This is a genomic window from Variovorax sp. J22G73, from assembly GCF_030317035.1.
Taxonomy (GTDB): Bacteria; Pseudomonadota; Gammaproteobacteria; order Burkholderiales; family Burkholderiaceae_C; genus Variovorax.
In genome coordinates this window covers 1-56438 of record NZ_JASZYK010000022.1, presented here as the reverse complement: position 1 = coordinate 56438, position 56438 = coordinate 1, and the positions used below count along the sequence as shown (strand labels likewise).

The following is a 56438-nucleotide window of genomic DNA, read 5'->3' as shown; positions in this document are numbered from 1 at the left end:
TGCGTTGCAGCAAATTGCCGCCGTTGGTGGCCATGTTGCGGATCTGTGGGGAGGCCCCCGCTAGGAGCGCCGCATTTAACAAGGGGTAGTTTTGGCGAACACTCTCGTCGTATGCCGTTGCTGCATTTCGTGCAAGCGCGCCTAACATCAGTCCGCCGGCAGCAGTAGTTTCTATGCCCCGTAGATCGAGACCGTTGATGTCGATGAGACGCATCGGCCGCTCTACGTTCTCCTTCATCAGGTCGATGAGATTGGTCCCTCCGGCGATCAAACGAGCCTGCCCCTGTCCAGCGCTGGCGGCGAGCGACTTTAGGGCAGCGTCGACCGACTCCGCTTCGATGTAGGTGAAGGGTGTCATGATTTTGGCCCGAACGCCACCTCGCAAACGGCAGCAAGAATCTGCGGATAGGCGCCGCAGCGACAGATATTGCCGCTCATCAGTTCGCGCACATCGTCAATTGTGCGGGCCTGGTCTTCAGCAATCAGGCCTACGGCCGAACATATCTGGCCGGGTGTGCAGTACCCGCATTGGAGCGCGTCATTAGCTACAAACGATTTTTGCAGCGGGTGCAGCTCTTCCCCATTTGCGAGTCCTTCGATGGTTGTGATGTTCCTGCCGTTGTGCATCACAGCGAGCGTAAGGCAGGAATTAATCCGCTGCCCATCCCGCAAAACGGTGCACGCGCCACATTGACCGTGGTCGCACCCCTTCTTGGTCCCTGTGAGGCCGAGACGATCGCGTAGCAGATCGAGCAACGTCACCCATGGTTCAACGTCCAGCTCGTGCAACTTGCCGTTGAGTCGGATTGACAGCGCCAGCGAAGCCGGTTTTGAAGCAATGGCGGGAGGAGCATTCGGCGGATCAGAAACTTTGGGGTCCATGGGAACATTCCTTCCGCGAGGAGGGGAGGGGCAAATGGGTGGCGATCGACGACCGGCCACGGACTACATCAACATGCATGGAACTTGTGACGATCACTGTCGGACAGAGGCTTGAGGCTGTCGCGCCTCCCTCGGTTCTCGTAACCTCGCCTTGCGAAGTCCAGCCTACCTGGGAGGGGCGCGCCATGCCTCAATGCGCAGTGACCGCCCGATGGGAAGATCTCCGATTGAGAGAAATTCCCCCCCTAACAGTCCGATGCGCTGGCTCGTTGTTGGTAGGGGCCGGAAACCGCGCATGCTTTTTGGTCAAGCCGGCTGTCGAAGAGCAGACCATTTGGGGACCCGCGGGCGGAGCCGGAGCAAAGTATCCAGTCTATGCGGGGCTAATCGTGATGTCCTGAGAACTCGCGCGCTCCTACACCTGCCTGCGAGGGCCCGCGGTCAGGCGTTAAGTTGGTATACCGCCGCCGCCGCTGGGTTTCTAGCATCGGCCGACCGTAGGAACATCGCACAAGTCTTGTCTGTAAAGCCAGCAAACGGCTTCGACGGCTTTCTAGGACGAGGGACTCATTTGATGGCGATTGGGATAAAAGAGCCACGCGGCAGTGCTGCCAGGCGGCGGCGCCTTAAAGGGCTCGCCACGCTTTCAACGCCGTAAGCGCTCGAAACACCGGCGCCGCCGAAGTACACGTGATCCCATGCAGGCCCATGTCTGCCAATGGGCCCAGTGTGACTTCGATATCTCTGCTCCATTCGAGCATCGCCATTGACCACTGGGGAAATGCTCTTGCTGCGATAAACCTGAATTCAAGAATGGACAGGTTGCAATGCCGTTGGTCTTGCAGAATGGCCGCCATCACACACTCTATAGCAGCCTCTTCACCCTCAAGATATTGCATATACGTGCCGCGAAGGTGGCACAGCGCGCCCGTGATTCCAATTTCACGATTATTGCGACGGGAGGCGGACAGAATGTTTGCGACATCCTCTCCCGAAGGATTCTTGGACACGCTCCTGTAAATCAGCCGACTCAGCACGGGCTACTGGATTCGAAATGTCGCGCCGAAGATCCTACAAAATTCCCACTCGCCTTCTCCTCTATCCAGCACTCAGCAACAACACTGAAACGGCTTGTATTGGAAATCATCTCTTGGACTTGGGAACGAGCGGCGGGCGTGTCCATCAGCCAACCGGTCGAAATCACATGTACGCGGCCTCCGCGCAGTAAATACTTTGTACAAAGGCGAATCTCAGCCATTGCTTGTCCCTTCACGCTGTTCAATCCAGTGGGAGCCGGGCCCATAGTATTCAATCGCGGCTTTGAGGACCCTTTCGAGTTCGCGCCTGTTACGCGACGTTGCCGCGATCCATCTATCTGCCTCCCCAATAGAAGCGAACGTCCGATGGATTACATTGGGTCGCCAAGCTAAGCGAATTTCAAGCATGGTAAGAGATTAGTCTCCAGCAGCATCTTGAAACATTCCGAATTACTCTTTGCTTTGTAGGACCAGGACTACGAGCCATCGACATTGGCCGCACTCATGCTCTCGAACTAACTTCAAAGCTTCGGCGCAGGATCCGAACCGAGTCTTGGAAAGAGCCAGATTCGCTGGCAACTTGGTTGCGTCCCATAGCGTGCAAAATGGCCGGATGACGTTACAAAGCCCTTTCCGCGGCCAGCACGATGAGCACGGAGCTACTCACATGCGGCTGAGTGACGGGGCCCTTTTCCGGCTGGGACCAGGTGGACGGGCTGAGACGTTTTTTTGCGGCACATGGGTGCCGGCGGGCTGGAGAAACAGCGATTTGATCAAGCCTACGTTTATGCAGTGCGTGGCGCAAAGCAAGTCCAATCGCGCCGTTGACGATGAAACCGAGGGTGAATAATGTCAACGGCCTCTTGCGCAGGACGGAGAAGGCGGTTTTCCGCCGGAGGTTGACAAAGCCGAGGTTTTGTCACTTTCGTCCGGCCGTGGGGGCCGTGGCGCCGGAAGGAATCGCAGCGCCAGCCATCTTTTTTGTGCGCACTAGTTCTCTGTTTGCAGCAATTTACGCAGCTTCCGGAGGGCCCCGGCGGGCCCGTCTTCGATGGGTACCGCACATGCGAGCATGAGGTTCATAGGGAATCCCCAGTCCTCGATGAGGTGGCCGGCGCTGTCGCGCAGGATGCCCTTTTCATCAAGAATCGCTCCATAAAGCGCTCGCACCCGATCAGAGTAGCTCCCCGCGCCCATACCGTACGCCACGACGGGAATGCCCAGAGCATGGGCTGCTCCCACTTCGAAGACAGTGCCCGCATCTGGCTCGGCGCCTCTGAAAGGCGCCAGATTCGCGATCATTCCGTCTGCCCGTCGCAGCATGCGCATGTTCTCCTCGAAGATCTGACGGGGTGTGGCGGAAGCTAGCGCCGCGTCGAACGGAGCCAGCGCCTCCATTCCGAACTCTTCACAGGCGTCAGCCAATGTCTGGAAGTGGTTAACGGCGTCCGGTCGGAACACATCGGGGCCGGCGAGGTAGACACGGGGAAACATCAAGGACGTCATGACGGGCAGTATGCCGCGCATCAGGTCGAGTCAACGTCAAGGATGGGAGCGGAACGCCAGTGAACCTAGCGACACGCCCGCTAAGCTGCTACTAGGTTTGCGAAGCTGAATGCACGCGGCGCAGCCGGCAGCGCTTAGGGTAGCCTTTGGCGCGGCAAATCCGCAGGAGCCTCGCCCGTGGCCATCCAATGGTCGCACTATCTTGCGGTCGATGAGGTCCAAGGCCTGCACCCAATGCGCAATAGTCGCGTGAGCATGTACGCGGTGAGCCTGCAACAACTCCCCTTACGCTGGCTCGGGCTGCTCCAGGCTTTGCGCACGAGCGTGGATACTTGCATTTCAGCAATGGACATGCCGGTGCGGCACAGCCGATCCATCAGATCCAGCCAGCCAAGGTGCATGGCGTGTTACGCGACGGCCACCAGCATCGCGGGCGACACCGGGCATCAGCCCTTTGCCCGGGCGTCAACTACTTTGAGCGGCCACCGTTAATTATCTTGAGCGGTGCGGTCGAGCAAGATCATTGAGTAGTTGTCGTTGCGCTGTGTTGCCGACGAGCCGGCAACGGAGCGCGGCGGCGGTAGATGTCCACGTTCATCTCCGTGATCGTGGCGTGATGCACAAGGCGATCGACCGCGGCGATCGTCATGGCCTTGTCGGGGAAGATCTCGTCCCATGTTGAAACGGTGCGTTGGCCGTAATGGCGACGCTCTTCCTCTCATATCGCTCGGCGATGAGCTCGAACAGCACGAAGGTATCGGCCTTGGGTGCGTCGGGGTGGGGTGCTCGCCCTTCGTCACGTCGCGGGAGAGATCGCCGCGCCGGCCTGCTGTCAGACGCAAGACGGCCAGGCACAGCTACACCATCTAGTCGAGCCACCTCCCGTCAGACGCTCGCAATTCCCGCGAACTAACTCAAATGTGAAAAACAGCGTCGGGTAAGTTCCGCGCCATATTCGCGGATTTACATCGAAAACTTAAGCCGACTCATCCGATCCGAACTCACACCCGGTATTAGGCCAAGGAGGCTGGGCGGCTGCTTGGGCTGCTTGGGCTGCTCGGGCTGCTTGATTGAGCTTATCTTGATCCCTCAACCAGTCTTCCGGTGAAGGCTGCCAAAGGCGCTCCTCCGCTGAAAGTCGCTGAATTCGCTCGATTTTGGCTTCAGGTGTAGGCATAACGAGTTTCTCGGTGCTCTGAGCGTTCAAACATGTAGGCCGAAACCTGAAAAACTGGTTTTCCTTCCCATCTATTGACGTTAAAGCAACGCACGCCCGAGCAATTCCGGTGCTTCCGCGGGACCTCCTGAGCATCAAGGACCTGACCTGGGGCCCTTGACCGCCGGCTACGACTTAGAAGTGCCGCGTCGGCGCAGATGCTTTGCTGTCTTCGGCCGTCATCGCCATGTGCCGTCTGCGCCCAAAAAGGATGCGGTTAAAACGGCAATGCGTTGAACCGCGACACATCGAGACCGGGTCGACTTCCAACGCCGAGGATTGGCGGGGAAATCTTCGGCGACTACGATACCTTGGGGTTGAGGTGCGTAGGCACGCGGTCGTGTGAATGCGTGAGCGCCAGGCCGAATTCGGCGTCTTGAAGTCGGAGAGTGCAGCGCCCAGTGTCAAAAAACGCCCGGCGCGAGGCCGGGTAAAGCACGCGATTTGGCTACGCCAAATTCCCCCCGCGCAAATCAGTTCGTAAAGAAGCTGGAACTCAGCGATAGACGCTTTCTCCACTGGTCTTCCAGTTGGTTTCGATATGAGCCGCGTCGTCGTCATTCTTTGCACGAACACCCATCAGGATGCCGCCCTTTTTGATGCCCTCTTCGTACTCCTTGACGCGCTCTTCGGGCATGTTCCATCCCACCAGCGCGCCGATCAGTCCGCCGCCTGCGGCGCCCGCACCAGCTCCGGCCAGGGCGGCCGCCAGCGGGCCCGCAATGACAATACCTAGACCCGGGAGCGCCAGGCTCGTGCCCACCGCAGCGATTGCAGCGACGATAGCGCCCACGGTGCCGCCAATGGCGCCACCGATACCTGCGCCCTCAGCTGCCTTGTTGCCGAGCTCGGTTTCTTTGCCAGCGGTGGTGCCGGCAAAGTGGCGCTCGCGCGTTTCGTCGGACATGACCAGGTTCAGATCGTCTTTTGAGTAGCCACGATCGTGCGCTGCGCCATATGCCGCCTCTGCACTTGCTCGATCAGGAAAAAGGCCGGTAACCAGACGACCCGAGCCGTCGGTAGCGGTGGTGGTGTTCGCAGGAATGATAGGTGTGTTCATGTTTGCTCCAGTGAATGGCAATTTAGGGAAGGGGATCAGTTGCGATCGGCTCGCGCGGGGCGATTAGCACGACGCACTGGGTCATCGTTCGATGTACCTGCGGAGGAACTGCTTTCAACGGGCGATGCGGTCGGGGCAGCTTGGCGAGCCTTGTCGACCACGGATGGAGACGTGCGCACCACCGTGCCCGTATCGGAGCGTGGCACCGCCTTTCGGGTCGCCTCGGCCGCCGTTTGCGGAGACGTGCCCACACCCGCCGGCGCCGATGCCGCGCCGGCGGGTGGGGTCGCTTGGGCAAAAGCGCCAGAGGCCAGCGCCAGAGAAGCGGAAAGAACAACGAGCCGTAATTTTTTTGAAGTCATAAGTCTCCTTGAAAAGCTTTCTGTAACTTGAGAGGCCACGCTGATCTTCTTGATGTTTGGGTATTTGGCCGGGGCGTGGAGAGCTTTGAAATCTGTAGGAGGTAAGCGCAGTTTGGGTTGCAGCTCCCTCGTCGTTGATAAAAAGGCGACAGAACAAACAGGTCGAGCGCACCGGGTGCCATCGCCTACAGCTGCTCGGCCTCAAGGACCGCGCTGCGAGGATCCGTAGCCGTCACTCTAGAGGCCCCCTCAACTGGAGACCACCATGTCCACGCCCGAAAACCTCGAAGACCTGTACATCGATGAACTGAAAGACTTATGGTCGGCGAACGACCAAATGCAGCGCTGCGTCAAGAAGCTTGTCGGAAAAGCCTCTGATTCAGCTTTGAAGGAGTTGCTGACAAAAAGTCAGGAGGGTATTGCGGAGCACACCGCGACACTCAAGGAACTCATCGCTTCGACTGGCGAAAAGGTGTCCAAAGAGCACTGCAAAGGCATGGAGGGCCTTGTGGCAGAAGCCACGAAGCACACAACCGAAGAAGCTCCGAAGAGGGGGCCCGTCCTTGATGCGGTGATCATTGCGCAGTATCAGCGCATGACTCATTACGGGATTGCCGGCTTTGGTACGGCGAGTGCATACGCCAAAGCTCTGGGTAACAAGGAGGACCAGAAAAAGCTGGACGCGGCCGTCAAAGAGATCTACCAGGGTGACGAGTTTTCTTCAAAACTTGCCGACACCACGGTCAACCTGCAGGCCAAGGACGAGTAGCGTGGCGAGTACCTGCTGGTTGTTCGACGCTCCGGCTTTGGCGTGGAAAAGCGTCGCGGCCATCGAGCGGGCCGCCTGCCTGAATCGGTCCTCGTAGAGTACCGCGAACTGATTCATCGCTTCCTTCCAGTTGTGCGCTGCGCGGCCTCAGTCGGCCGTGACGTTGCGCAGCGCCCGCCAGATCAGCTTGGTGGCCGCGTCGTCGCTCGGGAAGTGCCTACGCGACTTGATGATCTTGCGCAGCCGCGCGTTGATGCTCCCGATCGCATTGGTCGTGTAGATCACCTGGCGCACCGCCGGGGGGAACGAGAAGAACGGGATCACCCGATCCCAGGCCCGGCGCCACGCGGCCACAACGGTACTAGCGGCCCCAGGCGCCTTGCTCGAAAGCGTCCCGTTCGGCCTGAGCGGCCTCGGCGCTCAAAGCCGTGTAGATCGGCTTGATCGCCGCGGCCAGCAGCTTGCGGTCCTTACAGCTCGCGTAGCCCTGCGCCTCGGGCATGCCCTTCCAACCCTCGGTGACCGCGATTTGGATGTCGGTCACGCCGCGCGTCTTTAGATCGGGAATACCTTCATCCTTGGCCCCTTCGGTGCCCTCGATCCACAGCCCCCCAGGATGTCGCGCGTGCCGTCGGGAGCACGCCCAGCGCCAGGTAGATCGCCTCGTTTCGCACCGCCGCGTCCTCGCGGATCTTGAATCGCAGCGCGTCGAAGAAGACTACCGGGTACATAGGCTCCAGCGGGCGGGCCTGCCATGCGTCGACCTCGGCCATCACGGCGTCGGTGACGCTGCTGATAACGCCAGCGACACCTCCACGTCGTACTGCTCGGCAAGGAAACACTGCACCTCGCGCATAGTCATGCCGCGGGCATACACCTGGCGATGATCTTGTGATCGAATCAGGTGAAGCGCCACTCGTGCTTGGGGATAAGTAGCGGCTCGAAGCTCGCATCCCGACCCCCGCGGCACCCCTATGCGCAGCGGCCCTCTTCGGTCAGCACGGTCTTGCCGCTGCTGCCGTTGCGCTGGTTGCTATCGGCATCGGGCTTGGCCGTGCCGCTCGGGTAGCCCAAGTGTGACGGAGTGCGGCCCGGTCATCGGCCCGCTCACGAAGGTCAAGCAGTTCCTTGGGAATCTTCGCCAGCACAGCGGACTTGCCCGCGATCGCCGCATTCTTCATCTTCGTCTTGCCGATCGGCATAGATGCTTCTGGTCGTCATTGCTATGCCTCGCACACAAAATTCAGGACAGGCTCTCAAAGGAAATCGAAAAGCGACCTCTCCGGCTTCGTTTTCTCGGGCAACACATAGACTACACCCGGCCGACCACCCAATGCTGGCTTCACAAACGAGTCGTAAAAAGCTGTCGGCACGTTGATGCAGCCAAAGGTGATGCGATTGTCATCAGGCGTGGGCGTAGCAAGGCGTTCCAGGCGTCGCTCCGCCTTTACGTTGGGACGCACGCGGTGCATCGACACAGCCGCGTCGTAGTCAACCCAGACAATGTCCTCGCCCGACAAGTTTCTTCCGGGTTCGCTGGCAAAACGTCCTGCCGGCGTGGTGCGCTCGTCAGGGCGGATCTCGGACATCTTCCGCTCACCGATGCCCGGAACCGAAGCATCGCCCCGTGCCAAGCCCAGCAACACAGGCGACGACCCCAGCAGCGTGCCGTCGCCTTTGAAGACGAACACACGCGCCAGCTGTTTATCGACCACAGCGAACGGCCCGGACTTGTTGTCGTTCGCAGCCACCGCTGCCCGGGCCAGACGCTCCGCGTCCCCCTGCGCCGCGACGCCGACCAAGGGAGTGAACAGCAAAGTCGCCAGCGCAGCGACCCCTATCGCCCGGACGTGTATGGACCGGCCTCGGCTCACGGCTTACCGGTCAATTGCGATCGGCGCGTGCCGGGCGCATCGATCGGGTGGACGCCATGGCGTTCGTATCGTTGGTACGGCCCGTGTTCGCGCTGCCTGAACTGCCCCCCGAGCTTCCGGAGCCTGGGGTACCGGCGCTCATGCTCGAGCCGGCGTTGTTCTCAGGGATCGTGCCCGTGGTGCCCATGGGGCCGCCGGCCGGGTTCTGTGTGCCGGCGGCTGTGGCAGGGTTCGGCGACGAGGTGTTCGGCGGCGTACCCTGCGCAAAAGCCGCGCCGGATGCGGCGAGAGTCAGCACGGCGATGAAGGTGGAAGTCTTGTTCATGGTAAGTCTCCTGAATGTCAAGGGGCGGATGCGTGGCGCCTCCGCGAAGCCGGTCTACGTCGGCCGGTGATGCACCATTCAGCCGGGCCCAATGCATCCACGTGGGTGGTAGGCGAACTACCTCGTAGGAAAGTGCTGTGCATTTCGGTGCCGCTATATAAGTGCTTCGGCATGGTTGCCGAGCAACCTGGTCGGCCTCATGCACCCGCTCGGCCATGGAGCACCAGAATGATCCCTGCCCCCTCCGTCAGCTTCGCGGTCGGCCCTCCACGTCGGACATACGTGAACTGTTCAAAATGAGGCCAAGCACCGTAGTGATTGAGAGCAGCCTCCAGGGTTTGGCAACCCACAGCAAAGCTCCTGTGCCAGCGGCATAGGCAACAAGTTTCGCTGGGTGTTTTCGAGCATAGGCTTTCAGGACTGGTTCAGCCAGCTGTAACGCAGTGCTGATTGCGCTTCGGCGGTACCAGCTTCCGACAACGCTCTGACCGATCTTGTCGCCTAAATTGGACAGCGCGGACGTTCTTCGCGACTTTGGGAGCGCAATCACTTTAAGCGCAGCTGCGGGAGCTCCCTGCACCTCTTCATAGCCCATGGCTGCGAGGATTTGTGACCTCGACAAAGCGATCTTCGCCTTGGCGCTGAGCGGAGTTGTGGAGTCAGTCATCCCTTGCCTCCTTGACCATTCGAAGCACTCTGTAATCGGCCTCGAGTTCTTCTTTCACGTCTGCCACTTTCTCTTTCACAGTGGAGCGCATCGCCAATGCCGCGCATATCGCCGCGAGTAGCCACGCTATGCCTGGCACCACGGCAAGCACCCAATGGAAAGCGCCCTGCATAACGCCGAACATGATTGCCACACCAGTCAGGCCAAAGGCCAGCAGCAGAGCTACGAACGCGATTACGCCCGCCGCAGCCCGTACTGCAAAAGCGGACCCGGCAGCGGATAGTTCGATTTTGACGAGCTCTGCATAGTTGGTTAGGTGCGTGGCGAACAGGTCAGGCCGACGCAGCACCGTCATAAAAATGGGGTGAATCATGGCTTTGAGCGCCTAAAGCTAGCGGCCGTCGATACGCCGCGCCGATAGCAAAAGGGCCGTCAACATCGAGCTGACGACGGCGGTGATCAATACGGCCTTCACCGGCTCGTCGTTGATGGCCTCTGTCAAGCATTGGCGTCCACGCACCAACTGAGACTTCAAGGCGTCGATGTTCTTGTTTGCCACCTTCACCGCATCTTCCGCAAAGGCCCGTCCAGAGGCCACCGCGTCGGTTACTACGTGTTTTGCATCCGAGGTACCACTTATGATTTTGTCGTTGCTGTCACTGGTTACTTTGGAGGAAGAATTGTTGGCATCGTCCATGACGGTCTCCTTGGAATGGCCCGCGAAATTGCGCACCAAAAAGAGTGCTAGTTCGCGACCCGCTGTGTTGTCGGGAATGCGTCGCAGGGGGCGTAGGTGAATAGGCGTGCTTGCGAGAAAACAGACAATGCCTAACGGCGGCGCTTCGGACCGGGCTACGCGGATTGGCCCGGTTTAAGACGCCGGAACGCGTTGAAATGTCGGATGGCCATCTGCTTTTGCCCGACGTCCGCGTAGAGCAGGGCGGCGTTCCGATGCGCGTCCACGAGATCCGGTTGCAAGCGAATAGCCTCCTCGTAGCTTTCGAGCGCGCCTTTCAGGTCGCCGGTGCCTTCACGAGCGACAGCGCGGTTGAAATGCATCAACGGGTCGTCAGGGCAGAAGCGCACGCCATCCTCATACAGTTCCGCCGCAGAATGGCAGCGCCCAGCTTCGCAGAGCATGAAACCGAGATTCAGGTAGGCGTGCGCAAAGGCGGGGTCCTCGACCAGGATCTGTCGATACATGGCCTCGGCAATATGCGCTGCGCTCTCTTCCAGCTGCTCTGCCTGAGCAAACAAGTCAGCCAGGTCCACGCCGCTTGGCGTGGGTGGCGGCATTGGCGGCATGCGACTGATTGAGCCGCCTCCCGCCGCAAGCTGCAGGTCAAGGATCAGTTGGCCAGTTTCGGGCTCCCAATGGGCCTCTGCAGAGCGTACCGTGACCCGATCGCCTTCAGCCGTGATGCGCAGGCCTGCAAGAGGAAATTCAGCCGGCATCGATGCCTTGAGAAGTCGCAAGGAACGCAAGATCTGCCGCGTGGGCATGCGCGCTGCTCGCAACTCGTTGGCAGAGCGCAGAAGGACCTGGTCCTGGAAGGAAAAGCGCCACCCTTTGCCTTCCTCCTTCTCAGGCGCCACAAATCCCAACTCGATGAGCCGGAGCACCGCGTGCCTCGAGAGGCCAAAAAACTGGTTCGCGGCGCGCATCGACGCTGACGAGGGAGTCTTTGAACCGGTCACCGCTTCATTTTCGCGCGCGGGGCTGGCGCCGCCTTTGCAGGAGCAGCCTGCTTGGGCGCCCTTTGCGCCTTGACCGCGGGGCGTCGAATTGGGGTAACCACCTGGCTTGCGGCCGCCGGCGCAGCACGAGGCTTTTTCGCAGGGGCCGTCGACTGTTTATCCAAGCTGGCCATCAGCATCTGGGTTAGGTCGATGACTTGGGCCGAGCCACCATCTTCGGGGTGCTCCGCAGCGATGATCTCCTCGCCGGCAATCTTCGCGTCTATCGCCTCAAGGATGCGCTTCTTTTCCTCGTCCTCGAACATCGTCGGGTCGTAGGCGTCCTGGGAAATCTGGTCGATCAGCTGCAGCGCCAACTTCAGTTCAGCGGCGGACGGCTCGAGCTTCTCGATGTTGAGGTCTTTCAACGAGCGCACCTCCTCGGCGTACAGCAGCTGCTGTAGCACCAGGCCGTCGTCCTCGGCCCGCACCTGTACCACGTACTGTTTGGACTTCCATGCCCATTTCGCGAGCGCGCAGCGGCCGCTTTCCAGCATCGCCTCCTTCAGCAGGTTGTATGGCTTGCCGCCGCGCTTGTCCGGCGCCAGGAAGTAGGGCTTGTCGTAGTAGATCGGATCAACCGCATCGGCAGGAATGAACGCCACAATGTCGATCAGGTGACTTGCCCCTTCCTCCAGTGCCTTCAGCTCCTCGGGCTTGAAGATGACGAAACGGTCTTCTTCGAATTCGTAGCCCTTGACCTTCTCCGCCCGCGGCACAATTTGCTTTGGATTGTTCGCAGCGACATACTGCTGCTTGACCCTTGAACCTTCCTTGGAAAGCATGTTGAAGTGGACCGCGGATGAGCTCTCCGTTGCGGTGTAAAGGCGCACCGGGATCGAGACCAGGCCGAAGCCGAGAGAAAGTGAGGCGATCGAGCGAGGGGCGGCCATGCTTGCTCCTTGTCCAGGGAAAGACAACATGCCACTTTTCGAAGCGGCCGGAAAGAGGCGAGAATCGCTTTCTCTACGCGTAGCGGTGCGAAACCGCACAATGATGCTACACACGCGCCCGCCCGGCTTGGCGAGAAACTCGCTACGCATCCGCCGTGTCAAAGGCGGGGAACTTTCCGGTCGGTCCCCGAAGGGCTGGGACCTTTCACGGGCAGCTGGGTGCCGGCTGGCTGGACAAACTCGGATTTAGAACGGCTAAGTTCACGCCTTGCGATGCGGTAAGCGATCCCCAATTCGGCTCGGATGAAAAAAAGGAAACCTGACCAATGCCAATGGACTTTCTTCGCAGGATCGAGAGAGCGGAATTCCCGCTGACCGTGGAACGGTTCGCTGACGTAAACAACGTGGCCGTGCTCCGGGCGGCCGGGCTGGTCGAGGCAGAGCTGGTTGAGGCGGTCGAAGGGGACCCCGACACAACTTGCGCTATCGTCCTTCGCATTACGCCCGAAGGGCATGCCGCGCTTGCCGGCGACCTCCCCCTCGATAACTAGCTCAAGGCAAAAGGCCGTCAAGGAAATCCAGGAGGCTATCTACTTCTGTGGACTTGTCGAATACAGCGTCAGCACCCAGCTGCAGGGCGCGGCGCCGGACCTCGTCGGTGGCGTAGTTCGAGAAGATGACAACGCGCTGGTTAGGTTTCCTTGAGCTGCACCAGGCGATCACATTAAGGCCTGACCCTTGGCGCAGGAAAAGGTCGACCACTGCGACGTCCCATCCATCGTGGGATTCGAGCCACGCGATTGCCTCAGCTTCGGTTTCGGCTACGCCCTCTACTCGAGCCTGCGATAGCGCCTCAAGGGTCGGTATCAGGTTCTCGCGGATCAGGCGGTTATCTTCGACGAGAAGGGCATGTAGGACCATGCACTGAAATTAGCTCTCATTACATGAGGTCTTGTAGGAATGCGCATCACCGCGCCGTCATCCGACATTGGTGGCTTGAATGCACGTGTAGGGTGTTTGCGGCTGGTCGCGCAAAACTTCGATCAGCCCCTTTCCCGGATGGTGAATTGAAAGGGTTGGGCCCAGCCTGCGCGCTGGGCCTTTTCTTGAGGCTCCCACCGACGTTCATTCGGGGTCGATACCGCCCTCACCGACTGGATCTACATCTTCGTCTTCGTTCGACATTTCCGCGCGCCAACGAAGTGCGCCGGCGTCGAAGGCTGCTTGAGCGGTGGCATATGCTTCCTCAGACGCCGCGAATTCTCTGAGCTGGTCGACCTCATGACCGGTGGCTTCGAGCAGAATCCAGTGATAGCGGTCGGGGTGGTCCGGATCTTCAATGATCGTGAGCGCAAGATGAGACAGCTTCATGCGGGCCGGCCCCCGCTGATACGACCTTGCTTCACCAGGTCGACAACGCCTTCGGCGAAGGCGATCTGTTGATGCGAGAGCGATGCTCCCGGCACGAGGAGGCCCACTCGCTCCGCGAGTGCCTGCAGGACCGCTCGGCTTGACTCGGGTGCGGCGGGAAGGGGAATGCTTGAATCAGCTTCGGGCATGGGAAAAATCCTTGGGCGCCCCGTTGGGGCTATGTGAAAAATCGAACGAGGGCTCGCCACCGCGCTTTCCAGCGCGCAAGCGCGCAGGGGCGCTCCGCCTTCCGGCGTGAACGCTGGCGAACTCCAAGGCTGTCCATTGGCATAGCGTCCTCACGGCAATCCGCATGCCTGTCACCGCTTGTACCCCAGCAACTTCATTGCTTCTGCCAGCGGCTGGCGCGTTTTCCAATATTCGGCCCACGGGTCTGACGTCTGGAAAGACAGGTGCTCGCGCGCCGTGCGCACGTTCCACTGTGCGCCGCTCTTCAGCTTGGGAAGATCGTCCCAGCTCACCGGGATTGACACCCCCAGGCCTGGCCGTGCGCGTGCGGAGAATGCCGCGGCCGTGGTCGCGCCGTGCCCGTTGCGCAGGTAGTCGATGAAAAGCTTGCCCACCCGATTGCTGGGCCCACTCTTGGCGACGAAACGCGCAGGAATGGCCTTGGCCATGTGTTGGACCACCGCTTGGGAAAAGCCCTTGACCGTGTCGTAGTCGTAGCGCGGGGCCAGGGGGACGACGACATGCAGACCCTTGCCACCGCTGGTCTTCAGCCAGCATTTCAAACCTAGGGCGGTGAGCATGGTTCGAACCAGGGTCGCTGCCTCCTGGATGTGCTCCCAGGTGGTTCCTTCACCAGGGTCGAGGTCGAAAATCATCCGGTCGGGTTTGCCTATGGCCTTAGCCGTCGAATTCCACGTGTGGAACTCGATCACGTTCATCTGGGCAGCGCCGACGAGCGCCTTTGCGTTGCCCACCTCTAGCAGTGACGTATGCCCTGGCCAAAGGGTTTCCGGCAGCTCGGTGATGCCGGGAATGCCGATTTTTTCGCCATGCTTCTGAAAAAACAGCTCCCCAGTTACGCCGGTAGGTCCGCGCACGAGAGAGCAGGGGCGCCCTTTCAGGTGCGGCAGGATGAACTCGGCGACCGATTCGTAGTACCTCACCAGGTCGAGTTTGGTCACCCCAGTAGAGGCGTCGATCACCCGCTCGCCGTGGCTTACTTTGATGCTTTTTCCGGCATCGGTACCGCTGGCTCCGAAGCCGGCCCTGTCGCCCCTGGCCCCCTCAGCAGCAGGCGCGTCAACCACCTTCGGTTGCTCTCTCACGATGGCCTTGGCCGGCTTGTCGTCGCGCAGCCCGATGAAGGATGCATGCCTGACCTGACCATCAGGTGTCCACTCGGCAAACGATACCTCCGCCAGGATGACCGGCTTCACCCACCGCTCGCTCCCCACCTTGCGCTTGGACCATCGACCCGGCTTCGAGGTGCCTTTGTCGAATGGAGATACGTCGACAGCCAGCGGCAGGAGCTTCCGCTTGATTTCAGCCGCCTCGTCGCCGCTCCAACCGGTTCCGACGCTGCCCGCGGGGATCAAGTTGCCTTGGTCATCATGAATGCCAAGCAGCAAGCCTCCGATTTGGGCGCTGTTGTCCGTCCGGTCGGTATACCCGCACACGACGAATTCCTGACGGAGCTTGCATTTCAGCTTCAGCCAGGTCTCGCTGCGCCGCGACACATACGGGGCGTCGGCCCTTTTGGCGATGACACCCTCAAGCTGCATCTGGCACGCAGACTTCAAAATCGAAGCCGGATCGGCCGGAAAATCAGCGCTGAAACGCACGTGCTCAGATGCGCGCTCTTTAAAGAAATCTCGTAGAAGCGCGCGACGCTCCTTCAACGGCACTTCCCGCAGGTCGGCTCCTTCGAAAAATGGGGCATCGAAGACGAAATACACAATCCGATCGGCGCCTTTGCGCCGGTCGAATGCGTTTTGCAGGGCATTGAAGTCCGGCGCGCCATTGGCGCCGAGCACCAAGATTTCCCCGTCCAGGTAGGCCGAGTTCAGGCCGAGCTCACCGAGCTCGGCGACGAGGCCAGGCATCTTGGCCGCCCAGTCATGCCCACCGCGGGTGATGAGAGCCACCTTGCCCTCTTCGATGCGAGCCATGAGCCTGTATCCGTCGAACTTGATTTCGTACAGCCAGTCGCCCGTCGACGGGACGCCGGCGGCCAGTGTGGCGAGTTGGGGCCCGATCTTGGCGGGCAGATCAGCTTTGCGCGCGCTGGCCAGCGGATCTGCAGGCTTGGCAGTCTTTCGGTTCCCTACCGCTGCAGGCCGGGCTGCAGCCTTCTTCAATGGCTTGGAAATCACGCTGTCGGGCAGGGCGGTGACCACGTCGTAGTCCGCGTGCGGCCGCGCGAAGTCGTCCTTCTTTTTGAAAAGGATCCACGGTTCCTGTCGTTCGCCACCCTTGGCAATCTTCACAAGCTCCCACAAGCCTTCCAGCTTCTGGCCGTGCAGCTTGAATACCAGCTTGCCCGCCGCCAAGCCCTTGCGCGGATCACTCACAGGCTCCCAGGTGCCGTGGTCCCAGACGATCACCGTGCCGGCGCCGTACTGCTTCGGTGGAATGATGCCCTCGAAGGAGGAATAGGAAATTGGATGGTCCTCCACGTGGATGGCCATCCGCTTCTCCTTGGGGTCAAAGCTGGGGCCTTTGGGCACAGCCCAGGACAGCATGACGCCGTCCAGCTCGAGGCGAAAGTCGTAGTGCAGCCGTGAGGCGGCATGCTTCTGGATGACGAACGAAAGCGCTTCCGGGTTTGCCACGCCTCCCTCTGCGGGTTCAGCAGTGACGTCGAAATTGCGCTTCGCCTTGTAGACGGAAAGCGCGTCTGCCTTCGGCATGGCTGTTGCCGGCTACTTCTTCTTCGCCAGGTATTCGCGGACCTTTTCCGCCGAGTTGCCTACCGCCTTCACGGCCTCGCGCAGCTCGGCCGGCGTGCAGCCCAGACTCTTGGTCCAGTCCCGCACCTCGTAGTCTTCCTCGAGAGAAATGAGCTTTCGGTCCAGGCCGGTCTGCTTGGTGTTGTCGGACATATGCATCTCCCAAAAACACTCACATTGGGCCTTTGGCGAAGATATTGATGTAGGTTTACGGCGCTTCGGAGCTGCGATCATTCCGACTGCGCCCATGTAATCCGACTCGCTGCAGACTTTTGCCGATCTTCGATACTTACACCCTGCGACGTATTTCAACCTTGGGAGGGCGCCTCTTCTCCGTTTCTGTTGAAGGTGCGCGGTCCGCCCTGCAAGACACCATGGTCGCGGCGAATGTCTACTTGACTCGCCTCGAAGACCAGTTCCCAAACGCCCACCAGCACCTGTCATGCTTTCTCGCTTGGACGGAAGATCAGCCAAAGGGCTAGGTACGGTGGCCGATGAACAGCTTGGCCGCGCCAAGAGATAAGCCATAGCACATGACCAAGCTGACCAAGCTGCGCGCATGGCTCAGCCAACCTGACAATCAAGTTTTTCAATTGCACGTTGTGCGTTCTCGAACCGCGGCAAGCGTTGGCGTGAAAGATGAAAAGACAGGCACGACGCGAGACTGTGAGTCGTCCGTTTTGGGGATTCCGAACCCTTTTCCCGGCAAACTTTGTTTCTCGATCCAGTTACAGGGACTTGGCGACGCTTTTCGGGTCTACCGTCGAAACGTCGGTCCACATTCACAGTCTCGCGTGCAAACCGTGTACAGGCGCGTAAAGAGGCAAGATCAGTCGCCGCTGTTCAACGTGTCGCCCTGTCGAGCCTTGAACCCGGCCCCGACCGGACCAAACACGAAATCGGAGCTCTCCGCGCAAGGCGGGACGCATTCGGATGCAAACCGACGACGAAGAAAGCGCGGCCGCCCACACCGAAGGAAAATTCTTCACGTGCCGGGTCCGAGCTCACTCGCGCATCCCACACGTTTCCGCGGTCACGGTCGATCTCGTGCATCGCTTGTCTGCGGTGCTTGTGTTTTCAAACGTGGCAACGAAGCTCACAGGAATGCTGCCTGGGTCGGCGAACTCCGCTGCATATTGTTCTAGCGCTTCGACAAGGTGACGGCCGTGATACTTCTCCAAGCCTGCCGAAGTGGCCGATCGGCGCGTGCGCTATATGGGCCTTCGGTCCCGGGGTCCATGTAGAGAGATACGCGGCGCGCTTTCGTCGACCTTACGGCGGTCAGTAGTGCCGCAGCAAGAGGGCTACGCAGAGCGTAGCGGCAAGAACGCCGATGCCCGTCCAGTACGACCGCGCTCGGCTTCGGCGGGCCTCCTCCCGCAACTGGTCCTGGAGGTCATGCAGCGAAATATCTGTGCGGGTCATCATCGCTTTCGAAGCAAGCCGCTAGCTTTGCTAATTCGCATGCCGGCATCCCACGAGGATTTTTCGTCCAACCGAGCAGAAAGCGCTTCTGCGTCGGCCCAAAGCAGCCGGTGCTTTTCGAGTGCGTCAGCACTCAGCTCGGCGAGCTTTGCCTTGTTGAGCACGCCTCCATGTTCGATCGCTAGAAAAACGGCCGCTTCGGCGGCAACCCATTCCCGAAATTGCTGGTCGAACGCTGGGCCTACGATGTACTGCCCAGGCAGAGGCAAGCGATCGCTTGGCGCGAGGGACGATTTGTCTGCGGCGTTTGGAGCATCCATGGTCCGCACGAAAATAACACTTAACGCCTCAAAATGCGAGCGCCCGGTTTAAGGGAATCGCGTTTTTGCCCGCGATCAGGTAGCCCTTTCTCCTGACCTTAACCCACCCCGACCATCCCGCGCGTTCCAACCCAACGCTCGTGGCGCGTAGCGCGGAAGCGTGGCCTGCGGAACATGCGGCGCAGACGGCGCTGCTACCGCGTAAGCCAGCAACCGCAGATGGCCGGGCGGCACAATGCCGCCATGCCAAACATTGCATCCATCCTGAAAAGTGAAATTTCCCGCGTAGCGCGCAAAGAAGCCCGCACGGAAATCGAAACACTGAAGAAGGCCTCGGCGTCCTATCGTTCAGCCATCGCCGAACTCCGCCGGCAAGTCGCTTCTCTCGAAAAGGAGCTGCGCCGCCTGACCAAGGGCTCCGCGCGCATCGTGGCGGCCGGAGGGCCCGAAGACGGCGACGCGACAAAGCGCCGCTTCAGCGCGGCCAGGTTGGCTGCTCACCGATCAAAGATCGGCATCTCGGCGGCGAGCTATGGGCAGCTGGTGGGTGTTTCAGGCCAGACCATCTACCACTGGGAGCAAGGCAAGGCTCGGCCGCGCGCTGCGCAGCTGGAGCTTCTTGCCGCCGTGCGCGGTTTGACTGCACGTGAGGCTGTAGAGCGCCTGGACGCGTAAGTCACGCGGCGCTTGAAACCCGCCCCCGCGCTATGGGGCTGCCAGGGCAGTGCTTGCAGTTCGGCCAATCGGAGGCCGTGCGCACCATCAAAGACATGGGGCCGAGAAACACCATGGCAGCCAGCTTGTCCGGCAGCACATAGACGGCCAGCTCCAGCGATCGCCTGCCGATGCGGGCGGGCATTGCTTCGTCCCACCCCTCGAACATAGGATACGGCGTCATCACGTATCGGCCGTCGCTGTGGGGAACAGAGCCCAGCCTGTGCTGCCGCAGCCCGTAGCCCGTAGCCCGTAGCCCGTAGCCCGTAGCAGGGAAAGCATGCCATGGCTTTCGCCAAGCGACCCGCGCAAATTCGTTTTTCTCCGGCGCCGAGCGGGCTGCACAAGAGCGTCGTGTTGTGCTGCAAAAGCATGCGGCGCGCCCGAAGACTCCCATCGAGCTGGCGACCTTTGAGCGGCTTCTTCGCCTCCCGTCTTCAGCACGCCAGCGTTCCCGCCTTCAGGGATTCGGCATCGAGGTAGTAGCGCGAGAACAAGGCGCCGTTCTCATCGCTTCTTCGGGAGGGCCGTCGCAGACGGAGGGCGGGGGGCCGGCTATCCTGTTTTGCTCAACTCGCCCCCCAGTAGGTCACTGGGGAGGCTACAAGCGGCTATTCCTTGGATCTGAAGTTCACCACGCCATCGTCAGCAATCACGATCGGCCAATCGGTCACAGTAATGTCTTTGAGCGCCACACTGTTTGTTGACGCATCGTTTGCCGTGATAACGGCGGCGGTTGTCGAGTAGACGCGGCCATCCAACAAGTCCACGTACTTGGGCAGAGCGCCTCTCGTGGCCATGCCCGCGAAATGAAAGTTCTTGCAGTCGATATTGATCTTCGACGCCGGCAAGTCATATGGCAAGCCGTTGGAGGCGCTGACCCAGATGGCAAGTAGGCTGCGCGTCACGCCCTTGTCGAGTTGCTTGTATGCGTGGATGACCACGTTAACTGATCCGAGCTCGGGACGTCCCGTGTAGGTCGCTTTGGCGGTGCAGGCTACTGGCTGCAATGCGGGCGGCTGAACCGGCGCGGGGACGACGGACATTCGATTGTCGAAAATTGACGTGATGTTCTGGTACGAGCCGTAGGCGATCTTCTTTGCCTTGATGGTCGAATCCCCATTGTTGAATGGTTCATCAATGTTCGCATCCCAGAGGCCTGTGGCCAGCAGGCCCTTGTTGTTCTTCCCGTAGTCGTAGTGCATGTCGGAGATCGAAAAGATGCTGGTCTCGAAGCCTTTGTAGAAATCCCCGAGCGCCCGGCGCATGGCGTTTTTCGCTTGGTTCTTTTCGTCCCATTTTTCCGAACCCGGGCCGCAGTTCGCGAAGTAGAGGCAGGCGCCGGAGGGCATGCCGTTCTCGTCCTGGCGCACTTTGAAGCCCTTTGCGAACACCGCATCTCGGAAATTGCGGTATCCGGTGAACTCGTGCTCTGGCAAACCCCAGTATGGGTGGTACCCGACCGACACGTCGCTGCTTGGGACAAGTGGCCCCTTGTTGGCAGCGAAGTAGTCAAACAAGGTTTGGGCATATGGCAGGCCATCGGTGGCCCCATTCCCGAGTACGCCCGCGGTGAAGTTGCCGATCGTGAGCTTCGCCGCCGGTTGGGCCTTCTTGATGGTCTGGGCCACGTCGACAGTGAACTTCGCGAATTCCGAGGCTTCCACGTGACCATTGGGTTCGTTCCAGATCTGCCAATCGGACACACGATCCTTGTAGCGATCCACTGCAGCCGTCACGAACGCGAGGAATCGCGTGCGGCCTTCTCCGGTGGGAACTAGTTTGCTCGACAGACCGGTTTGCCCGCAGTCCACGCATCCGGGACGCTCGTTGCCATACCCGAGGAAGACGAAAGGCTGCGCCTTTTGCGCCGTCAGCCCGTTGACGATCTTGTCGAACTTGGCCCAGTCGTAGGTTGATGGCGTGGTGATCACTTTCTCGATGTCGTGCCAGCCCGTCTGCACTCGCACCTTCGTCACGCCCAGCGGGGCAATGTATTCGCCCCAGTTTTCGTAGTACGTGTAGTTTCGATCGGTGGTCTCGCCGCCTACGCCAAACGAGTTCGTCAGGCCCGCTGCACTCAGCTCGCCTGTGGTCCTGGGTTTCACGCGGCCGAGCAGCGTGAAGTTGGGATCGTTGAGTGGCTGAAGGAGCTTGTAGTCCGCCGAGTCGGTGGCGAGGATCGTCTTGGCCGCCTCACTCAATGGAGGATCGATCAGCGTGACGGGAGGAATGACCTCTCCTTCGCCGGCGGCTGGCGGGTCCGAGGCGGGAGGAGGTTGCACGCTTTGCCCGCCGGCTGCCGGAGGATTGGACTGGGGAAAGAACCCGCTGAAGCCGCTGTCGCTGCCACCTCCACCGCATCCTGATAGGAGTGCGGCGATAGAAAGTAATACCGGAATGCTTTTTTTCACTGTCATGTCTCTTGATTGATGAATCGGTTACTCGGGCGCTTGCCGCGTTCGGCGGTCAAGCGATCAACGGTGACGTGCGATTTCCTCGAAGGCGATCCTCCGTCAAACGGTTCTGGAAGGCCTAGGCCAGCGTGTACGCAGTCTTCACGGTCGTGAAGAACTCCTGCGCGTACTTGCCCTGCTCGCGCGGACCGTAGCTCGATCCCTTGCGGCCGCCGAAGGGCACGTGGTAGTCCACACCCGCCGTCGGCAGGTTGACCATCACCATGCCAGCCTGGCTGTGGCGCTTGAAGTGCGTGGCGTATTTCAGCGACGTGGTCGCGATGCCGGCCGACAGACCGAACTCCGTGTCGTTCGCCGTGGCCAACGCCTCTTCGTAGTTTTTCACGCGAATCACGCTCGCCACCGGGCCGAAGATTTCTTCCTTGTTGATGCGCATCGACGCGGCCGACTCGCTGAAGAGAGCGGGCGACATGTAGTAGCCATCGGTCTCCAGCTTCAGCAGTTCGCCGCCAGCCGCCAGCGTCGCGCCCTCGCCTTTGCCAATGGCGATGTATTCCATGTCCTGGTTGAGCTGCGACTTCGACGACACCGGCCCCACGTCGGTGCCCTGCGCCAGCGCGTCGCCCACCTTGATCCTGGCCATGCGCTCCTTCATGGCCGCGATGAACTTCGGGTAGATGCCTTCGGTCACGATCAGGCGGCTGGACGCCGTGCAGCGCTGGCCGGTGGAGTAGAACGCGCTCTGCACGCTCAGCTCCACGGCCTGCGCCAGGTCGGCGTCGTCCAGGACCACCTGCGGGTTCTTGCCGCCCATTTCGAGCTGCACCTTCTTGTGGTTGGTCACGCACTGGATCGCGATGTTGCGGCCCACGCCCACCGAACCCGTGAAGCTGATCGCATGGATGCCGGGGTGCTTGACCAGCGCCTCGCCGATCACGCTGCCGCGGCCCATCACCAGGTTGAACACGCCGGCCGGAATGCCCGAGCGGCTGATGATCTCGCTCAGCGCCCAGGCGCTGCCGGGCACCAGGTCGGCGGGCTTCAGCACCACGCAGTTGCCGAAGGCCAGCGCGGGCGCGATCTTCCACGCCGGAATGGCGTTCGGAAAGTTCCACGGCGTGATCAGGCCGACCACGCCCACCGGCTCGCGCGTGATCTCCACGCCGATGTTCGGGCGCACCGACGGCAGCACCTCGCCCGACAGGCGCAGGCATTCACCCGCGAAGAACTTGAAGATCTGGCCCGCGCGCGTGGCCTCGCCGATGCCTTCGGCCTTGGTCTTGCCCTCTTCGCGCGCCAGCAGCGTGCCCAGCTCTTCCTTGCGCGCGAAGATCTCGGTGCCGATCTTGTCGAGCGCGTCGGAACGCGCCTGGATGCTGCCCGTGGCCCAGGCCGGGAAGGCAGCGTTTGCTGCTGCCACGGCGACATCGACGTCGCTCGCATCGCCTTGGGCGTACTCGCCGACGACGTCTTGCAGGTTGCTCGGGTTGAGGTTTGCAGCGTAGCTGTTGCCCGGCGTCCATTTGCCGCCAATCAGATTGTCGTGATGTTGCATGTCGAAAGGATGGGTGCGGCAAGCAGCCGATGGCATCGGTGCTTGCCGGTGGAGCGAGCGGCCGACAGCACTGCCATCGGTCGCCACTGGGATAAGCGCGCCGCAGTGGCCGGCGCGCGACGAGGATCAGAAGTTGTGCTTCAGCGTGAGGTCGTACAGCGTCGTGCGCGTCAACCGGTCTTGCTTGGCGGAGCCGATGTTGCCGAGGATGGAGGTCCGCTTGCTCAGGAAGTGTTCGTAGCCGACACCAAAGCGGGTGTTCGAGTCCTGCAAGGGGCCGAGCTCGAGCTTGGCGAGTGAGAGCTTGATCACGCCGGGGCCGACGGGAATTCGGCCAGTCAGCGTGGTGTTGCGGTTCTTGTTCCCCGCCACCGTGGCCAACGAGCGAGTCAAGGCCACCCGAATGATGTCGAAGTCATAGGCTGCACCGACCATCGAGAGCTTTTGCTTTTCGTCGGTCTTGTCGATCGCCGCAGCGACGTACCACGGGCCGTTGGTGTATTCGAGGTTGGCGCCCCATGAGTCGTGGCGCAGCTTTTCTCCAGCGGAAACAGCAAGGTTGGCCTGGAAACCGTTCCACAGCGGCGTCTTGTAGCCCACTGTGTTGTTGCTTCGGATGCCGTTGTCCACCGTGTAGTTCGCAAATTGGTGCTTCGGACCCGGCGTGCCTACGCTGTCGAAGCCCCAGGGATCCAGCTTCAGCGCCACCCAGAAGGCAGGGATGTACTCGCGGCCGAGGTAAACCGAGCCAAAAGTTTTGGAGCCGATCTCGACGAAGGAGCGGGCTTGCCAAAAGGGCACCTCAGGCGTTGCGGTATCGGGTTGGAACCGATGCTCCATGGTGAAGCCGCTGTACCACCCACCTCCGAGATCTTCCGTTCCGCGAAACCCCAGCCGGCCGGCGGAACCTTGTTTGAGCTCAGTGCTGTCCCCGAAAGGATTGCCCGCGCGGCCACCGTTGATGGGGGTCGTTCCGCCCTGCTGAATGAAGAGGCCTAAATCGACCCGCCCGTAGATGGTCAACGACGACTGAGAGTGGGCGGGCAGGGCCATCGAGGCCGAAGCAGCGAATGCGCAACCGAGCGCGGTAAACCGAAAGTTCAACGTATGTCTCCTCTAGTTCTGGTTGGCGCGATCTTACATTGAACATTTAATTAAATCCATAATGAAGTATGATTTGGGCATGAACGCGATCAACACCCCCACCTACATGCGCTTGCGAGACCAGGTTCGAGCCGACATCGTTGCTGGCCTGTGGCCTCTCGGTTCGCACGTGACGCTCGCGCAACTCGCTAGCCATTACCAGGTGAGCAACAACCCGGTGCGAGAGGCATTGCTTCAGTTGCAAGGGGAGGGGGTGGTTGCCATGCGGATGAACCGCGGCGCGGTGATTCCCACGGTGGACGCGCGCTACATCGACAACCTGTATCGGGTTCGCGGGGCGATCCAGGCCATGCTGTCTCGAGAGGCTGCGATCAAGGCGACCCCTGAAAACGTCGCGGCCATGAAAAAGCTGGCCGAGACGCAAGTACGGTTGGCCGCCGATGGCGACATTGGCGCCTGCGTGGCCGCCAACCGCGAGCTACATCGCTTGATCGACAGCGTGGCAGACAACCCACTCGCGTTGGAAATGCTCGAAGGGCGCTCCAGCCTGGTCGATGCGTTTCGCCGCAGCCGAGGCTACGGTCCTGGCCGACTAGACCTGGTTCACGAGCAGCACAGAAGCCTGATCGACGCTATCGCTGCCGGCGACGCCGACGGCGCAGCGCGGGCATCGCTCGAACATACCGACTCGTCGCGCCTGGATTTGTTGGCGCTGGCTGCCACGCCCTGACGGCTTCACCCCGCTGGGCCACGGCAGCCTGAAACAAGCGCGGCAGATTTCACAAAAAAGGAGACCATGAAAAACTTCATCCCTCGCATTCGCTGGCGCACGGCGATCGCTTCCGTTGTCTGCACGCTCGCGTGTGGCGTTAACACTGCAGCGCACGCCGAGAAGTTCCCCGACAAGCCGATCACGCTCTATGTCGGCTTCGCTGCCGGCGGTTCCGCAGACTCAATCGCGCGCGCGCTCGCTGACGAGATGAGCAAGTCCCTCGGGCAACGGGTCATCATCGACAACCGCAGCGGCGCATCGGGAAACATCGCCACGCAGCTCGTGTTGGGCAAGGAGGCGGACGGCTATTCGCTGCTGTTCGCGGCCATTCATCTGGCCACCAACCCCGCGCTGGCCGGCGTTAAGTACGACCCCGCAAAGGATCTGACGATGGTTTCACAGATCACAAGCGTGCCGGTGGTGATGCTTGCGTCCAACGCAAGCGGCATCAAATCGCCAGACGAAGTCGATGCCGCTGCCAAGCGGGCGTCCGGCGGTTTGCGCGTGGGTTCAGGGGGCGTGGGCACTTCGTCGCACCTGGCGATGGAGCTGTACAAAAGAGCTCGTGGCACCTCGATGATCCATGTGCCGTACCGAGGCGGCGCTCCGGCCAACCAGGACTTGATGGGCGGGCAGATCGACATGATGTTCGACCTGATGTCCGGCTCTCTCAAGGGAACCGTGGATGCCGAGAAGATCCGTCCGCTCGCGGTGATGCAGAAGGACCGCATTCCTGGCCTGCCTAACGTGAAGAGCGCCGGCGAGCTCGGCTTGCCAACGAGCACGTTTATTCGCAGTTGGCAAGGCATTGCCGTGCGTGCCGGCACCCCGGCTCCTATCGTCGCGCGGCTGCACCAGGCAGTGGTGGCTGCCGCATCGTCGGAAACGTTCAAGCACCGGGCGGAGCAGCTGGGCTCCGAAGTGGTGACCAGCAAGACACCCAAGGATTTTGAAACCCTCTACGCCGCGGAGCTGACGCGCTGGTCAGCGTTGATCAAGGCAGCAGACATCAAGGCTGAATGATGAAGATCAAGGACGTTCGCTGCCACCTAATGCAGGCGCAAGCGCCTGGACATACGGGATGGACCGCGACTGGGAAAAGCGCACTGGCGACAAGCCGTAATTGGCTTTTCGTGACCATCGAAACGGACGAAGGCTTGATTGGTACCGGCGAAGGCTCAGGCTGGCCGCGCGTGGTCGAAACGGCAGTGCGCGATCTGCGCCACCTTCTGGTAGGCGAACCCGCCAGCGACATCGAGCGCCTCTGGCAAAAGATGCGGGTCGCCATGATGGGCCACGGCCAGACGGGTGTGGTCGGTATGGGCGCATTGGCTGCGATCGACACTGCTTTGTGGGACTTGAAAGGCCTGGCGCTCGGCACCTCTGTTGCCAACCTGCTCGGCGGGACCACGCGCGCGAAGATCCCGTACTACGTTCATGCGCCCTCCGTCGAGACCGCCCAAGCCGCGGTTGCCATGGGCGTAAGCGCCATCAAAGTCGGCGGTATCAAGGACGTCGTAGAGCGCGCATTCGCAATCCGTGCGGCCGTGGGCCCAGAGGTCGACATGATGGTTGACCTGCACGGCCCCCCGTGGCTCACCGCCGCCGACGCTGTTGCGATAGGTCGCGCTCTTGAGCCATTGAATCTGCTTTTCCTGGAAGAGCCAGTGGCGCCGGATGACCTGCGCGGCTGGCGCCTCATGCGCGAAAAGCTGGCACTACCGCTCGCGACTGGCGAAAGGCTGTCGAGTCTGACCTGCATGAAGCCGCTGTTGGAGGAGGGCTTGGTTGATGTGCTGCAGCCCGACACAGGCCGCTTCGGCGGTTTGACGCAGATGAAAAAGCTCGCCGGCATGGCGGAAGCCTGGGCCGTGATGGTCGCGCCCCATTCAGGATCCCTAGGGCCGGTGGCAGAAGTCGCGGCCGTTCATCTCCTGTCCGCCATTCCCAATGCATTGATCCTGGAGCGCATGCAGCCGGACTGGAGCGGCAGGGCCGAAGTGCTCCGAACCAACCTGGCTGCCGAAGCCGGCCTCTTGAACGTACCGACGACACCGGGCCTCGGGATCGAGCTCAACACAGAGTTCATCGCGCAACACCCCAGCACCCAGAACACGGCCATCGCCACCGGGGGTTGGAATGCCGGCACTGCTGAAGAGACGACCTACCTGCAGGCGCGTCGCCCACGCTCTTTTCTCACGAAATCTGAACAATGACCGAACTTCATTCCCTCACGCTCGCTCGCCTCGCGAAGACCTCGACGGCGACGTTGACCACCGCCCTGTTCAAGAAGGGCTTCTCCAACACTTTCCTGCAGAACGTCCGGCCGGTGGGGTCAAACACTGTCTCCATGGTCGGTATCGCCTACACCTTGCGCTACATTCCGGCGCGAGAGGACCTGGACCAGATCGAGGCATTCAATGACCGCAAGCACCCCCAGCGTGTGGCCGTGGAAGAGTGCCCGGCCGGACATGTCCTGGTGATGGACAGCCGTGGCGACGCGTCAGCTGCCTCAGCCGGCAACCTGTTGCTCACGCGTCTGCTGCGCCGCGGCGCGGCAGGCGTCGTGACCGACGGGGGCTTTCGTGATTCTCCAGAAATTGCACAGATGGCGATCCCGGCCTACCACCAGAGGCCTTCTGCGCCGACGAACCTGATTCGCCACCACGCCATCGATATCGGATTGCCGATCGCTTGCGGCGGCGTGGGGGTCTATCCTGGCGACGTCATGGTGGGTGATGCCGAAGGCGTCGTGTGCATCCCGCGGCATGTCGCCGACGAGATCGCAGCCATTGCCTATCGTCAGACGATCTATGAAGACTGGGTCCAGACTCGCATCGACGCCGGCGACTCGCTGTTCGGCACTTACCCGCTCACGGATCCCGAGCGGCAAGCCGCGTTCGAAGCATGGCGCGAAGTGAATCAGGCGCGCTATCCGCTGAGCAAGGAGGCCGCCGCGTGATGCGGGAGTGCATCGTCCTGACCGGGGCAGCGGGTAGGCTCGGCCAAGCGCTCCGGCCTTACCTATCGACGCAGTGCGCGGAGCTCCGCCTGGTGGATCGTGCGCCGATGACGGCCGCCAAGCCGAACGAGAAGGTCTTTCAGATCGATCTCAATGACGAAGCATCGCTCGAGCGAGCGGTGCAGGGCGCTTCGGCCGTTGTGCACTTTGCAGGCTACCCTCGTGAGGCCGAGTGGGACGTGCTCCTGCCCGCCAACATCGAGGGCACGATCAAGTTGTGGGATCAGGCACACGCGGCAGGCGTCGATCGCGTCATCTACGCCACGTCCAACCATGCGGTGGGCCTGTATCCTCGCGACACGCCGCTCGCAGAACTAGTGCACCCGCTGCCGGATTCGCGGTACGGCTTGACCAAGGTTTTCATGGAAGCACTGGCCAGCTTGTACGCGATCAAGCACGGCGTGCGCGGGTTCGGCCTGCGCATCGGGCACTGCGCGCAGGAGCCCTCAGATGCGCGAATGCTCTCGCACTGGATTCATCCGGAAGACCTAGCGGCGCTGGTCACCGTGGGCCTTACGGCCAACTACGATAACGAAATTGTTTACGGAGCTTCGGGCAACTCGCGTTCCTGGTGGCCCAATGCACGCGCATTCGAGCTTGGCTACCGGCCGACCCATAGCGCCGATGGTTTTGCTGAACAACTCGAGGCTCGCGTGAGCGACGACCCGGTAGCCGAGCGCTACCAAGGCGGTTCCTTTGCAGCGAGCGAATTTACCAATGCACGCGCCGCGCAGCGCTGAGCAGATTGTTCCGACGGCGCTGCCGCACCCGTCATTGCAGCAGCTCGTCGCCTGGCCGGTGGGCTGCAAGGTCGGCGAGTCGCCTGTCTGGCATCGCAGCGAAGCGGCACTCTATTGGATCGACGTTCGCGCCCCGCATCTTCTGCGTCTGGATCCTCAAACCGGAGAGTTGTCGCGCTGGCAACTGCCCGAAGTAGTCGGCGCGTTGGCGCTCTGTGGCGACTCTCATGCATGGCTGGCATTGCAACACCGACTGGTGCAAATCGATCTGTTGACCGGAAAGTTGCACGAGGTGGCAGTGGTCGACCACGTCGCTGAGAATCGGCTAAACGACGGAAAAGTTTCGCCGAGCGGGCAATGGTTTGTTTTCGGATCGATGGACGATCGCGCCGAAAAGCAAGCGACAGGCGCGCTCTATCGCGCGAGCGCAAACGGCGCAATAGTTCAAATCCACGACGGTTTAGTTGTAGCCAATGGGATCGCTTGGAACCGCGAAGGGACCACGATTTATTTTTCGGACAGTGCCCGCGGCCAGTTGTACATGGCCCCCTGGGACGAAGAATCCGGAGGCATGGGCACTCCGCGCATTCTGGCGTGGCTCGATGAAAAGGCCGGCCGGCCTGACGGAGGTATGGTGGACTCGCAGGGTATCTATTGGTCAGCCGGGGTTTCGGCTGCGGTGTTGAATCGCATCGATCCGGTCGGCCATGTCATTGAACGCATATGTATGCCCTGCCTCGCGCCCACGATGTGCGCCTTCGGTGGACGAGATGCAGGAAGAATCTTCGTGACTTCACTCGTCCGCCCGCAATGGAAGTCACCAGGGCCCATGGAAGGCGCGCTCTTCGAGTTTCGCAGCCCTGTTCCTGGCGTCTGGCCCTCCAGTCTCGGCGATCGGCCCTTGATGCTGTCGTCTTGAAGGCGCGATAGCTTCTCTTGAGCGCGTAGAGCAAGGGTCTGTGTGCAACCGATCGCCGTGCCGCTTGTCGAAGCAGGCGCCCATGCGTGCGCGTTGTCGATCAGGACATCACCTCGTCGCCGATCTGACATTTGCGGGTTCGACGAGATCGCCGCGCGCCGAGTTGGCTGGCACTGCGGTGCCCCCTTCTGGCCTACCTATAACGCGTTGTCGTTTGCACGAAAACCTTGGTCACACTCATTCGGTGCCGCAAATCCGGAGCAGTGGCGGCGAACGGAATGCCGAGCATGATGCAGGACGAGCAGCGCCAGTTCTCGCAATGCAAAGCTCCGAGATTGCCAGACGATCGCACTGATAGCAGTTTGGATTGCGCCCCGCGCGCACTGTGGACCACCGCTCTGCGTGTTTTAGTCCAGGTGTGCGCCGGAAGCGGTGACTGCCTTGCCCCATTTCTCGACCTCGCTCTTCAGGAAGCGACCGAACTCGTCCGGACTTCCACCGCGGGGCGTCGACTCCGACTTTGCGTAGTGATCGAGCACCTGCCTGGAGCGCAGCGCCGCGTTGGCCGCGGTGTTGAGCCGCTCGATGACCCCGGCGGGCGTCTTCGCCGGCACCAGCAGGCCGGCCCACGTCAGGGCTTCGAAGCCGGGCAGGCCTTGCTCCGCGATCGTCGGCACGTCGGGCATGGTGGGAAGGCGCTCGGCGCTGCTCACGCCCAGCAGCCGCACGCGCCCCGATTTGGCGTGAGGCAGGATCGAGGTCGACACGTCGAACGCGAACTGCACCCGGCCGCCAATCAGGTCCGTGACCATCGGGGGCGAGCCCTTGTAGGGCACGTGCAGCATGTCGATGCCGGCTTCCTTCTTGAGCATCTCCATCGCGATGTGCTGCGTCACGCCGTTGCCGCTCGATCCGTAGGCGATCTTGCCGGGCGACGCCTTCGCGTAGGCGATCATTTCCTTCAGGTTCCTGACCGGTGTGTCCACCTGCGTGACCAGGAACATGGGGCTGGAATTCAGCAGCACGACCGGCGCAAAGTCCTTGAGCGGGTCGTAAGGGAGCTTGCGGTACAGGCCCGGGTTGATGGCCAGCGTGCCGGTCGAGCCATACAGCAAGGTATAGCCGTCCGCGGGCGCATTCTTCACGTACTGGTGGGCGATGATGCCGGCCGCGCCGATCTTGTTCTCGACATAGACGGTCTGGTGGAGTTCGTCGCCGAGCTTCACCCCCACCACGCGCGCCCCGACGTCCGAGGCTTGTCCCGGCGGAAAGCCCACGACCATCTGCACGGGGCGGCTTGGGTAGGGCGCTTGCGCGAAGGCACGGGCCGCCAGCAGCGGCGCGGCACCCAGCGTGACGGCGAACGAGCGCCGGCGGATCATGCCGTCCCCGACGCGCAGAGCGCCATGATTTCGTCGAGCGATGCGGCGGTTTCGAGGTTCATTACCTTGTCGATGAGCCGTGCGGCCGTGCGGCTGTCGACGGCGCGCGTCGCGTTGGTCATGAACTTGGCTTGCAGTGCCTCGCTCGACAACGGCACGTCAGGGGTCCCCAGGCTGGCCGCCTTGCGGCAGCGCAGCACGCGGCCGTCCTTCAGGTGGATGACGACTTCACCGGGGAAACGCACCGGAAAGTCGCTGTCGGGGTCGGGCACGCACCAGGTCTTCGCGGCGATGGCCAGCACGTCTTGCGCGTCCAGCGGCTCGTCATGGAAGGCTGCAAGATCGACGCGGCCGCGCGCCAACGCCAGCGCGACGACGTACTGCACGCTGAACAGCGCGCGGTAGGGAATGGTGGGGCGAATGCAGGCCTCGCGCGGCTCCGCCACCATCTTGTGCAGGTCGGGTGTCAGCGGGCATTCGATGCGCTCGATGTCGTCCAACGCGAACTGGCCACGCAGCGCGAGCGCGGCGTCCACGAAGGCGTGGATGAAGTGGCAGCACGGATACGGCTTGAGCGCGATGCCACGCGTTTGCCATGTGTCGCCGAGTGCCGCGGTGGGCAGTTGGTCTCCTTCGGGAATGCGCTGGATGTGCGTTTGGTAGAAGCCGCCCTTGGCGGCCTCGAACACGGTGTTGGGGCCGAGGAAGCCCGCGCGCCCCAGCGCCACTGCCGCCAGCGCGCTGTGGGCCGACCAGCCCGGATGCAGGCGCTTGAGCCACGAGTTGCCGCCGATGAGAATGCCCGAAGCCAGGCTGCCGCACAACCCGAGCGACCACACCAGCGCCTGGTGGTCGGCCTTGTACAGGCGGCCCGCCGCAGCCGCCGCCGCGAAGGTGCCGCAGAGGGCCGTGGGGTGGAAGCCGCGGTTATGGAAGTCCGGCGCGCCCACCGCCGCCAGCCGGCAACCGATTTCCAGCGCCGCGACAAAGGCCAGCAGCACTTCTTCCCCGGTCGCGGCATTGGCTTGCCCCGCCGCCATGGCCGCTGCCATGGCTTGCGCGCTCGCGTGGTAGATCGCGCCGATGTGGGTGTCGTCGAAGTCCAGCGCATGCGCCAGTACGCCGTTGACCAGCGCGGCGGAGGCTGCGGGCAATCGTGTTCCGCTGCCGATCGCGGTGGCATCGTCGCCGCGGCCGAGTTCCTGCGCGCCGCTCAGCACCGTCGCGCCGATGTCGAATTTCGACGAGGCTAGCGCGATGCCGATCACGTCGAGCAGGTGCTCCTTGGCCAGCGCCAGAACGTCGGCGGGAACATCGGCCAGCCGCAGTTCGAGCGCGAAGCGCGCGATCTTCTCGCTTTCCGTAGGGGTGAGGGCCGGTGCTGGCGAGCTCGTGTCGTTCATGTGTGTCTCCGGGAAGGTGTTCAGGTATTCAGGAAAAAAAGAGGCAAGGGCGCTTGGATGGTCGGGACGTCGAGCAGTCGGTCGCTCACGGAATGTCGATCGCCATGAGCGGTGCATGCTGCTGTGCACCGAAGGTGTCGCGCTCGCCGATGCTGCCCTGCGCCCATCCGCGCCGCAGCGTGAACTTGAAGGCCAGCGCGGGCCTGAAGAAGAGCAGGGCCACGATGTCGTCCGATGGCACGCCGTAGAGCCTGCACACGAGGTCGCGCGACAGCACGCCGCTGCGTTCGGCGCGCTCGTAGGCCGCGGCGTCGGGAAACATCACGTCGAACGTGAGTTCGAAGGGGCCGGAGTTCTTGCTGCGGATGACCTGGGCCAGGTCTTTCAGTGCGGTCATGCGCCGACCTCCTCGATGTGCGATGGAAAGAGCTCCAGGGGCGATTCGACTTCCATCAGGTGATAGAGCGAGAAACGGCACACGGGGCCGATCGGATTCTCGGGCGGGTTCAGCGGAATCGCGAAGTTGCCGGCGGTGGCCATCTGGCCCTTGTACGGCATGTGAAGCACACCGATGCGCGCGTTGCTGCAGATCGCGTTGGCCAGCTCTTGCGTGGGCGCGGTGACCTCGCCGAGGATGCCCACCTCGAGCGGAACGAAGTCTTTCTCGGGTTCGAGCGCGCCCATGACGCCGTTCTTGCCGTAGACGTGAAAGTGGATCTGGGCTGCCCCCGACGCGAGTTCGGGGTACACCGCGCCCAAGCGCTTGCGCAGCGCCTCCAGGAAAGGCTCGATCTGCGCGATCAGGATCGGGTCGCGGATGCCGCCGACGAAGATCGTGCGCTGCCCTGCGATGGCAGCGCCCTCGAGCTTCACGAGGTACTTGGGCGACGGGCGGAACACGCTGCCCTTCACGCGCACGGTGCGCTCGTTCAGCGGCACGTAGGTTGCGCCGGTCAGGTCGAGCATGCCGCCCGGACCCGACAGCAGGTCGGGCCGCGTCTTCTCGTACAGCGTGTGGGCCGCCACCGACAGCGGCGTGCAACGCTCGTTCGCGCTCATGGGCTCGAGGTCGAAGCTGTCCTGCCGAACCGTCGCCAGGATCACCTTGCCCTTGGGCTCGGCGCAGTTGGCGCCGCATTCCATGATCTTTCCCATGTGCCAGAAGATGCCCGGGTCTTCGATGCCGTGGAACTGGCAGAACGCGGCGTAGGGCGCGGGGTCGTAGGCACGGCCGGCCACGACCACGTCGATGCCGGGATGCTCGCGCAGCACTTGCAGGATGGGCTCGGAGCCCATCTGCGCCACGATGTGCTCGGAGGTCTCGATGTCCTCGCGGGTCGCGGGCGGCGCCGAAGCGCAGGGCCCGATGCGCCCGGCCTCGTGGCGCTGGAGAACCACGGCCTTGTCGACGTCCGCGTAGATCGCCGCGACCTTCAGGCGCCAGCCTTCCGAGGCGGCGATGCGGCCGATCACCGCGATGGTTTCGTCCACGTGCGCGCGAATGCCGGGGCCGCCGGCCGAGCCGAGCAGCAAAGGGATGCCGCGCTTTCTGCAGCCCTTGAGGATGGTGCGCAGGTCGCGCTCCAAAGCGCTCGCGGCGACGATCATCTTCCCGAGGCCCAGCAGGTAGGGGCCGGGGTCGGTGGAGCCCGCATCGACGATGACGGCATCGGCCCCCGCGTCGATGCCGCGCATGAAGTCGGCTTCGGGAATGCCGTAGCCGAGCATGCCGACCGGCGTGAGTATCTTGATCTCGCGCTTCATGCCGACACCAGTTTCTCGGCCTCGCGCCAGTCGCGCGGCAGCGGCCGCTTCAAGCCCAGCGTGTCGCGCAGCGTGGCGCCGTCGTAGGACTTGCGAAACAGGTTGCGCCGCTGCAGCTCGGGCACGACGAGCCGCACGAAGTCTTCGTAGCTGCCCGGTGTGTGAAGCGCCTGGATCACGAAGCCGTCGCAGGCGCCTTCGAACCACTCCTGCATCTGATCGGCGATCTGCGTGGGCGTGCCGACGAAGTTCGGACCTTCCTTGACCGTGCCCCGGCCCGAGCTCTCGACAAAGTCGCGCACCGAGGGGTTCTTCTTGCCGCTGGCCGCGATGACGCGGTCCCGAAGGCCGTGCCACGACTGGGCGGCCAGTTCTTCGTCGGTGAACGGGAGTTCGTAGGGCCGTGCCGCGAAGTCGACGTTCAGCACTTCGCACAGCAGCGCCAGCCCGTCGATCGGCCGGGCGGTCGAGGCTGCGAGCGCCAGCTTGTCGCGGGCATGCTGCTCCGACTCGCCGACCACGAATTTAACGGCCGGCGCGATCTTGACCTGGTCGGGGTCGCGGCCAGCGTCGGCGATCGCCTTTTTCAACGCTGCGTACTGCTTGCGACCGCCTTCGAGGTTGGGGTAGCTCGCGAACACCAGCTCCGCCCATCGCGCCGCGAAGGCCTGGCCGCGCCCGCTCTGGCCCGCCTGCAGGATCACCGGGTGGCCCTGCTGCGAGCGCGGTACGGGAAGCGGCCCTTTCGACTTGAAGTACTTGCCGCTGTGGTCCAGCCGGTGCACCTTGTCGGGGTCGGCGAAGCGGTCGCTGGCCTTGTCCAGGATGATCGCGTCGTCTTCCCAGCTGTCCCAGTGGCCCATGACGACTTCCATGAATTCGTCGGCACGGTCGTAGCGCGCGTCGTGTTCCATGTGTTCGTCGCGCCCGAAGTTCGCGGCCTCTGAATCGTTGAGCGAGGTGACGACGTTCCATGCGACGCGTCCCTTTGTCATCAGGTCGAGCGTGGCGAACAGGCGCGCGACATGAAAGGGCTCGTAGTAGGTGGTGGAGTAGGTGGCGCCCAGCCCCAGCTTGCTGGTTGCGCAGGCCATGGCCATGAGGATGGTCGAGGGGTCCATCTTCACTGCGCGCACGCCATGCGCCACGGTCTCGCGGTGGCTGTCGCCGTAGATGTCGGGCATGGCCAGGCGGTCGTCGAAGAAGGCCATGTCGAACAGGCCGTCTTCCAGCGTGCGTGCGATGCGCTGGTAGTACTCCGGCGTCATGAAGTCGCTCATGCTCGCGGGGTGGCGCCACGAGCCGACGTAGTTGGTGCAGTTCTGCGCCTGCAGGAAGGCGATCAGGCTCATCTGGCGCGGGGGTGCTGTGGTTTTCATGGAAGTTGTCCTTGGTCGGGTGGAGTGGAGGTGTTCTTCAGTCGATGCGGGCGCCGGAGGCGACCACGGCCTTGCCCCAGCGCGCGTGCTGCTGCGCGAGGTAGCTCTGGAACTGCGCGGAGGAGCCGCCGAGTGCATAGCTGCCGGTGGAAACGAACTGCTCGAGCACGGCCGGGTCCTTCAGCGCGGTATTGACCGCGGCGTTCAGCCGCTGCACCACGGCGCCCGGCGTGCCCTTGGGCGCCAGGATGGCCGACCATGGCATCGCCTCGAAACCGGCCAGGCCCTGCTCGGCCAGCGTGGGCAGTTCCGGCGCCGCCTCGAAGCGCTTGAGGGTGGCAATGCCCAGCAGCTTGATGCGGCGGCCCTTGACCATCGGCAGCACCGCGCCCGCCGTGTCGAAAGCCACGTTGACCTGCCCGCCGATCACGTCCGTGATCATCGGCGGCGAGCCCTTGTAAGGCACGTGCAGGAGGTCGATGCCGGCCTCCTTCTTGAGCATTTCCATCGCGATGTGGCCGGTGGTGCCGTTGCCGCTGGAGCCGTAGCTCACCTTGCCGGGCAGTGATTTCGCCAGCGCGATCAGTTGCTTGAGGTCGTTGACGGGCGAATCCACGGCCGTGAACAACACCAGCGGCGAGGCCGAGACCGAGGCCACGGGCTCGAAGTCCTTGAGCGGGTCGTAGGGCAGCTTCTGGTACAGCCAAGGGTTGATTGCCAGCGTACCGGTGGAGCCCATCAGCAAGGTGTAGCCGTCGGCCGTCGCGTTCTTGACGGCCTCGTGCGAAATGATGCCGGCCGCACCGGGGCGGTTGTCGACGTAGACGGCCTGCTTGAGCGTCTCCGACATGCTTTGCGCGATGCGGCGCGCGCTGGTGTCGGTGCTCTGGCCCGCGGGAAAACCCACGATCAGCTTGATGGCGCGGTCGGGGTAGTCGCCGGCGAGCGCGGTGCCGTGGAACGACGCCAGCGAAGCCACGGAAGAGGCCGCGAGCGCGGAGAGGCAGAAATTCCTGCGGTCGATCATGGTCTTGTCTCCAACTTTTATTGCCACCCCGTCGTGCGGGGCATGCGGCAATTGTTGAGGTCGACAGCCTCTCGAACAAATCGAGAACCACGATACACTTATAAATTAGCTCGATAGATCAGGCCCCGCCCGCATGGCTTCTCCTTCCTCCGCCTCGATGGCGCAAATCCCCTCCGCGATCGGTCTGGACCTCATCGAGCTTGAGACCTTCGTGGTCGTGGCGAGCGCCCGCAGCTTCAGCGCGGCGGCGCAGCAGCTGCATGTGACGCAGCCCACCGTGACGGGGCGCATCAACCGGCTCGAAGCTTCGCTGGGCGCACAGCTGCTGCGGCGCACGACCCGCAAGGTGGAGACCACCGACGCGGGCGAAGCGCTATTGCGCGAGGCCGTCAAGACTCTCGAAGGCCTGGCGCGCCTGGTGGAGGGTTTTCGCAAGAAGGCACGCAACGCGCGCCAGCGCGTGGTGGTGGCGGCCACGCCGACCATCGCGGCGCTTCGCCTGCCACCCATCATCCAGGCCTATGGCGAGCGGTACCCCGATGTCGAGGTCGAGCTGCTGGACCTGCAGTACGCGAACGTGCTCGCCGCGATCGACGACGGCCATGCCGACGTCGCGGTGCTCGCACTCGAAGGCCGCGACAAGCGCTATCGCTTTGTTCCGCTCTGGCAGGACGACATGCTGCTCGTCGCGCCCCGCGGCCATGCGCTTGCCCGGCGCAGGAGCGTAGGCCCCGAAGACCTGGCGTCGATTGCGCTCATGGTGGTCGACCAGTACCAGGGCGTGCGCGCGCGCATCGCCGATGCGCTTCAGGCGCGGGGACTGAAGCTGCCTGCGTCGAAGGTCGTGGGCAACCTCAATACCCTGCTCGGCATGCTGGACGCGGGCATGGGCGTGACGCTGCTGCCGAGGTCTGTATCGCAACGCGGCAGCGTGGCCAAGCACGCGCACATCGAGATCGAGGGGGTCGACATGACGCGTCACTTCGGCGTGGTGACTGCCCGCACGGCCCAGCTCAGTCCGGCCACGCAGAGCTTCATCCGGTTCGTGAGGCAGGCGGACATGCATCCGCGCAGTTGAGCGGCAGGCCCGGACAAGAGTTTTTGGGCTTTGGCTTTGGCCCTCGATCTATCGAGCCAAATTATCAATTCATCGCAATACTCGAATTGTTGATGGCATCCGCGGTTCCTAGACTCCAGCGCATTGAAATGCATATGGAGACAACCTCATGGAAGCGATCGCATCCTTCGAAGCCCGGCAGTTGCGCGATGTTCTGGGCACCTTCGTCACAGGGGTGACGGTGGTCACCACGCGCGATGCATCGGGTGTCGCGCACGGCGTCACCGCCAACTCGTTCAGTTCGGTTTCGCTCGATCCGCCGCTGGTCCTCTGGAGCCAGTCGTTGTCATCCAGGAGCTACGAGGCGTTCCACGGCAGCGATCATTTTGCGGTCAACATCCTTGCCGACGACCAGATCGACGTGTCGAACCATTTCGCGAAGTCGCGTGACGACAAGTTCAGCGGCATGGCGCACACCAGCGGCGTGGGTGGCGTGCCGGTGCTGGACGGCGCGGCGGCGCACCTCGAATGCGTGAAGGTCGCCGAATACCCGGGCGGCGACCATGTCGTGTACATCGGCCGCGTGGCACGCATCGCGCAATCGGGCCAGCGCCCGCTGGCCTTTGGCAGCGGCAAGTACATGGTGGCCTACGCGCACGACCTCGGGCCCACGGCATTGCGGTTGGGCACGTCCAAGCCGGCGGATCTGCGAGCGATCCGGCTCGCCGTCGATGAAATGCCCGGCATTGCAACGGCGCTCGGCGAGCACACGCTGTGCCTGTCGGTGTGGGGCAACCACGGGCCGACGGCCATCCACTGGGAGCCGTCGCGCCAGCCGGTCAGCGAGCAACTTCGCCCCGGTCTCGTGATGAGCATCACGCGGTCTGCAACGGGCCGCGCATTCGCGGCGTTCCTGCCGGAAGCGATGACCAGCCGCCTGGTGGAAGAGGATCTGCGCGTATCGACTGCCGCGCGGGAGACGACCGAAGAGCGTCGAGCGGCGTTCGATGACACCATGCGGCTGGTGCGCGAGCGCGGCATCGCCACCGCCGTCGGCGCGTCGCCCTCGCCGATTCACCAGATCGCCGTCAATGCCTTCAGCGCGCCTGTCGTGGATGCCGACGGCCAGATGGTCATGGCGCTTTCGGTGACCTCGTGCGCGGGCCGCCTGGGCGCCGAATGGGATGGCGAGGTGCCGCGCGGCCTGGCCGTCGCGGCGAACCGAATTTCCACAATGCTTGCAGTCAGCCGCGCCGAGGTGGCGGCATGAAGGCGCAAGCAGTTGGGCCAGGCGACGGCGGCCTGCGCGAGTTTTTCCCCAAGCGCGACCTGGCACCCGGCGGCATGGTCTTCGACGATGTGGAGACTGCCGTGCGGGCTATGTCCCGCGGCGAATTCGTGCTGGTCGTCGACGACGAGCACCGCGAGAACGAGGGCGACCTCATCATCGCGGCGATGCCGTGACGTCGGCGCATCTCGCGTTCATGGTGCGCTACACGAGCGGCATCGTCTGCGTGGCGCTGCCGGCGGACGTGCTCGATCGACTGGCGCTGCCATTGATGGTTCGCGACAACGAGGAGTCGCACCGGACCGCGTTCACGGTGAGCGTCGACTGCCGTCGTGAAACCACCACCGGCGTCTCCGCTTCGGATGCCAATAAATGTTAGCGGCACAACCCCGGGCCATCGTTCGATTGGAGATTGGCATCATCCCGACTGCTTTTGGCCAATTTTCCGACGGTTACGCGACCGGATAGAGTCGGCCAAGCGCCGTCATTTGTCGCCCGACCCCGGTTTCTCGCACGGTGCAAATCGCAGCGACGGCCCAAGGTTTCTCTGAGAGGAGGGCAGCTTCAGCCTTGGGCCGCAGGCCTTTCAGTGTTCACCCGTGCCGCAGGAAATGGTGGGCGTCGCAAACCTCCGTCGGCTTGTCGGTGAAGCTCGGCAGGCGAAAATACACCACGTGCCTCGTGAACGACGATCTACGATGCGGCGACATGGCGTGTTCAAGCCGATGGTCCATCAACGTGACGGTGCCCGCTGGGCCACTTAGCGCTTTCGGAGTGCCCGTTGACTCATGCCTTCTGATGGCCTCTCTGACAGCATCCGGGCTCAGTGGCCGCTCAATACTGTCGAACCTGGCCTGCGTCGCTCGATGCGTCCCCGGCCAAACGAGGAGATTCCCCGCAGCCTCGGACGGCACGTCGACGAGGTTGATCCCCACCAGAAGGCCAGACCAAGCGAGTTCGCCGTAGGCGCCGTCCACATGCCGATTCAAGTTTCAGCTGCCATAGCCCTCGAAGAGAGAGGACAGTTGGCACAAAGACCCGAAGGTGGCCGGACGCACCAGAAGCTCGACGAGGGTCTCCTGGAGCGGTGTCACACGAGGTAGGGCTGGGACAAGGAAGCTTCCATTGTTTAGCCAGCGACTCGACGGCACACGCGGATCGCGGTATCGGCCTCGGCGAGCTGATGCACCTCGTCGACCCAGTCCGCAAGCTCGATTGGAGGTGCAAAATTGAGTGTAGCCAACATCGATGAAATCGGACGCGTATTGATTCATGTAGCTTTTGCGGACTCAGTTAAAACAAGCTTCGATTTTGCCAAGCGAGTTGGATGTGTGCTGTTCGTTCGTGGTTGCAGTCATGCGGCCGACCTTCCCCACTATGCGGGCGATAGGGTTTCCGTGGCAGCCCGGCGTTCGGGGGCAGCGAGTGAATGAATCAGAATCGCAGGGCAGGCAAGCCGGAGGTTAAGAACGAGTAGGACGGTGCAAAGCGTCGTGACACCTGCATCACCCCGAGGCGCGGCGGCATCTCGGCCAGTGTCCGCTTTCGTGCAGCTGCAACTTCCGCAGTGGGCCCGATGCGGTCTCTCGCGATGCGCGAGCGTGAGGGACTGCTTTGCAGCGGTTGCCGTCTGTCGTGGCATGCGGCCCGGCTCACGCTCTGTACACCAAATTGGTCAACGGCTCACTGGTTGACCTACGTTCACCGATGGCTGCTGTCGATGGTGGAGTAGCCGTCCAAGCATTCAGCTTGCCGCCGACGCAGCCCGGCCGGCGAGCCGCGAACCTTTGCAGTTGAGGCGTTAAGCTACGGTTAGTTGCAAATCGAAAATGGCAGGAGGGCCACGCATGAGTAGCGAATATCTGATGAGATTCCTCGAAATTGGCGCCATCGATCTGAAAGGCGATGACACCAAACTCGAAAAGCTGCGCGCTACAGCGAAAGACCTTTCCGCGGTCTTGAAGAAGGCCCCTGCCAAGACGGTCCGCTTCACCATGGCAGCCGCTGACCCTGGCATCGCATCGGACGATCCGACCATCCAAGAGGCGATGACGGCGCTGCGCGAGCAGTGGGAGACCGTGTCCAACGCGTACGCCCGTCCTCCCGTGGCCATCCTGCGAGCAATCCTCCTCGATGCAATCGTCCTGGCCGCCCGGTTGGATGATGCAATCTCGGTTGCGTTCGTCAACACGGCGCGCAACGCTCTCGCACAGGCAGAGACCTCTGGCGAGGAAGAGGTCTGGCGCGAGGCGGTTGGCGAGATTGAAACCAAGGTCGATGCCCGCGCTGAGGAGGAATGGGCTACGCCGGGGATGATTACGATTGACCCGCTGCAGTACGCCCCGCCCGCGGTGGCCGCGCAGAAGGTCAAGTGGCCAACCGTAGACCGAGTGGCGCTTGAGACATCAATACATCGTTCTGCAGGCCCTTGGGCCGGAAATCCGGGCAACCAGTATGCGCCTCATAACCAACCGCAACAGTGGGCCGCTTCATTCGCGGAGAAGATGAGCGCTGTCATCGGTAGCGAGCTGGATGCTATGGCTAAGGGACTTACGCCCACTCCTGTCGACCTTGCAGGGCCATTCACAGCGCTGGCAACCGCAGTTGCCAACCACGTCGAGAAGGCGCTCGAAAGCTTTAGCGGAGCAACGGCCGGCTTGCAGCGCCGCACCAACCTCCTCTGGTGGAAGGAAGCCCTCTACTCGCCCAGTGCCCACGAGAGTTATCTCGATCTTCCTCCCTATGAGGCGGCGGCCCTGATGGCGCTGGACCTTCATGAGCAGGTTCCGACCTACTCCCCGGCGAGCGTATCGTCGTTCCTCAAGGAAACCATCCGCTGCCTGCCTATAGACCCAATTGCTGCCGAAAGCGGCAAGCAGGAAGTCGCCGCGCTGGTTCAAGACGCGCGAACCACCGCATTCATGCAGCCGTTCCGCAACCTCGCGGCGCAATACGTGCAAGCAGCGGAAGGACGTGGCCCTCTGCTGTCCGTGATTGGTCACCCGCAGAACCCTGGAACCATCGACGCCGGGCAGCTCCGTCCGCTTGTCGGCATCGATGCAACTGCAAAGATGACGCCCGCCGAGTGGGGCACCTACCTTTTCCGAGAACTTCAAAGCGCGCGAGCGACCAACGTCGGCGTCAAGCGTTCGAAGCGGAAGTAGGTCGCCATGGACCGCTGTCCGCACCCCAAATGCTCCGCTGACGACAACATCACATGTTCCCTGGGTCACATCAAGCTCGCAAATTGCCCTGAGTGGAAGAAGGTCGTCCCAACGTCCACGACCGCGCAACCTAATCCAGACGAACTGGCCGTGCCGTGGAGCGGCTCCGCCCTTGGCGAGTCCGACCTCAACTTCATCAGTGGCAGGGGCAAGCCCATAACCGTTGGAATCGTGGGTCCGGAAAGCTCAGGAAAAACCACGGTGCTGGCCGCGTTCTATCTGTTGCTCAGTCGTGGCAACCTGACGTGCGAAGACAGCCTCTTCAGCAACTCGTACACGCTGGCTGGTTGGGAGGCTGTCGCCAATAACCTTCGCTGGAAACCTGGCCAACAAGCCCCTCACTTCCCACCGCATACCACCAGCCGGGCCGCGCGCGCACCGGGCATGCTCCACCTGGCCTTCCGTCGCCAGGATGGAGCGCTGCGCGATCTGCTTTTCGCTGACGCCCCTGGAGAGTGGTTCCAGAAGTGGTCCATCAATCGGCAGTCTTCGGAAGCCGAAGGCGCCCGCTGGATTGCCAAGCATGCTGACGTCACCTTGCTGATTGCCGACCGACAAGCATTCGCTGGGCCCGCGAAGGGCACTGCCAGAAACGAGTTCTTGCTACTGGCTCAGCGTGCGGTCGCTGAATCACAAGGCCGGCGCTTGGCTCTTATTTGGACCAAAGGCGATGTGGAAGTGGCGCCAGCGATGGAGGCGCAAATCAGGAAGTCATTGGGCTCCACTGCATCCAATGTGCCCGAGTTTACGGTCAGCGTTTTTAAACGCGGCGAGGTCGAGGCCGCAGAAGGCTTTCAGAAGCTGTTTAACTGGATCCTTGAGACCAAGCGCCCAGGCGTGCAGCTGCCCACATCGGAAGTAGCCGGCCACGACCTGCTGTTCCGCTACGGTAGGAGATAACCGGTGTCCGCTCAACACAGCATCCTTTTGGTCGGCGAATCGAATGTCGGCAAGACACACTACGGCGCGCAGTTCTTGAAGCGACTGATGGTCGAGTCATGCGCGCTCAAGCGCAACGGCGCCGCGTCCAACCTGGAAGCCTTCACCACTGCGCTCAGCTGCTTGGCTGACGGTAAGGCGACCGACCACACTCCCGCCAGCACCTACGTCGAGAGCGTCTGGCCCATCAAGGACGATGCCGGTCGCACTGCGGAACTCGTATGGCCGGACTACGGCGGCGAGCAGGTGCGCAACCTTGTGAAGCAGCGGCGTATTCCCGCTGCGTGGCGTGAGCGCGTCCTGGCCGCCACGGATTGGGTGGTGCTGCTTCGCTTGCACTCGCTGCGTGCGGAGGACGACCTGTTCTCCCGGCCGCTGCATGCTTTCGCCGGCTCTGAGACCAAAGAGGTCACCGAGTACGAGTCGTCAGACCAGGCCCGGACGATCGAACTCCTGCAGATGCTGCTCTACATCGCCCAGCTGAACCTGGACCGCAAACTGCGCAAACCTCGCCTGACGGTGTTGCTGAGCTGCTGGGACGAGCTCGAAACCAGCGCGCTGCCGGATAAGTTGCTTGCAGAAACGCTGCCGATGTTCTGGTCGTTCGTCCGGAGCAACTGGGAATCTCCCACGGTCATGGGTCTGTCGGCCCTGGAGAAGGCGCTCAGCAAGACCGAGTCTAATGAGGAGTACGCGATTCGCGGCCCGGAGGAGTTCGGCTTCGTCATCTTGCCTGATGGCAAGAAGGATAAGGACATTACGCTGCCTATCGAGCGGCTGATGGCCGAACCGGCCTGAGCGCATATGCAAGTCGAGCAGGCCGTCTACGGACAGGTTAGCGAGCGTGGGCATGGCTTGCGGGATTCGAGCGACAAATCTCGGCTTGCGGCGGAAATCTATGGCCGACTGGACCTGCCCGACGGCGTGCCGGGTGGGGTGCAGGGGTGGTCCCCGTTCGTCCGGGGCTTCCCCGTTGGCGACCACTATGTGATTGCCAAGACGTTCCTGGACCCGAGCGCATCCCGCGGCGGCATGGTCCTGTCTCACGCGCTCATAGTGAGCTTGAACGACGTCTGCGACCTCGGTAGCCTAGCCCCGCTGTTCGGGCTTCTGGCAACGGCCGTAAACCAGTTCCCGATTTCGATCACGACTTTCGACCTTCAACTTGCTGGAATTCATGAGCCGTATGCACCGAACTTGGTCGGAGCGGCCAACGCGCTGGCGACGCAGCAGCTGCCGGTCGTCAGCGTAGGCGTGCCAGGATTTGAGGGGCTAGTCGATGCGCTGTGGCAGAACCTCAGCCCCGAGATGCGTCGCTCTTTTGCGTTTCGACTGAGCTTTGGGCCTACCGACCTGGTGGAGCAGCCGCTGCCCACAATCGTCTGCACGCCTGAGCAGCTTCGCGCTCGCTGGCCAAAGCATGCCGTGGTCAATCCGGATGACGTCGTGCCGGCGTCGGCTGTGGCTACGGTGCTTTGTGGTCAACGGCCGCTCGCCCCCTTGGTGGTGCTTGCCGCTGACCTCGGGGTGACGCTAGCAGCGGTCAAGGATTTGAGCCGTCTTGAGAGGCTACACACCCTGCTTGAGGGCAAGGGCGATTTCGATGACCATCTTGCGGCGGTTCGCATGGTCGATGGTCTCTCCCCGGACCCGAGGGTAGGCGTTGCCACCAAAAGCGCGCTCCTGATCAGGCTTGCAGGACTCGTCCCTGCTGCCAGCGCGAGCCAGCTGCTCGTCTTGAGGAATTTGCTCTTGGCCGGGTTCTCGCAGGCCGAGCAGTTCTGGTCAGTGGTCGAGCTTGCCGTGGCCAAGCTGAAGTTCGAGCCGGCCCAAGATGCCGAGCTCGGTGAACTCGCACAAGCCGCTGGAGAAGAGGAGCTTGCGTTCGAACCGTGGCGGGCCGCTGCCACTACGGGGCTGCTGGTCGCGTCACGCAAGGACGGTGCGCCAATCTACAAAGCGGTCTGGCGGTGGGCCGAGAGCAACTCGCCCGCGTTTTCTGCGGTCGTGGATGCCCTGCCGACTGAGCGCGCCTTTGAGCAGCGCCTTGCTGCTGCTGTGCCCAAGAAGCTCCAGGTCTCCAAGCCGGAGCAGTTGCTCGCACCTGTGTTGAAGAAGCGCTGGCTGGTGGCCTATGGCACCGTTCTAGCGGCGACGCTGGCACCGCGTGACGCGGCGTGCCAGCAGCTCAAGGTCGACAAGGCCGCGGACCATTCCGAAGGCTTGAAGGCTGCGCTTGGCCACGCGACCGCTGCGCAGGTGCTGGAGTGCGCGGTCAGCGAGAAAGATTCGCGCTTGGTGGGCATAGCTGCGGACATGGCGGTTTCTGACCCCGAAGTGCTCTCGGGCATCCGTGGCCAAGACATCTCCGCGCAACAGGTCTGGGCCACTGCAATCAAGAAGAAGTCCTCGCTGTGGAATGCACCTAAGAAGCCCGCTGATGTTCGAGACACCGTCTTGGAGCAGCTCGTCGACGGGCATGCAGCCGAGCCGAGCCTGCTCGAAGCCTTGGCGCACACACCGCTTGCGGATGTCTGTTCGTTCCCGAGACGAGCTGAACTTTGGCATCGGCTGCCCCAACGAAATGCGTACCTGCAGGCAACAGCTGTCGGATGGCTGGAACAGGCTGGGGCCATTGGCAAAGCTACAGCGCCCGAAGGCGCGCTCGAGCGAGCCATCGTTGCGAGCCCCGAGCTGCAAGCTATCCTTGGTAGGCCGTCTGTGTCAGTCGACGCAAGCCTTTCGATCGTCGCCGCGCTGGCGTCGTTCTCTGAGTCGATGTTCACCAGATGGCTCGAAACGATGCTGCGGGGCATGAATGTGCTTTCCACCTCTTCCTCGGAGCGGTTGGGGACGCTTGTTGCGTCCCAGCGCTGGGACCGCGCTGCGAATACTCTCGCCGACTTTTATTCGACGCGTCGGCGCGCTGACCTTTTGCCGGCGCTCCGTGCGTGTTCCGGGTTGCTGGGTATATTTACCCGCTGGCGGCTGGGGGTGTTTGCTCCGACGGTCACTGAAAAATGGGCCGCTCTGGAAGATGCAGCTTGCGATCTTTACCCCGCCGGCCCTGATGACGAGCAGCTCTGGTCACGGGCAGGAGGAAAAAAGTCAGACCTCCCTGGAGGATTCCAGAGCGGCGCCGCCCGTTGGCATGCGGCGCTGAGTTCAGTTCGATTCGGCGGCCGACCTAAAGCGCGAGAGCTTCTTTTCCACATGCTGAAGGACTTCCCCGACAACGAGCAGTTGCGGCTCTACGCCAGCGACACCGACATCGTGGGCTATCGGTGACCCGCGTATCACAACCCATTTCAGTCATGACTTCGCCTAGCTACCACCAAGGACATGCGCTGCTGGTCGGCGTATCTAAGTACCAACACATCTCATCCCTGCCGAGCGCGATCCTGAACGACGTGATGGACATCGCCGCGACGCTGTCGTCGGCTGACTACTGCGGCTATGCGCAGGACAACGTCGTGTCGCTGCTCAATGCCGATGCCACGCGACAAACGGTATTAAATGGTCTGGGCGCTCTGGCCGCCCGCGCCGGGGAAGATGACACCGTCTGCGTGTACTTCTCTGGCCACGGAGCAGTTCTGCCAAGCGCCGGTGGCGATGACAGTGCGCTGCTCACCGTGGACAGCGACCTTGCCGACCTCGCAGCCACCGCCATCAGTTCCGGCGACCTGGCGGCCGCACTTGGCCAAATCAAGGCAAAGCGCGTCCTTGTTTTCATCGACTCCTGCCACGCGGGCGGCGCCATCCTTTCCAAGGGCCTGACGGACGGCCAAGGCCACGAGTTCAAGTCTGGCTACAGCCCAAGCGCTTTCGCGAAGCTCGCGGTCGGTACAGGGCGAGCCTTGATGGCATCGTGTCGCGCCGATGAGGAGTCCGGGGTCTTCACGGGAGCGAGGAACAGCATATTCACCACGGCGTTGCTTGCAGGGCTAAAGGGCGCCGCGGACAAAGACAACAGCGGAGTCATCAAGGTCTTCGACCTGTTCGAGTACGTAGCAGAAGAGGTTCCTAAGGCTGTCTCGGACGACCAGCATCCCGTCTTCAAGGCTGACAACGTTGAGCAGAACTTCCCGATCGCGTTGAGTCGCGGCGGGAGGAAAACACCTGTCAGCGCTTCCGCGCCGTCAATGCATGTCGATGCTGACCGTTGGAGCCAGCTGGAGCAGTGCCTCATCGAACTCTTCCCAACCGGGCCGCGTGAACAAGAGTTGTGGACGCGGGCCGGTGGTAACCTTTCGAAGCTTCAGCTCCATGGGGCGGGTCAAGCCATGTGGCATTCGGCGCTGCGGACCCTCAAGCAAGGCGGAGGCGGCAAGAACATTAGCTTTGGCTCTCTCGTAGCGGCGGCGAAGGAAGATTTCCCGAATCACCAGCCGCTGACAGCGCTGTAGGACCATCGTTGAGCACAGCCGACGAGGGGCTGACATTAGCAGAACTCTAATTCCGCTCAGGGTGACATGATTCTGCCGCGACACGAAGAAGCTGCCATTCAGACGTGTTAGCGGCCGGCGATGCTCAATGGCTGGTGTTGGCGGATGCAGCCGCCCAAGTCCGGATGCGCGAACGACTCACATCAGTCTAGAGCGGTCAGCCGTTTTCGGACGCTGAACGACTGGTTGGCCGACTGTTGTCGAAGCTGGGCCGATGCTACTAGAGCCGAAGCACACATTTAGTACTAAACCCGAGTCGCGACGGCGGTGGCGAATGCCAGCGCGTCACTGGCAAGCAAGACCTTCAATATGCTCTGAGAACGCAGCCCTCTAAAGGCAAGCAGCGCAAGCGTGAGTCTAACGAGTACGAGAAAGACACTTCCTGCATACGCCGCAAGGTAATAGTCCGACGAAGGCCGTCCTTGCCTGATGCAAGGGACGCTGGAAGCATCTGACCCGAATCGCAGACCCGCTTGGAGGTGTGCGCTAAATGGAGATGGTGCACACCATGAAGAGTGAGCAAGGCGCAGGCAAGGCCAGCCGGCGTCATCACGACCGGGCGTTCAAGCTGGAGTTGGTGCGACAGAGCCTGGAGCCGGGTGCGTCCGTATCGGCAATCGCGCTGCACGGCGGCGTCAACGCCAACATGCTGTTCAAGTGGCGCAGGGAACATCTTCGGACTGAAGGCAGCACGGCGGCGGCTTTACTGTTGCCGGTGACGGTCGCGCCGGTGGGCGAGGTCATGACGATTCCCGCGTCAGGCGAGCGCGCTGTGGCGCCACCGAGGTCGCCCCCGCGCGGTGGCGTTATTGAGTTGGAGTTCGCTGGCACCCAATTGCGCTTGCGCGGGGCTGTCGACGAAAGCAGCCTTCGCAGTGTCCTGCGCGCGCTGCGACAGAGCGAATGATCGGCCCGCGCGCTGGCACTCGGGTCTGGCTGGCAGCTGGTGTGACGGACATGCGCTGCGGCATGGACACGCTAGCGGCGAAGGTACAGACCGCGCTCGCCGAGGACCCGTACTGCGGTCATGTGTTCGTCTTCCGTGGTCGCCGAGGCGATCTCGTCAAGCTGCTGTGGAGTGACGGCGATGGCATGTGCCTGCTGGCCAAGCGGCTGGAGCGTGGCCGCTTCATCTGGCCGCAGGCCGAGTCGGGCTCGATCTCGCTGAGCGCTGCCCAGCTGTCGATGCTGCTCGAAGGCATCGACTGGCGCCGACCCGAGCGCACCTGGCAGCCGCGCGCGGCGGCATAGTTGGTCGTGTGCAGTTGACAGGGCAACTCCCGCTGTAAGGATGGGTGGCGACAGGCACAGTCGCACCCCATGACCTCCGAGGAACTGCTGGTTGCCAACGCCGCTCTGAGCGGCGAGGTACAGCGCTCGCAAGAGGCGTTGAAGATTGCGCTGCTGACCGTCGAGAAGCTCAAGGTCGAGGTGGCTTACCTGCGGCGCATGAAGTACGGTCGCTCCAGCGAACAGCTCGAGCACGCGCAGCTTGAGCTCGTGGGCGGCCAGCTCGCGCAGCCGGCTGGGACGCCAACGACACATGCCGAGGGCACCAACACCGAAGACGGTGTGCACCCTTCCAATGTCACGTCCATCGAGCAAGGCCGCAAGAAGCGCCAAGCACGCCAGCGCACCGGCGTGCGGGATTTGCCGGATCACCTGCCGCGACGCATCGTGATGCACATGCCGCACAGCGGTTGCAGCTGCGAAGCCTGTGGTCGCGACCTGCGCGAGATCGGCCAGGACATCTCGGAAGTGCTCGACTACGAGCCGGGCTGCTTCCATGTCGTGCGCCACGTTCGCCCGAAGCTCGCCTGCGCGAGCTGCAGCACGATCACGCAGATGCCCGCGCCGAGCCGCCCCATTGATCGCTGTCTGGCCGGCACCGGCCTGCTGACGCACGTGCTGGTGAGCAAGTATTGCGACCACACGCCCTTGTATCGCCTGTGCCAGATCTACGCCCGTGAAGGCGTGGAACTGCAGCGCTCGACCTTGGCAGACTGGGTGGCGCAGGCAGCACGCCTGCTGAGCCCGCTGGCCGAAGCGATCGGGCGCTATGTGTTGGCGGCCGACAAGATCCACGGCGATGACACACCGATCCGCGTGCTCGGCGGCACGGGCGCTAAAGCTCGCACTGGACGCCTGTGGGTGTATGTGCGGGATGACCGGCCCAGCGGCGATGCGGCGGCGCCGGCGGTGTGGTTCCAATACTCAGCGAATCGCAAGGGAGAACACCCTGTGCGCCACCTGCGGCACTTCAGGGGAATCCTGCAAGCAGATGCCTTCGCTGGCTACCACCCGTTATACGAAGATGGGGGGGTGAACGAAGCTGGCTGTTGGAGCCATGCACGACGCAAGCTGTGGGACATCCACGAGCGCCAGCACAAGCTCGGCGGAACGTTGGCGCATCAGGCGCTGCAGCGCATTGGCGAAATCTTCGCAGTAGAAGCGGAGATCCGAGGCAAGCCGCCGCACGAGCGGATGCAAGTTCGCCAGGCACGCACCGCGGCGGTGCTGAGCGAGCTGAAGGAATGGTTCAACACAGCGCTGTCGCAGGTCTCGGCGAAGTCGCCGATGGCATTGGCGATCGGGTACTCGCTGAGCAACTGGACCGCGCTGACGCGCTTCGTCGACGACGGTCGGATCGAAGCGCATAACAACGCCGCTGAGCGGGCGTTGCGAGGCGTCGCGATCGGGCGCAAGAACTACCTGCACCTCGGCTCTGACGCCGGTGGGCAAAGCGCTGCGGTGATTTACACCTTGACCGGCTCGGCCAAGCTCTGCGGCATGGATCCGCAGGCGTACCTGCGCTACGTACTCGACCGCATCGCAGACCACCCCATCAATCGCATCGACGAGCTACTGCCGTGGGCAGTCGCCGGCGAGTTCTCGAGGGCTGCTGCGACATCCTCGCAAGCGACTGACAAGCTCGCGGCTTGAGCACACCGCCGCTGGCAAAATCGTCAGGATGCGTGTCAAGCAGATCGAAGATCTCCCCATGGCGACCAGCGCCGAGCTGTACCAGCTCAGTTGGGTCATCGAGCAACTCATGGCCGACCCGAGGCGCATCGTGCAGGCGCGCTCGCAGCTGCACATGGGTCAACTGGTGAAGTATTGGGACTGGGGCACTGGCAAGCTGCGCGAGGCTCGCATCGCGGCGATGAAGGACCGGCAGGTCACACTGCTTGATGAGCAAAGCAAACAACGCTTCAGCGTGCTGTATGCGGCCGTCGTGCCGGTGGATGAGCAGCAAGGGGCCACCGCACCGGCGCCTGCGGCACCGTTGAGGCCGCCGCCGGAGATTCATCACAAGCAGGACTTCCACGTCGGCCAGCGTGTGAGCTTCACCGACCAAAGCCTGAAGCGACACGTCGGAGAAATCGTTCGGCTCAACCAGCGCACAGCAACGGTTCACTGCGACGGGCGTGCATGGCGCGTGGCGTTCGCTCTGCTTCAACACGTCACCGACATCACGACCTGAACCGTCACGCCGTCAACAACGGCTTCGACCGGACTATTACGAACCAAGTGCGAGCGCCGACGGTGCAGCCCGCCTTTTCGGTAACCCTGCAAGAGTCGGCTGCGAGGGACCCCGCGGGCAGTTCATTGACACGTCCTCTTGTGCGAAAGAATGCGCCGTTCTTCCTGGCCCGATCGGAAGAAACAGCCCAATCCACGAAGCCGTCGCGTGACAGAATCAAAACGGCGCTCTCTAGCGTTGCCGAGACCCAGCGCAGTGCTGCTGCTGTCAAGGAAACGCCGAACACGTCGGCGCATTCTCCGATCATGCGAAAGTCAACGCGAGTCTCATCAATGCGCTGGCGCAGATGGTTGAGCGGCATCAGAAGGGAGGAAGCGAACTCATCGGCCTGCGCCTCGATCTGTTGCTCGGGCGAACCCCATGCGACCATGTCCTTCTCGCTGCACTCGAATGACTCCTGCTTTTCGCGATGAAGCAGGTAGTGCCCCAGTTCATGAGCCTGGGAGAAACGCACGCGTCCCGTCGACCGGATGCGCTCGCTGTAGAGAAGTGCCCAACCGTCATCAACCCTAAACAGGCCGGCCTCGAAAGTCTTCAGATCTACGGCTTGAACCGTGAGCACGGGGTCCTTGAACCTGAACTGTCCTGCGATGTCGAGCGCGAGCTGCTCTACGTTGACAGGAAACCGCTGGAAATGACCTGCCTGAGAAGCAAAGTCGAGCAGGTGGGAGAGTCGGGTGGCTGCCTTCGCGGGGGTATCCATGCTCATGCGTCGCCCTTGGACTATTTGGGACTATTTGCGCTTGAAGGTCTCGAGTATGAGCCGAAGGCGCTCCTTGTCGTCTGGTGCCAGCTTGGAATAGTTTCGAAAGAACTGCTTGTCCACGTGCGCCTCCTGCGCTTGATCGACGGAGTCGTCTAGGAAATAAGAGACATCGACCCCGAGTTGATCGGCAAGGCCTTGCATCTTTTCCGCGGAAGGGCGTTGGGACTCGCGATTCTCAAGTTCCCACAGATAGCTCTTGCTCAGGCCGGCACGCAGCGCGAGGGCCTCCAGGGTCAGCTCCTTTTCCAGACGGAGCGCGCGAATTTTCTCGCCTAGCTTGGTGGCCATTGATCTTTCGGGTATGGCGACAAATGCACAGCTGAAAATTCTATGCCACTTCTCCGAACTTTTTCCACCTGAATTCAGTTACAACTGGCTATCTGAAAGTTCGCTACACCGAACTTTTCGTCTTACCATTGAGGCAATTGACGGCCCCAACATCCAGATGAACTCTCTGACCGACTCTCAACTTGCCGCATCGCTGAAGCTCGCCTCCCAGGCGGGTGCGCATGAGTATTTGCTGGTCAAGAATGCCTACCAAGCCGGTGTGTACTCGCGATCGAAGGGCGCATCGGATTGGCAGGAGATCGGGCTCGGTGATCTGGAGGAACTTGCGACTGCCCAACTCAAGCTCGCGCTGGCCGCAAAACGTGTGTTTACGGTGGACATCGAGGGCTCGATGACCGTGGTTGACTTCAGCTCCAATGCGCCGATGCCGCTCAGTCTCGCGCAACTCAGCGCTTGGCTGACAAGCCGGGACGCCGTGACGAAGGGCCGAAAAGGTGAAGTTGACCGCGCCACCGAGTTCGAAGTTGCTTCGGTTGCGGCATGGCGTTGCCAGATGGAAGGGTGCGGGGAATCGTTGAGAGAGCACTTCTCGGCCGGCCGCAGGGCGAACTACGGCTACCTTGCCCACATCGTCGCCTCTTCGCCGAGCGGTCCCCGCGGAGATCCAGCTATGTCGGCTGCACTGGCAACGGTGGCGGAAAACATCATGCTGCTGTGCGACAAGTGCCATCGCCTGATCGATCGCGTCGCGCCTGACCAATACAGTGCGGACCGCCTGCTTGCGATGCGAGAGCAAAACATCGCCGAGGTGAACCGACTGCTCGGAGCGCTTCGTTTCCCGGCTGCACGTGCCATTGTGGTCGGCGGTAATATAGAAGGCCAGAGTGTCGGGTTCAACCTTCGGGCTGTCGAACAGGCGATGTGGGCGCGCAAGTTGCGTCTGGCTGATCACGTCCCGCTCAGGTTCATGGCCAACGCCAGCAACGCATCTGTCAGTACTCAAGCGCACTATTGGCAGGCGCTTTTTCATAGCCTAAAGACCGAAATCCCTGTGCTGCAAAACCAGCTAAGCGGAAACGCTGAGGGGACTGCCGCTGCGGCACAGCTCGCAGTGTTTCCGACGCATGTCATGTCGGCCCTGGCGTTGACAGGTCGTCTGATCGGAAACGCCACGACCGTGCACCTGTTTCAGCCCAATCGAAATGCGGCGCCGGATGCACTTGGCGAGCGCTGGGCCTGGCCGGCCACAGACGGCAAACCTGCCGATCCAAAGCGGTTCAGAGTGGAGGTCTCAGCGTCATCGGGCGCCAAGGAAGCGGGGCTGTTGTTGTACCTCACGGCGGCCCTGCCTGACATGGAGCTTCCGTTTGTCGGGCTTCCGATGGTGCGCATCGTTGCCGGTGAGTCGAGCCATACGGCGATTGCTGGCCAACCGGATCTGGATCTTCTGGCCGTCAAGATCGATGAAGCCTTGAGACTGCTCCAGGATATCTGGCGGGTTGAACGAATTCACTGCGTCCTCATCGCGCCTGCGTCAGCGTGCGTACTGTTCGGCCAGAAGTTGCAGGCGCGCCACCACGCACCCGTGCGGCTTTACGAGCGGGAGCGCACATTGCTAGGGGCGCCGCAGCGGGGAGCGTTCGTGCCCACGATCGACATCCTGCCCGCCCAGGTGAGCCTGCCCGATAGCAGTGCGTCCATCTCATTTACCTAGCTCTTCCCAGCCAATTTCCTAGCGCTAATCCTTTTTCCACTAACCGAAGGCCAGTGCCATGAACCAGTCGCTATCCCTTGCCAAGTCGATCGCCGCCGAGCTGGCCGCCCGCCAACAACGCGTCAGTGGGAGACGTTCATCCTCTCCATCCTTACCCGTCTGGAACTCGACCCTTCGGAGCGGTCGCGCGCGGAGGCCCATTACCAGGTGATGGCGCGGCACATTGCAGCCAAGCTGGGTATGGCTGACAACGACGTGCATGTCGTTGTCCAGGGATCGATGCGCACCCAGACCACCATTTCTCCGCGCGGCAACGCCAAATTCGACCTCGACGTGGTGGTCAAGCTCACCGGCTCTGGCTTCGAAAATATCAAGGCCGAGGCGTTCTTCGAAGAGTTCGGCCAAGCGCTCAAGGGCCTTCCCGAAGCCGCCGGGGAGCCCGAGGCGCGCCGGCGTTGCTGGCGCCTGCAATACCCGGGTGAGCCGTTCTACTTCGATGTCACGCCTGCCATTCCTGGCAGCCAGCAGATCACCGGCACCGACCTGCGGGTGCGCGATCCCGAAACGACATGGACCCCCTCTAATCCGGAGGACTTCGCTGACTGGTTCTGCACCATCGCACAGCTGCGGTTTGCATTTCACCAGGGCGCCGGCTGGGTGTTCGCGAGGGACGGACGCAGTCAGGTCGATCCACTGCCCAACCGTGCGATCGGCCTTGATGATGTTTTGCGTCGAACCGTGCAACTGATCAAGCTGCATCGAGACAATCACTACCACCTGTTGCCTGAAGAACGCAAGGCAGCGATGCCGATCTCGGTCATCCTCGTCACGCTCGCGGGGCACGCCTATCGCGACTTGCATGCGGCAAGTCCGAACGCGTTTTCATCACCGATCGAACTGGCGCTTGAATTGGTCGACCAGCTACCGAGGTACATCCAGCGTGGCAATGGCAGCTACCGCGTGGCCAATCCCGGCTTGGCGTATGAGAATTTTGCCGATCGCTGGAACCCCGATGGCGGTGTGCGCGCGCACGAGTTTGCGCAATGGCATACGCGGCTGAAGGACGATCTGGCGCTGCTTTTCCACGAGGACTACGACTCGCGCAGTGCGCAGCGAATCCGCAGTGTCTTCGGGCAGGCTGGCGTCGACGCCTGGAGGGCGAGCCAGCCCCCCAGCAACGATGTGTTGAAAGGGCTGCGCGCGACGGTGCCTATGCAACTGCGCGAGCCCGGCTCGCCGACGCCCATGGGTTCGAGGAAAACGCTTGCCTGAGCTAAGTCAACGCGCGCGATCCGCGCTCGAGGTCGCCGGCCAGGCGGTGGAGGCATGGCTAGATGGCGCGGGTGCTGCGTTCGCCAAACGTGTTGGGAAGGGGCCTGGCAAGGGGCATGGGCGAGAGGACGCAGCAGGCAGTGTAGAAGGCGGAGCGGAGGGCGGCGCAGCAAAAGGCACAGGACGCCGTGCACGAACTTGGCTCCTAGCGCTCGACCATCCTGCGCTACAGGGCAACCCGGTCTCATTGACGGTGCCTCGCGATTTCCCGGCCAACCCCGTGCAGATCAAAGTGGACGAGAAACTGTGCCTTGAGCTTCCGCATGTCGAGGAAGACGGTCGCGTGTGCCTGGGCATGCAGGCGTGGCCGATTGACTACACGCAGCCGCTGCAAGCAGTGGACCGCGCACTCGAGATCTTTGAGGAATTCTTGCAGCGCTGTCATGACCCTGTGTGGGTTGAGCAAGAACTCCATCGGGAACGTCTCGCTTACTGGGCACGATGGTGCCTGCGGCGGCGTCGATCGCGCGATCGGCGTCCATCGCCCAAAAAAACCTTCATCAGCTACCCAGGCATGCTAGCCGCTGGAGCAGTCGGACAGGCCGCTGTCTACGAGAACGGCAATGCGATTCTGACTTTCGGCGACCAGGATCCGAACGTTCTGGCGCGTCGACACAAGCTTGCCGGCGGAACGATGACACTCGGCGACGTCATGCTTGTGGAAATCGATGCGCACATGAGTTGGACACCGACTACCTGGCCTCGTGATTTCAACCAGCTTGAAGCATTGGTCGCCAGCGCCACCGATCACCAGACTTCGGTTCAAGCCTGGTTCGACGACGGCGAGGGCAGCAAGTCGCCGATAGGCCGTGAACACAAGAACGCCCGGGTGAGGGCCAGGGCTAGGTCTGACGCGATCCGGCGCAAGTTTGTCGTCGTTGCACAAAGCGGTGTCTTCTACGGGTTTCAGCTGTCTGGGCGCCTGGGTTCCTCGTTGCCAGCACTCGAGCCGCTTCTGCTCGAACGAATTGATCCAGCGTGGGCACTCACACGCGATCATCGCGCTGCGGTCTTTCAAAAGCGCCGCCAGAAGAAGGTGCTTCTGCTGGGCTGCGGCTCGCTTGCCAGCCCGTTGCTCGAGTTGCTCGTGCGAGCAGGGGTGTCGCAAGTGCATGTGGTCGACGCCCAGGCGGGGGGTGCGGATAAAAACTTGGACTGATTTATGTCGCAAGCCCAAGGCTCACCCGGTATTCGATAGGGCTGAGAGAGCCAAGAGAGATCTTGATCCGCTTCTCGTTGTAC

General features: G+C 62.2%; 54 protein-coding genes and 3 pseudogenes (1 of these 57 running past the window's edge). 24 read left to right on the top strand and 33 right to left on the bottom strand.

The genetic code is table 11. The features are described 5' to 3' along the window. The 6 genes and pseudogenes from QTI51_RS37810 to QTI51_RS37785 all read right to left on the bottom strand — a co-directional run. Positions 1-358: the 5' portion of an FAD binding domain-containing protein gene (locus QTI51_RS37810; RefSeq protein WP_286518273.1), read on the bottom strand. 704 nt of this gene lie to the left of the window's left edge; only the first 358 of its 1062 coding nucleotides appear in the window; it begins with the start codon at positions 356-358; the stop codon falls past the left edge of the window. Then, the gene (locus QTI51_RS37805; RefSeq protein WP_286518274.1) at positions 355-882 is read right to left on the bottom strand and encodes a (2Fe-2S)-binding protein; all 528 of its coding nucleotides are present in this window, start codon (positions 880-882) and stop codon (positions 355-357) included. The genes QTI51_RS37810 and QTI51_RS37805 overlap by 4 nt, the downstream gene beginning before the upstream one ends. A gap of 626 nt (positions 883-1508) precedes the next feature. Further along, positions 1509-1919, bottom strand: a complete 411-nt coding sequence (locus QTI51_RS37800; protein WP_286518275.1) for a BLUF domain-containing protein — start codon at positions 1917-1919, stop codon at positions 1509-1511. A gap of 990 nt (positions 1920-2909) precedes the next feature. Further along, positions 2910-3425, bottom strand: coding sequence for a nucleoside 2-deoxyribosyltransferase (locus QTI51_RS37795; RefSeq protein ID WP_286518277.1), 516 nt, complete (start codon positions 3423-3425; stop codon positions 2910-2912). Positions 3426-3945: 520 nt separating this feature from the next. After that, positions 3946-4184 (bottom strand): annotated as a pseudogene (locus tag QTI51_RS37790) (ATP-binding protein); the annotation flags it as partial. 953 nt (positions 4185-5137) lie between these two features. Next, the gene (locus QTI51_RS37785) at positions 5138-5701 is read right to left on the bottom strand and encodes a hypothetical protein (protein WP_286518279.1); all 564 of its coding nucleotides are present in this window, start codon (positions 5699-5701) and stop codon (positions 5138-5140) included. A gap of 627 nt (positions 5702-6328) precedes the next feature. Here QTI51_RS37785 and QTI51_RS37780 point away from each other — a divergent pair. Beyond that, on the top strand, positions 6329-6832 hold the full coding sequence (locus QTI51_RS37780) for a YciE/YciF ferroxidase family protein (RefSeq protein ID WP_286518280.1): 504 nt from the start codon (positions 6329-6331) through the stop codon (positions 6830-6832). Here QTI51_RS37780 and QTI51_RS37775 read toward each other — a convergent pair. The 8 genes and pseudogenes from QTI51_RS37775 to ku form a co-directional block, all read right to left on the bottom strand. Then, positions 6785-7909, bottom strand: a pseudogene (locus QTI51_RS37775) (IS256 family transposase); the annotation flags it as partial. The gene QTI51_RS37780 and the pseudogene QTI51_RS37775 overlap by 48 nt on opposite strands. 179 nt (positions 7910-8088) lie before the next feature. Further along, on the bottom strand, positions 8089-8649 hold the full coding sequence (locus tag QTI51_RS37770) for a L,D-transpeptidase (RefSeq protein WP_286547717.1): 561 nt from the start codon (positions 8647-8649) through the stop codon (positions 8089-8091). Between the two features lie 67 nt (positions 8650-8716). Next, on the bottom strand, positions 8717-9031 hold the full coding sequence (locus tag QTI51_RS37765; RefSeq protein ID WP_286518285.1) for a proteophosphoglycan ppg4: 315 nt from the start codon (positions 9029-9031) through the stop codon (positions 8717-8719). A gap of 247 nt (positions 9032-9278) precedes the next feature. Then, a complete protein-coding gene (locus tag QTI51_RS37760; RefSeq protein ID WP_286518287.1) occupies positions 9279-9698 on the bottom strand; it encodes a hypothetical protein in 420 nt (139 codons plus the stop codon). Then, entirely contained in the window at positions 9691-10071 is a 381-nt protein-coding gene (locus QTI51_RS37755; protein WP_286518292.1) for a phage holin family protein, read from the bottom strand. The genes QTI51_RS37760 and QTI51_RS37755 overlap by 8 nt, the downstream gene beginning before the upstream one ends. Before the next feature lie 18 nt (positions 10072-10089). Then, positions 10090-10395, bottom strand: a complete 306-nt coding sequence (locus QTI51_RS37750; RefSeq protein WP_286518294.1) for a hypothetical protein — start codon at positions 10393-10395, stop codon at positions 10090-10092. A gap of 155 nt (positions 10396-10550) precedes the next feature. Then, on the bottom strand, positions 10551-11363 hold the full coding sequence (locus tag QTI51_RS37745; protein WP_286518296.1) for a tetratricopeptide repeat protein: 813 nt from the start codon (positions 11361-11363) through the stop codon (positions 10551-10553). 29 nt (positions 11364-11392) lie between these two features. Next, positions 11393-12328: a non-homologous end joining protein Ku gene (gene ku / locus QTI51_RS37740; protein ID WP_286518297.1), complete on the bottom strand. Its 936-nt coding sequence runs from the start codon at positions 12326-12328 to the stop codon at positions 11393-11395. 326 nt (positions 12329-12654) lie between these two features. Between ku and QTI51_RS37735 the strand changes: the two genes are divergently transcribed. After that, entirely contained in the window at positions 12655-12879 is a 225-nt protein-coding gene (locus tag QTI51_RS37735) for a hypothetical protein (RefSeq protein ID WP_286518299.1), read from the top strand. A gap of 1 nt (position 12880) precedes the next feature. Here the strand turns inward: QTI51_RS37735 and QTI51_RS37730 are convergent, their stop codons facing one another. From QTI51_RS37730 to QTI51_RS37710, 6 genes are all read right to left on the bottom strand, one after another. Beyond that, positions 12881-13249, bottom strand: a complete 369-nt coding sequence (locus QTI51_RS37730) for a response regulator (protein ID WP_286518300.1) — start codon at positions 13247-13249, stop codon at positions 12881-12883. Positions 13250-13453: 204 nt separating this feature from the next. Beyond that, on the bottom strand, positions 13454-13699 hold the full coding sequence (locus QTI51_RS37725) for a hypothetical protein (protein ID WP_286518302.1): 246 nt from the start codon (positions 13697-13699) through the stop codon (positions 13454-13456). Positions 13700-14058: 359 nt separating this feature from the next. Next, positions 14059-16617, bottom strand: a complete 2559-nt coding sequence (gene ligD / locus QTI51_RS37720; RefSeq protein WP_286518305.1) for a DNA ligase D — start codon at positions 16615-16617, stop codon at positions 14059-14061. A gap of 12 nt (positions 16618-16629) precedes the next feature. Then, complete coding sequence (locus QTI51_RS37715; RefSeq protein WP_286518306.1) at positions 16630-16809, bottom strand: DUF3606 domain-containing protein; 180 nt, start codon at positions 16807-16809, stop codon at positions 16630-16632. Between the two features lie 690 nt (positions 16810-17499). After that, complete coding sequence (locus tag QTI51_RS39055) at positions 17500-17709, bottom strand: YqcI/YcgG family protein (RefSeq protein ID WP_353506577.1); 210 nt, start codon at positions 17707-17709, stop codon at positions 17500-17502. A 371-nt stretch (positions 17710-18080) separates the two neighbouring features. Next, a complete protein-coding gene (locus QTI51_RS37710; RefSeq protein ID WP_286518307.1) occupies positions 18081-18401 on the bottom strand; it encodes a hypothetical protein in 321 nt (106 codons plus the stop codon). A 243-nt stretch (positions 18402-18644) separates the two neighbouring features. Here QTI51_RS37710 and QTI51_RS37705 point away from each other — a divergent pair, with 243 nt between their 5' ends. Beyond that, positions 18645-19076 (top strand): helix-turn-helix domain-containing protein, encoded by a 432-nt coding sequence (locus tag QTI51_RS37705; RefSeq protein ID WP_286518308.1) that lies wholly within the window; start codon positions 18645-18647, stop codon positions 19074-19076. A 1-nt stretch (position 19077) separates the two neighbouring features. Here the strand turns inward: QTI51_RS37705 and QTI51_RS37700 are convergent, their stop codons facing one another. From QTI51_RS37700 to QTI51_RS37685, 4 genes are all read right to left on the bottom strand, one after another. Beyond that, entirely contained in the window at positions 19078-19260 is a 183-nt protein-coding gene (locus QTI51_RS37700; protein ID WP_286518310.1) for a hypothetical protein, read from the bottom strand. Positions 19261-19726: 466 nt separating this feature from the next. Then, positions 19727-21529: a glycoside hydrolase family 5 protein gene (locus tag QTI51_RS37695; protein WP_286518312.1), complete on the bottom strand. Its 1803-nt coding sequence runs from the start codon at positions 21527-21529 to the stop codon at positions 19727-19729. 121 nt (positions 21530-21650) lie between these two features. Continuing rightward, entirely contained in the window at positions 21651-23087 is a 1437-nt protein-coding gene (locus QTI51_RS37690) for an aldehyde dehydrogenase family protein (RefSeq protein WP_286518314.1), read from the bottom strand. A gap of 126 nt (positions 23088-23213) precedes the next feature. Then, positions 23214-24191 carry a porin gene (locus QTI51_RS37685; RefSeq protein WP_286518316.1) on the bottom strand — a complete coding sequence of 326 codons (978 nt, stop codon included), beginning with the start codon at positions 24189-24191 and terminating at the stop codon, positions 23214-23216. Between the two features lie 79 nt (positions 24192-24270). Here QTI51_RS37685 and QTI51_RS37680 point away from each other — a divergent pair, with 79 nt between their 5' ends. The 6 genes from QTI51_RS37680 to QTI51_RS37655 all read left to right on the top strand — a co-directional run bounded on the left by QTI51_RS37680 (position 24271) and on the right by QTI51_RS37655 (position 29644). After that, the gene (locus QTI51_RS37680) at positions 24271-24921 is read left to right on the top strand and encodes a GntR family transcriptional regulator (RefSeq protein ID WP_286518317.1); all 651 of its coding nucleotides are present in this window, start codon (positions 24271-24273) and stop codon (positions 24919-24921) included. Positions 24922-24987: 66 nt separating this feature from the next. Next, positions 24988-25986, top strand: a complete 999-nt coding sequence (locus QTI51_RS37675) for a Bug family tripartite tricarboxylate transporter substrate binding protein (protein WP_286518318.1) — start codon at positions 24988-24990, stop codon at positions 25984-25986. After that, complete coding sequence (locus QTI51_RS37670) at positions 25986-27179, top strand: mandelate racemase/muconate lactonizing enzyme family protein (protein WP_286518320.1); 1194 nt, start codon at positions 25986-25988, stop codon at positions 27177-27179. Before QTI51_RS37675 ends, QTI51_RS37670 begins: the two co-directional genes overlap by 1 nt. After that, complete coding sequence (locus tag QTI51_RS37665; protein WP_286518321.1) at positions 27176-27925, top strand: ribonuclease activity regulator RraA; 750 nt, start codon at positions 27176-27178, stop codon at positions 27923-27925. The genes QTI51_RS37670 and QTI51_RS37665 overlap by 4 nt, the downstream gene beginning before the upstream one ends. After that, positions 27871-28725 carry an NAD-dependent epimerase/dehydratase family protein gene (locus tag QTI51_RS37660; protein WP_353506576.1) on the top strand — a complete coding sequence of 285 codons (855 nt, stop codon included), beginning with the start codon at positions 27871-27873 and terminating at the stop codon, positions 28723-28725. Before QTI51_RS37665 ends, QTI51_RS37660 begins: the two co-directional genes overlap by 55 nt. Beyond that, positions 28703-29644, top strand: a complete 942-nt coding sequence (locus QTI51_RS37655) for an SMP-30/gluconolactonase/LRE family protein (protein WP_286518324.1) — start codon at positions 28703-28705, stop codon at positions 29642-29644. Before QTI51_RS37660 ends, QTI51_RS37655 begins: the two co-directional genes overlap by 23 nt. A gap of 407 nt (positions 29645-30051) precedes the next feature. Here QTI51_RS37655 and QTI51_RS37650 read toward each other — a convergent pair whose 3' ends face one another. The 6 genes from QTI51_RS37650 to QTI51_RS37625 all read right to left on the bottom strand — a co-directional run bounded on the left by QTI51_RS37650 (position 30052) and on the right by QTI51_RS37625 (position 36599). Further along, entirely contained in the window at positions 30052-31026 is a 975-nt protein-coding gene (locus QTI51_RS37650; protein WP_286518325.1) for a Bug family tripartite tricarboxylate transporter substrate binding protein, read from the bottom strand. Then, positions 31023-32429, bottom strand: coding sequence for an MmgE/PrpD family protein (locus QTI51_RS37645; RefSeq protein WP_286518327.1), 1407 nt, complete (start codon positions 32427-32429; stop codon positions 31023-31025). The genes QTI51_RS37650 and QTI51_RS37645 overlap by 4 nt, the downstream gene beginning before the upstream one ends. An 85-nt stretch (positions 32430-32514) precedes the next feature. Beyond that, the gene (locus QTI51_RS37640) at positions 32515-32826 is read right to left on the bottom strand and encodes a DUF4387 domain-containing protein (protein WP_286518329.1); all 312 of its coding nucleotides are present in this window, start codon (positions 32824-32826) and stop codon (positions 32515-32517) included. Next, positions 32823-34193, bottom strand: coding sequence for an acyclic terpene utilization AtuA family protein (locus QTI51_RS37635; RefSeq protein ID WP_286518331.1), 1371 nt, complete (start codon positions 34191-34193; stop codon positions 32823-32825). Before QTI51_RS37635 ends, QTI51_RS37640 begins: the two co-directional genes overlap by 4 nt. Then, entirely contained in the window at positions 34190-35572 is a 1383-nt protein-coding gene (locus QTI51_RS37630; RefSeq protein ID WP_286518333.1) for an LLM class flavin-dependent oxidoreductase, read from the bottom strand. The genes QTI51_RS37635 and QTI51_RS37630 overlap by 4 nt, the downstream gene beginning before the upstream one ends. A gap of 37 nt (positions 35573-35609) precedes the next feature. Beyond that, positions 35610-36599, bottom strand: coding sequence for a Bug family tripartite tricarboxylate transporter substrate binding protein (locus QTI51_RS37625; RefSeq protein WP_286518334.1), 990 nt, complete (start codon positions 36597-36599; stop codon positions 35610-35612). A 133-nt stretch (positions 36600-36732) separates the two neighbouring features. Between QTI51_RS37625 and QTI51_RS37620 the strand changes: the two genes are divergently transcribed. The 12 genes and pseudogenes from QTI51_RS37620 (at position 36733) to QTI51_RS37565 (ending at position 51036) form a co-directional block, all read left to right on the top strand. Continuing rightward, positions 36733-37677, top strand: a complete 945-nt coding sequence (locus tag QTI51_RS37620; protein WP_286518335.1) for a LysR family transcriptional regulator — start codon at positions 36733-36735, stop codon at positions 37675-37677. A 148-nt stretch (positions 37678-37825) separates the two neighbouring features. Next, positions 37826-38926 (top strand): flavin reductase, encoded by a 1101-nt coding sequence (locus QTI51_RS37615; protein WP_286518336.1) that lies wholly within the window; start codon positions 37826-37828, stop codon positions 38924-38926. Then, positions 38836-39323: pseudogene (locus tag QTI51_RS39050) on the top strand (3,4-dihydroxy-2-butanone-4-phosphate synthase). The gene QTI51_RS37615 and the pseudogene QTI51_RS39050 overlap by 91 nt, the downstream one beginning before the upstream one ends. Positions 39324-40791: 1468 nt before the next feature. Beyond that, complete coding sequence (locus tag QTI51_RS37605; RefSeq protein ID WP_286518337.1) at positions 40792-42108, top strand: GTPase-associated system all-helical protein GASH; 1317 nt, start codon at positions 40792-40794, stop codon at positions 42106-42108. Between the two features lie 6 nt (positions 42109-42114). Continuing rightward, a complete protein-coding gene (locus tag QTI51_RS37600; protein WP_286518338.1) occupies positions 42115-43068 on the top strand; it encodes a TRAFAC clade GTPase domain-containing protein in 954 nt (317 codons plus the stop codon). A 3-nt stretch (positions 43069-43071) separates the two neighbouring features. After that, the gene (locus tag QTI51_RS37595) at positions 43072-43905 is read left to right on the top strand and encodes a TRAFAC clade GTPase domain-containing protein (RefSeq protein WP_286518339.1); all 834 of its coding nucleotides are present in this window, start codon (positions 43072-43074) and stop codon (positions 43903-43905) included. Positions 43906-43911: 6 nt separating this feature from the next. Beyond that, positions 43912-46395, top strand: a complete 2484-nt coding sequence (locus tag QTI51_RS37590; RefSeq protein WP_286518341.1) for a GAP1-N1 domain-containing protein — start codon at positions 43912-43914, stop codon at positions 46393-46395. Between the two features lie 26 nt (positions 46396-46421). Then, positions 46422-47513 carry a caspase family protein gene (locus QTI51_RS37585; protein ID WP_286518342.1) on the top strand — a complete coding sequence of 364 codons (1092 nt, stop codon included), beginning with the start codon at positions 46422-46424 and terminating at the stop codon, positions 47511-47513. A gap of 529 nt (positions 47514-48042) precedes the next feature. Further along, complete coding sequence (tnpA, locus tag QTI51_RS37580; RefSeq protein ID WP_286518343.1) at positions 48043-48459, top strand: IS66-like element accessory protein TnpA; 417 nt, start codon at positions 48043-48045, stop codon at positions 48457-48459. Continuing rightward, a complete protein-coding gene (gene tnpB / locus QTI51_RS37575) occupies positions 48456-48803 on the top strand; it encodes an IS66 family insertion sequence element accessory protein TnpB (RefSeq protein ID WP_286518344.1) in 348 nt (115 codons plus the stop codon). The genes tnpA and tnpB overlap by 4 nt, the downstream gene beginning before the upstream one ends. 84 nt (positions 48804-48887) lie before the next feature. Further along, a complete protein-coding gene (gene tnpC, locus QTI51_RS37570; protein WP_503011590.1) occupies positions 48888-50495 on the top strand; it encodes an IS66 family transposase in 1608 nt (535 codons plus the stop codon). 58 nt (positions 50496-50553) lie between these two features. Beyond that, complete coding sequence (locus tag QTI51_RS37565; protein ID WP_286518346.1) at positions 50554-51036, top strand: hypothetical protein; 483 nt, start codon at positions 50554-50556, stop codon at positions 51034-51036. 4 nt (positions 51037-51040) lie between these two features. Here the strand turns inward: QTI51_RS37565 and QTI51_RS37560 are convergent, their stop codons facing one another. Together QTI51_RS37560 and QTI51_RS37555 are read right to left on the bottom strand one after the other, a co-directional pair. Next, positions 51041-51805 carry an ImmA/IrrE family metallo-endopeptidase gene (locus QTI51_RS37560; RefSeq protein ID WP_286518348.1) on the bottom strand — a complete coding sequence of 255 codons (765 nt, stop codon included), beginning with the start codon at positions 51803-51805 and terminating at the stop codon, positions 51041-51043. A gap of 24 nt (positions 51806-51829) precedes the next feature. Further along, positions 51830-52150 (bottom strand): helix-turn-helix domain-containing protein, encoded by a 321-nt coding sequence (locus tag QTI51_RS37555; RefSeq protein ID WP_286518349.1) that lies wholly within the window; start codon positions 52148-52150, stop codon positions 51830-51832. Positions 52151-52163: 13 nt separating this feature from the next. Here QTI51_RS37555 and QTI51_RS37550 point away from each other — a divergent pair, with 13 nt between their 5' ends. The 3 genes from QTI51_RS37550 to QTI51_RS37540 all read left to right on the top strand — a co-directional run bounded on the left by QTI51_RS37550 (position 52164) and on the right by QTI51_RS37540 (position 56355). After that, positions 52164-53864 carry an SAVED domain-containing protein gene (locus QTI51_RS37550; RefSeq protein ID WP_286547716.1) on the top strand — a complete coding sequence of 567 codons (1701 nt, stop codon included), beginning with the start codon at positions 52164-52166 and terminating at the stop codon, positions 53862-53864. Between the two features lie 27 nt (positions 53865-53891). After that, positions 53892-55136 (top strand): nucleotidyltransferase domain-containing protein, encoded by a 1245-nt coding sequence (locus tag QTI51_RS37545; RefSeq protein ID WP_353506581.1) that lies wholly within the window; start codon positions 53892-53894, stop codon positions 55134-55136. A gap of 280 nt (positions 55137-55416) precedes the next feature. After that, entirely contained in the window at positions 55417-56355 is a 939-nt protein-coding gene (locus QTI51_RS37540) for a hypothetical protein (RefSeq protein ID WP_286518352.1), read from the top strand. 1 nt (position 56356) lies between these two features. On the opposite strand, the gene QTI51_RS39045 is transcribed toward QTI51_RS37540, so the two are convergent. After that, positions 56357-56438, bottom strand: an 82-nt coding sequence (locus tag QTI51_RS39045; protein WP_353506580.1) for an IS3 family transposase, incomplete at its 5' end; no start/stop codon positions are given.

Bases quoted from the DNA above. Each gene is read 5' to 3' on its own strand.
- tnpA (WP_286518343.1), top strand. From the start codon at position 48,043: ATGGAGATGGTGCACACCATGAAGAGTGAGCAAGGCGCAGGCAAGGCC.
- QTI51_RS37585 (WP_286518342.1), top strand. From the start codon at position 46,422: ATGACTTCGCCTAGCTACCACCAAGGACATGCGCTGCTGGTCGGCGTA.
- QTI51_RS37670 (WP_286518320.1), top strand. From the start codon at position 25,986: ATGAAGATCAAGGACGTTCGCTGCCACCTAATGCAGGCGCAAGCGCCT.
- QTI51_RS37605 (WP_286518337.1), top strand. From the start codon at position 40,792: ATGAGTAGCGAATATCTGATGAGATTCCTCGAAATTGGCGCCATCGAT.
- QTI51_RS37780 (WP_286518280.1), top strand. From the start codon at position 6,329: ATGTCCACGCCCGAAAACCTCGAAGACCTGTACATCGATGAACTGAAA.
- QTI51_RS37590 (WP_286518341.1), top strand. From the start codon at position 43,912: ATGCAAGTCGAGCAGGCCGTCTACGGACAGGTTAGCGAGCGTGGGCAT.
- QTI51_RS37650 (WP_286518325.1), bottom strand. From the start codon at position 31,026: ATGATCCGCCGGCGCTCGTTCGCCGTCACGCTGGGTGCCGCGCCGCTG.
- QTI51_RS37690 (WP_286518314.1), bottom strand. From the start codon at position 23,087: ATGCAACATCACGACAATCTGATTGGCGGCAAATGGACGCCGGGCAAC.
- QTI51_RS37665 (WP_286518321.1), top strand. From the start codon at position 27,176: ATGACCGAACTTCATTCCCTCACGCTCGCTCGCCTCGCGAAGACCTCG.
- QTI51_RS37745 (WP_286518296.1), bottom strand. From the start codon at position 11,363: ATGCGCGCCGCGAACCAGTTTTTTGGCCTCTCGAGGCACGCGGTGCTC.
- QTI51_RS37785 (WP_286518279.1), bottom strand. From the start codon at position 5,701: ATGAACACACCTATCATTCCTGCGAACACCACCACCGCTACCGACGGC.
- ligD (WP_286518305.1), bottom strand. From the start codon at position 16,617: ATGCCGAAGGCAGACGCGCTTTCCGTCTACAAGGCGAAGCGCAATTTC.
- QTI51_RS37635 (WP_286518331.1), bottom strand. From the start codon at position 34,193: ATGAAGCGCGAGATCAAGATACTCACGCCGGTCGGCATGCTCGGCTAC.
- QTI51_RS37645 (WP_286518327.1), bottom strand. From the start codon at position 32,429: ATGAACGACACGAGCTCGCCAGCACCGGCCCTCACCCCTACGGAAAGC.
- QTI51_RS37615 (WP_286518336.1), top strand. From the start codon at position 37,826: ATGGAAGCGATCGCATCCTTCGAAGCCCGGCAGTTGCGCGATGTTCTG.
- QTI51_RS37600 (WP_286518338.1), top strand. From the start codon at position 42,115: ATGGACCGCTGTCCGCACCCCAAATGCTCCGCTGACGACAACATCACA.
- QTI51_RS37640 (WP_286518329.1), bottom strand. From the start codon at position 32,826: ATGACCGCACTGAAAGACCTGGCCCAGGTCATCCGCAGCAAGAACTCC.
- QTI51_RS37795 (WP_286518277.1), bottom strand. From the start codon at position 3,425: ATGACGTCCTTGATGTTTCCCCGTGTCTACCTCGCCGGCCCCGATGTG.
- QTI51_RS37625 (WP_286518334.1), bottom strand. From the start codon at position 36,599: ATGATCGACCGCAGGAATTTCTGCCTCTCCGCGCTCGCGGCCTCTTCC.
- QTI51_RS37560 (WP_286518348.1), bottom strand. From the start codon at position 51,805: ATGAGCATGGATACCCCCGCGAAGGCAGCCACCCGACTCTCCCACCTG.
- QTI51_RS37765 (WP_286518285.1), bottom strand. From the start codon at position 9,031: ATGAACAAGACTTCCACCTTCATCGCCGTGCTGACTCTCGCCGCATCC.
- QTI51_RS37715 (WP_286518306.1), bottom strand. From the start codon at position 16,809: ATGTCCGACAACACCAAGCAGACCGGCCTGGACCGAAAGCTCATTTCT.
- QTI51_RS37680 (WP_286518317.1), top strand. From the start codon at position 24,271: ATGAACGCGATCAACACCCCCACCTACATGCGCTTGCGAGACCAGGTT.
- QTI51_RS37620 (WP_286518335.1), top strand. From the start codon at position 36,733: ATGGCTTCTCCTTCCTCCGCCTCGATGGCGCAAATCCCCTCCGCGATC.
- QTI51_RS37730 (WP_286518300.1), bottom strand. From the start codon at position 13,249: ATGGTCCTACATGCCCTTCTCGTCGAAGATAACCGCCTGATCCGCGAG.
- QTI51_RS37675 (WP_286518318.1), top strand. From the start codon at position 24,988: ATGAAAAACTTCATCCCTCGCATTCGCTGGCGCACGGCGATCGCTTCC.
- QTI51_RS37565 (WP_286518346.1), top strand. From the start codon at position 50,554: ATGGCGACCAGCGCCGAGCTGTACCAGCTCAGTTGGGTCATCGAGCAA.
- QTI51_RS37735 (WP_286518299.1), top strand. From the start codon at position 12,655: ATGCCAATGGACTTTCTTCGCAGGATCGAGAGAGCGGAATTCCCGCTG.
- QTI51_RS39055 (WP_353506577.1), bottom strand. From the start codon at position 17,709: ATGCACGAGATCGACCGTGACCGCGGAAACGTGTGGGATGCGCGAGTG.
- QTI51_RS37750 (WP_286518294.1), bottom strand. From the start codon at position 10,395: ATGGACGATGCCAACAATTCTTCCTCCAAAGTAACCAGTGACAGCAAC.
- QTI51_RS37705 (WP_286518308.1), top strand. From the start codon at position 18,645: ATGCCAAACATTGCATCCATCCTGAAAAGTGAAATTTCCCGCGTAGCG.
- QTI51_RS37700 (WP_286518310.1), bottom strand. From the start codon at position 19,260: ATGCCCGCCCGCATCGGCAGGCGATCGCTGGAGCTGGCCGTCTATGTG.
- QTI51_RS37805 (WP_286518274.1), bottom strand. From the start codon at position 882: ATGGACCCCAAAGTTTCTGATCCGCCGAATGCTCCTCCCGCCATTGCT.
- ku (WP_286518297.1), bottom strand. From the start codon at position 12,328: ATGGCCGCCCCTCGCTCGATCGCCTCACTTTCTCTCGGCTTCGGCCTG.
- QTI51_RS37725 (WP_286518302.1), bottom strand. From the start codon at position 13,699: ATGAAGCTGTCTCATCTTGCGCTCACGATCATTGAAGATCCGGACCAC.
- QTI51_RS37710 (WP_286518307.1), bottom strand. From the start codon at position 18,401: ATGGATGCTCCAAACGCCGCAGACAAATCGTCCCTCGCGCCAAGCGAT.
- QTI51_RS37655 (WP_286518324.1), top strand. From the start codon at position 28,703: ATGCACGCGCCGCGCAGCGCTGAGCAGATTGTTCCGACGGCGCTGCCG.
- QTI51_RS37760 (WP_286518287.1), bottom strand. From the start codon at position 9,698: ATGACTGACTCCACAACTCCGCTCAGCGCCAAGGCGAAGATCGCTTTG.
- QTI51_RS37660 (WP_353506576.1), top strand. From the start codon at position 27,871: ATGGCGCGAAGTGAATCAGGCGCGCTATCCGCTGAGCAAGGAGGCCGC.
- tnpB (WP_286518344.1), top strand. From the start codon at position 48,456: ATGATCGGCCCGCGCGCTGGCACTCGGGTCTGGCTGGCAGCTGGTGTG.
- QTI51_RS37755 (WP_286518292.1), bottom strand. From the start codon at position 10,071: ATGATTCACCCCATTTTTATGACGGTGCTGCGTCGGCCTGACCTGTTC.
- QTI51_RS37550 (WP_286547716.1), top strand. From the start codon at position 52,164: ATGGCGACAAATGCACAGCTGAAAATTCTATGCCACTTCTCCGAACTT.
- QTI51_RS37630 (WP_286518333.1), bottom strand. From the start codon at position 35,572: ATGAAAACCACAGCACCCCCGCGCCAGATGAGCCTGATCGCCTTCCTG.
- QTI51_RS37555 (WP_286518349.1), bottom strand. From the start codon at position 52,150: ATGGCCACCAAGCTAGGCGAGAAAATTCGCGCGCTCCGTCTGGAAAAG.